Annotated in this window: 43 protein-coding genes and 1 other annotated feature; of the genes, 22 read left to right on the top strand and 21 right to left on the bottom strand. The window is 45.4% G+C overall.

The features are described from left to right. From L865_RS0115870 to tsaB, 8 genes are all read right to left on the bottom strand, one after another. Positions 1 to 197, bottom strand: a 197-nt coding sequence (locus tag L865_RS0115870) for a helix-turn-helix domain-containing protein (protein WP_028774137.1), incomplete at its 3' end; no start/stop codon positions are given. 102 nt (positions 198 to 299) lie between these two features. Next, positions 300 to 1412 carry a ribonuclease D gene (gene rnd / locus L865_RS0115865; RefSeq protein ID WP_028774136.1) on the bottom strand — a complete coding sequence of 371 codons (1113 nt, stop codon included), beginning with the start codon at positions 1410 to 1412 and terminating at the stop codon, positions 300 to 302. Between the two features lie 92 nt (positions 1413 to 1504). Then, positions 1505 to 3178 carry a long-chain-fatty-acid--CoA ligase FadD gene (fadD, locus tag L865_RS0115860; protein ID WP_028774135.1) on the bottom strand — a complete coding sequence of 558 codons (1674 nt, stop codon included), beginning with the start codon at positions 3176 to 3178 and terminating at the stop codon, positions 1505 to 1507. A gap of 193 nt (positions 3179 to 3371) precedes the next feature. Beyond that, the gene (locus tag L865_RS0115855) at positions 3372 to 4241 is read right to left on the bottom strand and encodes an alpha/beta fold hydrolase (protein ID WP_028774134.1); all 870 of its coding nucleotides are present in this window, start codon (positions 4239 to 4241) and stop codon (positions 3372 to 3374) included. A gap of 28 nt (positions 4242 to 4269) precedes the next feature. Continuing rightward, entirely contained in the window at positions 4270 to 5073 is an 804-nt protein-coding gene (locus L865_RS0115850; protein ID WP_028774133.1) for a class I SAM-dependent methyltransferase, read from the bottom strand. Between the two features lie 78 nt (positions 5074 to 5151). Then, positions 5152 to 5874 (bottom strand): M50 family metallopeptidase, encoded by a 723-nt coding sequence (locus L865_RS0115845; protein WP_028774132.1) that lies wholly within the window; start codon positions 5872 to 5874, stop codon positions 5152 to 5154. After that, entirely contained in the window at positions 5867 to 6214 is a 348-nt protein-coding gene (locus L865_RS24020) for a hypothetical protein (RefSeq protein ID WP_037471363.1), read from the bottom strand. Before L865_RS24020 ends, L865_RS0115845 begins: the two co-directional genes overlap by 8 nt. 183 nt (positions 6215 to 6397) lie before the next feature. Further along, on the bottom strand, positions 6398 to 7117 hold the full coding sequence (gene tsaB, locus L865_RS0115835; RefSeq protein WP_037471361.1) for a tRNA (adenosine(37)-N6)-threonylcarbamoyltransferase complex dimerization subunit type 1 TsaB: 720 nt from the start codon (positions 7115 to 7117) through the stop codon (positions 6398 to 6400). Positions 7118 to 7488: 371 nt separating this feature from the next. On the opposite strand from tsaB, the gene L865_RS0115830 reads away from it, so the two are divergent. After that, complete coding sequence (locus L865_RS0115830) at positions 7489 to 8832, top strand: NAD(P)/FAD-dependent oxidoreductase (protein ID WP_028774130.1); 1344 nt, start codon at positions 7489 to 7491, stop codon at positions 8830 to 8832. Positions 8833 to 9198: 366 nt separating this feature from the next. On the opposite strand, the gene yoaA is transcribed toward L865_RS0115830, so the two are convergent. Then, the gene (gene yoaA, locus L865_RS0115825) at positions 9199 to 11124 is read right to left on the bottom strand and encodes a DNA repair helicase YoaA (RefSeq protein WP_028774129.1); all 1926 of its coding nucleotides are present in this window, start codon (positions 11122 to 11124) and stop codon (positions 9199 to 9201) included. Between the two features lie 306 nt (positions 11125 to 11430). Beyond that, positions 11431 to 11550: a sequence feature (His leader region), on the top strand. A gap of 68 nt (positions 11551 to 11618) precedes the next feature. Between yoaA and hisG the strand changes: the two genes are divergently transcribed. The 9 genes from hisG (at position 11619) to ylqF (ending at position 19844) form a co-directional block, all read left to right on the top strand. After that, on the top strand, positions 11619 to 12518 hold the full coding sequence (gene hisG / locus L865_RS0115815) for an ATP phosphoribosyltransferase (protein ID WP_028774128.1): 900 nt from the start codon (positions 11619 to 11621) through the stop codon (positions 12516 to 12518). A 19-nt stretch (positions 12519 to 12537) separates the two neighbouring features. Then, positions 12538 to 13839 carry a histidinol dehydrogenase gene (hisD, locus tag L865_RS0115810; RefSeq protein WP_028774127.1) on the top strand — a complete coding sequence of 434 codons (1302 nt, stop codon included), beginning with the start codon at positions 12538 to 12540 and terminating at the stop codon, positions 13837 to 13839. Position 13840: 1 nt separating this feature from the next. Continuing rightward, positions 13841 to 14881 (top strand): histidinol-phosphate transaminase, encoded by a 1041-nt coding sequence (gene hisC, locus L865_RS0115805; protein ID WP_028774126.1) that lies wholly within the window; start codon positions 13841 to 13843, stop codon positions 14879 to 14881. A gap of 46 nt (positions 14882 to 14927) precedes the next feature. Then, positions 14928 to 15995, top strand: coding sequence for a bifunctional histidinol-phosphatase/imidazoleglycerol-phosphate dehydratase HisB (hisB, locus tag L865_RS0115800; RefSeq protein WP_028774125.1), 1068 nt, complete (start codon positions 14928 to 14930; stop codon positions 15993 to 15995). Then, positions 15992 to 16639: an imidazole glycerol phosphate synthase subunit HisH gene (gene hisH, locus L865_RS0115795; RefSeq protein ID WP_028774124.1), complete on the top strand. Its 648-nt coding sequence runs from the start codon at positions 15992 to 15994 to the stop codon at positions 16637 to 16639. Before hisB ends, hisH begins: the two co-directional genes overlap by 4 nt. Then, a complete protein-coding gene (gene hisA / locus L865_RS0115790; RefSeq protein WP_028774123.1) occupies positions 16636 to 17373 on the top strand; it encodes a 1-(5-phosphoribosyl)-5-[(5-phosphoribosylamino)methylideneamino]imidazole-4-carboxamide isomerase in 738 nt (245 codons plus the stop codon). The genes hisH and hisA overlap by 4 nt, the downstream gene beginning before the upstream one ends. Next, positions 17355 to 18128 carry an imidazole glycerol phosphate synthase subunit HisF gene (gene hisF, locus L865_RS0115785; RefSeq protein ID WP_028774122.1) on the top strand — a complete coding sequence of 258 codons (774 nt, stop codon included), beginning with the start codon at positions 17355 to 17357 and terminating at the stop codon, positions 18126 to 18128. Before hisA ends, hisF begins: the two co-directional genes overlap by 19 nt. A gap of 28 nt (positions 18129 to 18156) precedes the next feature. Continuing rightward, positions 18157 to 18774: a bifunctional phosphoribosyl-AMP cyclohydrolase/phosphoribosyl-ATP diphosphatase HisIE gene (hisIE, locus tag L865_RS0115780; RefSeq protein ID WP_028774121.1), complete on the top strand. Its 618-nt coding sequence runs from the start codon at positions 18157 to 18159 to the stop codon at positions 18772 to 18774. A 131-nt stretch (positions 18775 to 18905) separates the two neighbouring features. After that, positions 18906 to 19844: a ribosome biogenesis GTPase YlqF gene (gene ylqF / locus L865_RS0115770; RefSeq protein WP_028774120.1), complete on the top strand. Its 939-nt coding sequence runs from the start codon at positions 18906 to 18908 to the stop codon at positions 19842 to 19844. 53 nt (positions 19845 to 19897) lie between these two features. On the opposite strand, the gene L865_RS0115765 is transcribed toward ylqF, so the two are convergent. Continuing rightward, the gene (locus tag L865_RS0115765; protein WP_028774119.1) at positions 19898 to 20389 is read right to left on the bottom strand and encodes an HAD family hydrolase; all 492 of its coding nucleotides are present in this window, start codon (positions 20387 to 20389) and stop codon (positions 19898 to 19900) included. 26 nt (positions 20390 to 20415) lie between these two features. Then, positions 20416 to 20877, bottom strand: coding sequence for a low molecular weight protein-tyrosine-phosphatase (locus L865_RS0115760; protein ID WP_037471359.1), 462 nt, complete (start codon positions 20875 to 20877; stop codon positions 20416 to 20418). Positions 20878 to 21312: 435 nt separating this feature from the next. On the opposite strand from L865_RS0115760, the gene L865_RS0115755 reads away from it, so the two are divergent. From L865_RS0115755 to L865_RS0115725, 7 genes are all read left to right on the top strand, one after another. Further along, the gene (locus tag L865_RS0115755; protein ID WP_028774117.1) at positions 21313 to 22569 is read left to right on the top strand and encodes an HlyD family secretion protein; all 1257 of its coding nucleotides are present in this window, start codon (positions 21313 to 21315) and stop codon (positions 22567 to 22569) included. A 9-nt stretch (positions 22570 to 22578) separates the two neighbouring features. Then, a complete protein-coding gene (locus tag L865_RS0115750; protein WP_028774116.1) occupies positions 22579 to 23316 on the top strand; it encodes an ABC transporter ATP-binding protein in 738 nt (245 codons plus the stop codon). 28 nt (positions 23317 to 23344) lie between these two features. Then, on the top strand, positions 23345 to 25834 hold the full coding sequence (locus L865_RS0115745; protein WP_028774115.1) for an ABC transporter permease: 2490 nt from the start codon (positions 23345 to 23347) through the stop codon (positions 25832 to 25834). Positions 25835 to 25963: 129 nt separating this feature from the next. Further along, complete coding sequence (locus L865_RS0115740; protein WP_028774114.1) at positions 25964 to 27340, top strand: sigma-54-dependent transcriptional regulator; 1377 nt, start codon at positions 25964 to 25966, stop codon at positions 27338 to 27340. A gap of 1 nt (position 27341) precedes the next feature. Beyond that, on the top strand, positions 27342 to 28682 hold the full coding sequence (locus L865_RS0115735) for a sensor histidine kinase (protein ID WP_028774113.1): 1341 nt from the start codon (positions 27342 to 27344) through the stop codon (positions 28680 to 28682). Between the two features lie 245 nt (positions 28683 to 28927). Beyond that, positions 28928 to 30991, top strand: coding sequence for a S9 family peptidase (locus L865_RS0115730; protein WP_037471356.1), 2064 nt, complete (start codon positions 28928 to 28930; stop codon positions 30989 to 30991). A 246-nt stretch (positions 30992 to 31237) separates the two neighbouring features. Next, positions 31238 to 31633 (top strand): hypothetical protein, encoded by a 396-nt coding sequence (locus L865_RS0115725; RefSeq protein ID WP_028774111.1) that lies wholly within the window; start codon positions 31238 to 31240, stop codon positions 31631 to 31633. Between the two features lie 94 nt (positions 31634 to 31727). Here the strand turns inward: L865_RS0115725 and L865_RS0115720 are convergent, their stop codons facing one another. After that, on the bottom strand, positions 31728 to 32627 hold the full coding sequence (locus L865_RS0115720) for a DNA ligase (RefSeq protein ID WP_028774110.1): 900 nt from the start codon (positions 32625 to 32627) through the stop codon (positions 31728 to 31730). A 128-nt stretch (positions 32628 to 32755) separates the two neighbouring features. Here L865_RS0115720 and L865_RS0115715 point away from each other — a divergent pair, with 128 nt between their 5' ends. Together L865_RS0115715 and L865_RS0115710 are read left to right on the top strand one after the other, a co-directional pair. After that, positions 32756 to 33130 carry a diacylglycerol kinase gene (locus L865_RS0115715; protein ID WP_028774109.1) on the top strand — a complete coding sequence of 125 codons (375 nt, stop codon included), beginning with the start codon at positions 32756 to 32758 and terminating at the stop codon, positions 33128 to 33130. A 228-nt stretch (positions 33131 to 33358) separates the two neighbouring features. Further along, a complete protein-coding gene (locus tag L865_RS0115710) occupies positions 33359 to 34261 on the top strand; it encodes a DUF481 domain-containing protein (RefSeq protein ID WP_028774108.1) in 903 nt (300 codons plus the stop codon). Between the two features lie 95 nt (positions 34262 to 34356). On the opposite strand, the gene L865_RS0115705 is transcribed toward L865_RS0115710, so the two are convergent. Then, the gene (locus L865_RS0115705; protein WP_028774107.1) at positions 34357 to 35583 is read right to left on the bottom strand and encodes a nucleoside recognition domain-containing protein; all 1227 of its coding nucleotides are present in this window, start codon (positions 35581 to 35583) and stop codon (positions 34357 to 34359) included. Between the two features lie 92 nt (positions 35584 to 35675). On the opposite strand from L865_RS0115705, the gene rsmF reads away from it, so the two are divergent. Next, the gene (gene rsmF / locus L865_RS0115700) at positions 35676 to 37091 is read left to right on the top strand and encodes a 16S rRNA (cytosine(1407)-C(5))-methyltransferase RsmF (protein ID WP_028774106.1); all 1416 of its coding nucleotides are present in this window, start codon (positions 35676 to 35678) and stop codon (positions 37089 to 37091) included. A 283-nt stretch (positions 37092 to 37374) separates the two neighbouring features. Here the strand turns inward: rsmF and L865_RS0115695 are convergent, their stop codons facing one another. Genes L865_RS0115695 through apbC form a run of 8 tightly spaced genes read right to left on the bottom strand, consistent with a single transcriptional unit; the run spans position 37375 to position 43745 of the window. After that, on the bottom strand, positions 37375 to 38163 hold the full coding sequence (locus tag L865_RS0115695; RefSeq protein ID WP_028774105.1) for a TatD family hydrolase: 789 nt from the start codon (positions 38161 to 38163) through the stop codon (positions 37375 to 37377). A 53-nt stretch (positions 38164 to 38216) separates the two neighbouring features. Further along, positions 38217 to 38543: a PilZ domain-containing protein gene (locus L865_RS0115690; protein WP_028774104.1), complete on the bottom strand. Its 327-nt coding sequence runs from the start codon at positions 38541 to 38543 to the stop codon at positions 38217 to 38219. Positions 38544 to 38551: 8 nt separating this feature from the next. Beyond that, the gene (gene holB, locus L865_RS0115685; protein WP_028774103.1) at positions 38552 to 39469 is read right to left on the bottom strand and encodes a DNA polymerase III subunit delta'; all 918 of its coding nucleotides are present in this window, start codon (positions 39467 to 39469) and stop codon (positions 38552 to 38554) included. A gap of 3 nt (positions 39470 to 39472) precedes the next feature. Beyond that, positions 39473 to 40105, bottom strand: a complete 633-nt coding sequence (gene tmk / locus L865_RS0115680; protein ID WP_028774102.1) for a dTMP kinase — start codon at positions 40103 to 40105, stop codon at positions 39473 to 39475. Continuing rightward, the gene (gene mltG / locus L865_RS0115675) at positions 40102 to 41112 is read right to left on the bottom strand and encodes an endolytic transglycosylase MltG (RefSeq protein ID WP_028774101.1); all 1011 of its coding nucleotides are present in this window, start codon (positions 41110 to 41112) and stop codon (positions 40102 to 40104) included. Before mltG ends, tmk begins: the two co-directional genes overlap by 4 nt. Continuing rightward, the gene (gene pabC / locus L865_RS0115670) at positions 41109 to 41933 is read right to left on the bottom strand and encodes an aminodeoxychorismate lyase (RefSeq protein WP_245608451.1); all 825 of its coding nucleotides are present in this window, start codon (positions 41931 to 41933) and stop codon (positions 41109 to 41111) included. The genes mltG and pabC overlap by 4 nt, the downstream gene beginning before the upstream one ends. Before the next feature lie 48 nt (positions 41934 to 41981). Further along, a complete protein-coding gene (udk, locus tag L865_RS0115665) occupies positions 41982 to 42620 on the bottom strand; it encodes a uridine kinase (RefSeq protein WP_028774099.1) in 639 nt (212 codons plus the stop codon). 9 nt (positions 42621 to 42629) lie between these two features. Continuing rightward, positions 42630 to 43745 (bottom strand): iron-sulfur cluster carrier protein ApbC, encoded by a 1116-nt coding sequence (gene apbC, locus L865_RS0115660; protein WP_028774098.1) that lies wholly within the window; start codon positions 43743 to 43745, stop codon positions 42630 to 42632. Between the two features lie 160 nt (positions 43746 to 43905). Between apbC and metG the strand changes: the two genes are divergently transcribed. Together metG and L865_RS0115650 are read left to right on the top strand one after the other, a co-directional pair. After that, a complete protein-coding gene (gene metG / locus L865_RS0115655) occupies positions 43906 to 45927 on the top strand; it encodes a methionine--tRNA ligase (RefSeq protein WP_028774097.1) in 2022 nt (673 codons plus the stop codon). A 110-nt stretch (positions 45928 to 46037) separates the two neighbouring features. Beyond that, positions 46038 to 46234: helix-turn-helix domain-containing protein (locus tag L865_RS0115650; RefSeq protein ID WP_028772737.1), on the top strand; the 197-nt coding region annotated here is incomplete at its 3' end.

Raw genomic sequence — 46234 nt, 5'->3', positions numbered from 1 at the left:
ATGGGTTGCGTCCAGTCTAATCTACCATGCTTTCTTAACCATGTAAGGACCGTACTTCGACCTTGAATACCGTAGTGCTGTTGAGCTTGCTTATAGGTTAGCTCGCCTTTTTCTACTTGACTGACAATGGCTAATTTAAAGCCTAATGTGTAATCACGTTGTGTACGTTTAATGCTGATTGTGCTTGAAGGTTTCATAGATAAGTCTCCAAAGTGTCAACTTATCTCAGGACGGGACATTCATCATAAAAAAAGCCAATGACATGTCATTGGCTTTTTTGTTGTCCATCCGGTTAGGTATTATACCTCGATACCTGCTAACGCATCCGCGACGATTGCCGCACGCCAGCCCGTGAGTAGTAATGGCATGTTTTGCGCTACCTGCCCTTGCCAACGCCACTGTAAATACTCGTGAATATGACGTTTTGAGCCCAGCAGTTCAATGGCAACTTCATGTTGCTCAGCCAAGGCAACCAGGCAATTCTTTAACGCTTTAAATGCGGACTTATAACCAGGCTTTAGTGCAATAACATCAATCGGTTTAGGAGGATTATCCAAATCTGCTTTGGCCATGACCGCAATAATTGCCTTGGCATTGATGCGCTTTTCTTGCTCTGTCAGTTCCACCATTTTATAAATGTCGCTCGCTTGCTTTGGCTGCTTTTTTGCCAAACCAATCATCGCATGATCTTTTAACACAAATCCCAAGGCTAAATCTTTTTCTAAAGCTCGCTCTAAACGCCAGCTGGCCAAAACTTTTAAATAGGCTAATTGCCGCGGGCTTAACTGAAAAGCATTCTTCACTTTTAGGTAAGCGCTTTCAGGATCAGGCAAACTTAAACGCCCTTGTGTCATGCGCTCACTTTCCTCAAGCAGCCACTCAGTCCTATTCATTTGCGCGAGCTTTTGCTGCAATTGCGGCAGCAAGTTGTATAAATAATAAACATCGTTTGCGGCATAGTTAAGCTGCGCTTGGGTTAGAGGACGTTTGATCCAGTCAGTGCGTGATTCGCCTTTATCAAGAGTCACTTGTAAACACTGCTCCACCAGTTTAGCGTAACCTAAACCATGGCCCATACCACATAGTGATGCCGCTATCTGGCTATCAAAAAGCTGCGCGGGTTGGCATTGTCCATAACGGGCAATCACCTCTAGGTCTTCACTGCATGAATGCAAAACCGTAAGTCTGTTTTTATCCGCTAATAGTGCCCAAAAATCATTTAAGTCAGTAACGGCAACCGGATCAATCAATGCCAATGTTTGACCATCATATACTTGGATTAATCCAAGGCGTGCATAGTAAGTGCGGGTACGCACAAACTCCGTGTCTAACACTAACAACTTGGCGCTTTGATATTGCTCAACCAACTTGGCTAAGCTGGCATCATCTTCGATATAGTCAAACGTTAACAAACTCTTCTCCCTTAATCCCAAACGCCATAAAAAAAGCCAGCTTAGCAAGCCGGCTTTTATCGATTTAGGTAAAATCAATCAACCTGTATGATTTACGCTGATTTAGCCTCATCACGTAATTCACGACGTAGAATTTTACCTACGTTGGTTTTTGGCAACTCGTCCCTAAATTCTACCAGTTTCGGAACTTTATATCCCGTCAAATGATCGCGACAATGGCTAATCACTTGCTCTTCGGTCAAAGATCTATCAGCGGCGACCACAAATACTTTAACTAATTCGCCCGACGCCTCATGGGGAACCCCAACTGCCGCCACTTCAACCACCTTAGGATGCAGTGCGACCACTTCTTCTACTTCGTTAGGGAACACATTAAAGCCACTGACCAAGATCATATCTTTTTTACGATCGACAATAAAAAAGAAGCCTTGTTCGTCCATATAACCGATATCACCAGTAGCAAGATATCCGTCTTTATCAATTACTTTACCTGTTTCTTCAGGTCGTTGCCAATAGCCTTTCATCACTTGCGGGCCTTTTGCATACAGCTCGCCTGTTTCGCCTTGTGCCAGCACCTTGCCATCATCGTCACGCACTTGCATATCAGTATTAGCCACAGGGAAACCGATAGAGCCATTGTAGCCATCAAGGTTATATGGACAACATGTCACAAGCGGTGAAGCTTCGGTCAAACCGTAGCCTTCTAATAAGCGAGTTTGGGTAATCGACTGCCACTTGTCAGCCACAGCCCGTTGCACAGCCATACCACCACCAATTGACAGTTTCAGTTCGCTAAAATCTAAATTGGTAAACTCTTCTGAATTGACCAGTGCATTAAATAGCGTATTCACCCCAGTTAGCGCAGTGAACGGATGTTTGCGCAGTTCCGATACAAATGCAGGAATATCTCTTGGGTTGGTGATCAGTAGATTGTTCGCCCCTTTGTGCAAGAACAACAAGCAATTCACGGTTAACGCAAAAATATGGTAGAGCGGCAGAGCCGTTACCACGAACTCTTTACCATCAATCAATAGCGGAGAATAAGCAGCGTCAGCTTGCAGCAGATTGCTGACAATATTGCCGTGGGTAAGCATTGCCCCTTTCGACACGCCTGTGGTGCCACCTGTGTACTGCAAAAATGATAAGTCATCATTAGTCAGTACCGGCTTAACATACTGCATACGGCGGCCTTTCGATAACGTTCGGCGCATAGAAATCGCTTGCGGTAGGTGATATTTAGGCACCATCTTTTTGATGTATTTAACAACAAAATTAACCAATGTGCGTTTTGGTGCACTGAGCAAATCGCCCAAGCCGGTGAGAATAACGCTCTCTACTGGCGTTTGATCAACCACTTCTTCGAGTGTGTGAGCAAAGTTTGACACCACTACAATGGCTTTAGCACCGGAATCGTTAAGCTGATGTTTTAACTCTCTAGGGGTATACAGCGGGTTAACATTCACCACCACCATGCCGGCACGTAAAATACCGAATAACGCGATAGGATACTGCAGCAAGTTAGGCATCATAATGGCGACACGGTCACCCTTTTGCAGTTTAAGCTCGTTTTGCAAATAGGCAGCAAACGCACGGCTACGCTCTTCAAGCTTACGATAGGTCAACGTAGCGCCCATATTGACAAACGCAGGTTGGTCAGCGTATTTGCTCACAGAGCTTTCAAATAAATCAACTAAAGAGCTATATTGCTCAGCGTCGATTTCAGCCGGCACATCTTCTGGTAAATGGTTAATCCAAAGTTGTTCCACGAGTATCTCCTGAATCCCCACAAACAGTGGCTATAGGCGTCTTTGGCCTAAAAGTTTGAAAAAACAAACTAAAATCACTGATTTAATTATTGTTAGTAACGCCTCAAAAAATCATACGGGCGTTTTAATTTTGATCATCATCACACAAATAGAGTAAAAATCCTAGTCCCAATTTCTATCTATCTGCAAATCGCTATTCTGGCATTAAACAGGCCAATATATGTTGTGCTACATCAACGGCATTGCCCATGTGCAGATGGTGATCGCCTGACAATTCAACCTGAGTCAGATTGGTAAACCAATGCTGAACATCCTGTTGATGTCGAGTCATTGGCCGAAAACCTTTATCACCTACAATCAGCATAGTCGGACATTGATGAGGATTCATTAAACCTTCAACGTGCAACGGCCCAAGGCGCATGGGCGAATCAAGCTTAAGCCGAGGATCGCTACGCCAGTAGGCCAGGTCATCGGCAATAGTTAGGTTGCGCGATAGTATCAACCGGCTCCAAGGTTCAGCTAATCCAGTTAGCTTAACTCTGGCTTTTACCGCAGCGTCAATACAGATGGCTTTGGCTGGACTCCCAGGGCGTTGCCGATGCTGAAGCACACTCTTAATCAAGCGCTGCCGCGCATTGGTTTCGGGCTCACTTAACGGAATCAGCGCTTCAATTAACACTAATTGTCTTACTCGTTCGGGGAAACTGGCAGTATAGGCTGAGGCAATCAACCCACCTAAAGAATGGCCTATCACCGCATGAAGCGGTCGTGTTGCTGTTATATGTTCAATCAAGGCATCGAGGTCAAACAAATAGTCGAACCAATGCAACGCATAGCCACCAGGACGATGCTGCGAACCACCATGTCCTGGCCAATCAATAGCTAAAACCTGGTAGTGCTGGCTAAGATATTGTGCCAATGGCTCAAAGCTATTGGCATTGTCTAACCAACCATGTAACGCTAACAGCAGAGGCTTATCGTCTGCTCCCCACACTTTACCTGTGAGCTCGATATGAGGCAGCGCAATCACTACCTCATTTTTTGCGGGGCAAGACTGCCACATAAATCCTCTACTGTCAGTGAAAATTGACTTACTTTTTAATAAATTTGAGCGTCATGCGATCACTCTCACCTATCGCGACATATTTTTGCTTATCTTGGTCACCCATGGCTAACCTTGGCGGTAAGGTCCACACGCCTTTTGGATAATCTTTAGTGTCTTTAGGGTTGGCGTTGATCTCTGAGCTCGCCACTAGATCAAAGCCAGCCTTGCGTGCCATTTCAATGGTTTGCTCTTGGCTCATATAGCCAGATTTAGGATCCATTCCGGGGTTAGATCTGTGTTCAACAACACCAAAAATGCCGCCGGGTTTAAGCACACTATAAGCAGAATCGAACACAGTTTGCAGTTGATCTTGCATTGCCCAGTTATGCAGGTTTCTAAAAGTCAGCACCACATCAGCACTGTTATCTTCTCCTAAAGAAGATAAACGAGGCGGTTCAAACGGGAAACTACTGGCGTTACCCAATTGTGTTTTGTTGGTGGTGATCCACTCCTCAAGGGCTTTGCCAAGACGAATTTTGTAACCTGGAGATTTCACATCCTTGGGAGGATTGGCATCAAAGTTTGCACCAATGTAATGACCTTCTTTTGCGAGATACGGGGCAAGAATTTCAGCATACCAGCGACCACCGGGCCACAGTTCAATCACAGTATGGTTAGGTTTTACACCAAAAAAGTGTAGGGTTTGTTTGGGGTGACGGGAATCATCACGCTCAGCGTTGGCTGGGGTACGTAGTTCATTGTTAAGTGCGCTATCTAAATCACCAGCACTGGCAAGCGGGCTTAATAACATGCCAGCCAATAATGCTGATACTAAGGTACGTTTTTTCATTATTAGTATTCCTGAGTAATTGAATCAGGATTAACCTAACAGCAGTTGCGATAAATATTCAACAAAACAAACACTAGTTTACAATTTTGTCGATTTTGACTTGGCCGCATGACGTAATACTCGCTGCCAACACAAGTACAACATCCATAATGAAAACGCCAACCAGATGGCAACCCAGATCCATGCGGGAATCCAGGTCATCTGTGCAAGCGCTACCGCATCACCCCGGCCACTCAAGCCCAATAACACTAAGGGACTGGCCAAAGCATTGAGCATAATCATCATCGCCACAACCCGCAGCGTACCCGCTAGCAGGCTGACATGGGACAATTTAAGCGGCAGCAATAGCAGTAATACCAGTGATGACAGGATAACAATCGTCAGCAGATCCCGTGCCCAAAGCAAAATGGTCAATGCAACTAATGCTGCTAAGCAGGCAAAACTGACTCGAATCGCCCGCTGCCAAGTCGCCAAGTTGTATATCAAGTATCCCCATAAAGCCGCACCAAAATAGCCACAAAAAGCGATAATAATCGGCCAGCCACCTTGGCTATAACAAAGACCCGCGCCATTTGGAAACAACTGGATATGGCTCACGCTACCCGCAGTCAACACCGTCGCTATACCATGAGATAACTCGTGAAAATAACTTTCTAGCCATTTAAAAGGCACGCTTATAAATGGGATGCGAATAACAATAATCGCTAGCAATAACTCGAGGAAAAATCGGCTCTTGCTCGGCATAGCAAAATGCGCGCTGTCGCTTGAAATCCTAGCAGAGTCCATTGGACCGTTAGGCATAGGTGTCGATGCCTACCATTTGAGAAATAGCGTCTCGTTGCTCAGCATGTTGATTGGTTAAGTAGGCGCCGATGGCCCCCTGATGTGTATTAGCGTTCTGATCATACTCAAGCTGAGCTTGCTGCTTAGCCGCCATATCATGGGCCACCAGCTCTTGTTGCGGCTTAGGCGCGCTTTCATAATCTAAGGTTTTACTTTGCTGAGACTGTTTTTCGAGTGGCTCAATGTAATCATTACCCGTCACGACTTGAGTCAAACTATCAATAGCCGGCGCCGAGCTCGCGTTTTGAATACGCGAAACCGTGGGTCCTTGAACTGGCGATTGTATTGGTGTGATCATCTCGTTAACTCTTAAACCTTTACCACTCGAAACAATATTATTGGATTTTACAACTTAACCATAGCAAGTACATCTATCACCTGCCGACTTAGCCACTTTGCCTAAACAAGCCACATTATAGCCATCGTTAATTATTGTGAGCGCGCATTTTAAGCCACTCGGTAGATTAAAGACTACCCTATTTTATTCGCGACCGGGTAATTTTTTCCACGTCACAGTGTCACGTAGATATACCGGAGCTAGACCATCAACATCGGTCGCTAAACCTTGTTTATGGGCTTGCTCAGCAAGCGGTAACATAAACTTTGCCTCTGGAAATTTCGCTATTTCACTGATTGTAGCAGCTGAAAATAGGGCTGTTAATTGCGGATAAGCTTCAAAGCCTGTGCCGCACAAAACAACCTGACTATCAGTATCCACTTGATAGCTCACCGCTTCGGGTAGGCAGACATGCTCTTCTCCAACCCGTTCTGCACGGCCTTCAACGTTAGTGAATTCTGCCCAATACACTTCGCCCATACGCGCATCAATGGCGGTCAGCACATGCTGAGCCCCCTCCTCGCTAATGGCCGCTTGCGCCATTGCTTGCAGTGTGGATATCCCAACAACCTCGATATCTTGGCCTAACGCCAACCCTTGGGTCATCGAGGTGCAAATACGGATACCAGTAAAGCTCCCTGGACCACGACCATAGGCAATAAAATCAACTTCGGCTAAGGTTATTGATGCCTGCGACAATACATTGTTTACCATTGGCAACAACCGCTGACTATGCTCCCGAGGCGCATCAGCTTGCTCTGCAAAGACTTTGCCTTGGTAATAAAGTGCAACCGAGCAGGACTCAGTGCAGGTATCAAGTGCCAAGATACAGTGAGTTGCGTCTGCCAATAGATCTTCAAGCATGTATTTTCTCAGTTTTTATCAATTATTTTAAGCTAGAGCCACGTGCTGAACCTGACCCAACTGCGCAAGCGCTAATTATACCTAAAAATTACCATTGCACTAATGCCCAGCCGCTATTTTCAATCCCTAGCTAGGATAACTGGCTATTTAAACAGCAAAACTGTCTTGGCCTAAAGCATTACCACCGGCAAATACCTAAACTTTTGTATGCGCTATCGCGACTTCGCTTTGCATGAGTGATCACCAAGACACCAAATAGCAAATACGCGACACAGATCACAATCGCAAGTCTCACTATCGCGTTAAACTTGCGCCAAATCAAAGCGCATGGCGCAAATTCTCTGTAGTCAACAACGCAGTCGGGAGTTCATATGCCAATACCATCATCTTCGTCAGCCTTACCTAGAATCGTTATTGTGGGAGGCGGCGCAGGCGGACTTGGCTTGGCAACCCAACTGGGCCACAAACTCGGCCGCAGCCAACAAGCTGAAATTATCCTTGTTGATAAGAACCGAACCCATATATGGAAACCCCTGCTGCATGAAGTTGCAACCGGCTCGTTAGATGCGGATCTCGATGGTGTCGTATACTCGGCCCACGCCGTAAAACATGGCTATCATTTTCAACTCGGTACGTTTGAGCAACTCGATTGTAACGCCAAGCAGATAACGCTAGCGGCGATCACTGATGCCAAAGGCAAAACCTTGCTACCGCAGCGGCAATTGGCATTCGACAAGTTAGTTATCGCAGTGGGCAGTGTCAGTAACGATTTTGGCACCCCAGGGGTAAAAGATCATTGTTTCTTCTTAGACTCACACGAGCAAGCCAATCGTTTTCATGATCATTTACTCGACAGTTTTACTCGCGTTCATCAAGCCCATGAACAACACAATGCTACAACTGGCGGTCAACAAAACCAGCTCAACATTGCCATTGTGGGTGCGGGAGCAACAGGCGTTGAGTTATCTGCAGAGCTTTACCATGTCACAGAGATGCTTAAAGTTTATGGCCTAAGTAAAATGACCGCGGACAAACTCAGCATCGATTTGATAGAAGCCGGCCCCAGAATTTTACCCGCTTTGCCAGAGCGCATTAGTGCTTCAGCACGCCAAGAACTGTCGAAACTCGGCGTTAATGTTAGGGAAAACACCCGTATTGCAGAGGCAACCAGCCAAGGGTTTGTTACCGACAAAGGTGAGCTGATTCAAGCGAACTTAATGCTATGGGCGGCCGGGGTTAAGGCACCTGACTTTATTGCTAACCTTGCCGGTTTTGAACTTAATCGCAACCACCAAATAGTGGTTAAACCTACCTTACAAAGCAGCACTCACGACGACATTTTTGTTATTGGCGATTGCTGTGCTTGTGAGCAAGCTGATGGCAAGCTAGTGCCGCCGCGGGCACAGTCTGCGCATCAAATGGCACAATGTGTTGAAACTAATCTGGTTAACTTCTTTAATCAGCAGCCATTACAAGACTATCAATACGTCGATTATGGGTCACTTGTTAACCTATCACGCTTTAGCACCGTTGGCAGCCTTATGGGTAATCTCACTAAAAACAGTATGTTCGTTGAAGGTAAAATTGCCCGATTTATGTATATCTCGCTGTACCGCATGCATCAAAAATCCATCCATGGCAGCTTAAAAACCTTTGGATTGTGGCTCACTGAAAAGATGATGCGTGTGGTGCGTCCGCGTATGAAACTGCATTAATACCAATCGGCATAAGAAAGTGATCTACTCAGAGCTATTTCTGGCAAACTAATTCGAGACGAATAACTTAAGTAATAGTGATTCTATTGTGAAGTTATTCAACGAAGAAGTAGGCAGCCAAAAAATCTCCCAAAGGGCGAGTTTTAGCGCTTCTGATACTGTGTAAACGAACTTGAACATAGAGTAACTATGCCCTTCATTCGTTGCAAGCCACATGGATGTGGTGAATGTCATTAATGCACGACTATAGGGATATAGGAGGTAGAGTAACGCAGGAGCAGTTACCGAGGAGCATTTAATGACCTTGTCTCAAAAGCGCTAAACTCTCGCTGAGCGATCACATCTTTATGCTGATAGGTATAACAGCTAGCTGATTGTTTTAAGAAAAGTTAATGCCTTATCCAGATTTCGTGTACGCGACATAGGCGGCAAGCTATTAAGGAACGCTTGGCCATAGGGACGATTAACAATGCGGTTATCGCACAAGATTAATACCCCGCGGTCTTTCTCGTCGCGGATAAGACGACCCACTCCCTGATTCAATGAGATCACCGCTTGTGGTAAAGACAGTTCATTGAACGGATCTTTGCCCTTGCGACTGACCCCTTCTGCCCTAGCTTTATACAAATTATCATCCGGCGACATAAAGGGTAGCTTGTCAATTATGACGCAACTAAGCAGTTTGCCGCGTACATCAACGCCTTCCCAAAAAGCGCCTGTTCCCAGTAGTACCCCATTGCCGAGCTGTCGGTACTTCTTCAGTAGGACTTGCTTGCTAGCCTGGCCTTGTACTAACAGCGGATAGTTAACCCTGCCGTTTAGCAACTGCGCCACGCGGTTCATCATGCTGTGGCTAGTAAACAAAATAAAAGTACGCCCTTGCGCGGCATTAATTGCTGCGATTGCGACCTCAACAAGTTGGTTGGCAGCATGAGCTTGCTGACTCACCCGGCCTAGATGACGGGGGACACAAAACAGCGCTTGTTTTGGGTAGTCAAAGGGGCTATCAAGCAGCAAACTACGGCAGTTTTTTAACCCCAATGCTTGTTGAAACAAGCTTAAATCACGATCGATTTGTAAGGTTGCTGAGGTAAAAATCCAACTCACCTTATCGTTAAACAACTCACGGCACTCTTTAGCCACATCAATGGGCGATATACGTAACGTTGCATAGCCATCACTGAAATCGATACTGTAGGCAGCATTGCTATTATCACATTGAAAATAAACATTCAGCTTATCAACGAGGCCTTGCCATTTTTCAATAATATCGTCGAGCTGTTCTAAGCGGCCGACATAGCCCAGTAACACCTTTGCCAGTGCGGTCAGCTCTTCGAGCAGTTGCCACGCCGCTTGCATCAATTGTTTATTGCCGATCAGCTGGCGCCAATCATGCTGGGCGCTATCGTAGAGCTTATCTTGCCACTCAAGCAGTAAGGTTAAACATCGACTGCTCAAAATGCCGATTTGTGGTGAATCTGCCAGTTGTTGACGGTAGAGTTTCTCCATCTGCGCCAAAGCCTTAGCTAAAGTCCCTAGGTTTAACTGTTGACCAAAGTAAGTCACGGCGATATCAGGTAAGAGATGAGCTTCATCAAAAATGACCGCATCGCTATCGGGTAGCAATTCTGCGAAGCCGGTTTCTTTAAGGATTCGGTCAGCAAAGAACAGATGGTGATTAACCACAATGATCTTTGCATCCATGGCGCGGACCCGCGCTTTGCGGGTAAAGCAATCATCGTAATATTCACAGCGCTTACCTAAGCAATTATCTTTGCTACTAACCACATAGGGCAGCGCGGGTGATTGCTCAGAGACTGACGTTAAGCCCCCGATATCACCGTCTAAACTTTGTCCGGCCCAATGATTAATGCGCAGTAAGTCATCAAGTACTTGGCTGTCCATTGAAGTGGCGCCTTGCACTTGCTCCGCCATATGGTGTTGACAGAGATAGTTATTACGACCTTTCAACAAGGCGATTTTAGGATCGATATCTAGCATATCGAGTAATGCGGGTAAATCTTTGTAGAACAACTGCTCTTGTAAGTTCTTACTCCCGGTACTGACAATCACTTGCTGGCCACTCAGCAATGCGGGGATCAAATAGGCATAAGTCTTACCTACCCCAGTACCCGCTTCGACTACCAAGGTTTTTTTACTCACTAAATGTTCGCTGACACTGACAGCCATCTCGACCTGTTGCGGTCTAGGACTATAATCTTTGACTTGAGTAGCAATCACACCGTTATCGGCAAATACGCGATGCACTTCTTTAGTTAGGCGGGTCGTCACAATGCTGGGTAGTAATCATTTAATGTTAGCGGCTTTAGTGACTGCATTATGCCAACAATCAGCATATCTACAACTGCTCATTAGTATTGTCTATCGGATTATTACTAATTTCATGGCCCAATATCGAGGTACTTTATTGTTTTGTTATTAGAACAAGCATGACATTTTGATGAAGTTTATTCATCCAGCCAAATTAGGGCTTGCAATCAAACCGCAAGTTGATTAGTTTAAATGTCAATCGCGCATAAATTGCGCCAAACGAATTTTATTGAGATAACGAATTATGCAAAAGCTTTTGAACACTATCCATCATCACCATCATATGCGGTAGCCTTCGGAAGCTCACTGCCGAAGGACTATTTCCTTCCGGCGGTTGATTCAAGAATATCAAAAACCCCTGGAAGGAATTCCAGGGGTTTTTTAGTTTTCGGCTTAAAGAATTGTTTTTAAAGAAAAATATTTAAGTTTATTGAATCAAAGTTAAGGAAATAACCATGTCAGAGTCAAATAGATTACGTATCGCAATCCAAAAATCAGGTCGCCTTTCTAAAGAATCGCAAAAACTACTGAAAAGCTGCGGCGTAAAATTCAATGTTAACGAACAACGATTAATTGCCCACTCTGACAACATGCCAATTGACCTGCTGCGTGTGCGTGATGATGATATTCCAGGCCTAGTCATGGACGGTGTGGTTGACCTAGGCATTATCGGCGAGAACGTTCTCGAAGAGGAACAAATTGAGCGTCAAACTTTAGGTAAGCCGGCTGAATGCGTCAAACTTCGTGATTTAGATTTTGGTGCCTGCCGTCTATCACTCGCTGTACCGAATGAATTTAGCTATCAAGATGCCAGTTCATTAGAAGGACTACGCATTGCCACCTCATATCCCAACTTGCTACGCCGCTATATGCAAGAAAAAGGCATTACTTACCGCGACTGTATGCTAAAAGGCTCAGTCGAAGTTGCCCCCCGTGCTGGTTTAGCTGATGGAATCTGCGATTTAGTTTCAACTGGCGCGACCTTAGAGGCGAACGGACTATATGAAACTGAAGTGATTTACCGCTCTACGGCTTGTATCATTCAATCTGTTCAGCAGCAAAGTGATGATAAACAAGCGCTTATCAATAAAATCTTGTCACGTATTAACGGTGTTGTCCGTGCAAAAGAGAGTAAGTACATCCTACTGCACGCGCCAACCGACACCTTAGAGCAAATTGTTGCCCTACTACCAGGTGCCGAAAACCCTACGGTGTTACCACTTAACGATGACTCCAATCGTGTCGCCATCCACGCAGTCAGCACCGAAGATCTGTTCTGGGATACGATGGAAGAACTCACTCAACTGGGTGCGAGCTCAATTTTAGTAATGCCAATTGAGAAAATGATGGGATAACACCATGGCTGATACAACTATCAATCAATTAAATTGGTCATCACTCACTGATGCACAACAAGCTCAAGCCTTGTCACGCTCACCGCTTATTGGTGACAGTGGATTAGAAGCCAATGTGCAAAACATTATTAATGCTGTGGCTGAGCAAGGTGATAGCGCACTGCGCGCTTTTTCAAGTCAGTTTGATGGGGTTGAGCTGCAGGATATTGCCCTATCGGCGACGGCCATTAGTGAGGCCTGCGATAGAGTCAGTATTGAAATAAAGCAGTCTATTGCCCAGGCCATGGCTAACATTGAAGCCTTTCACAGTGCCCAAGCCTTTCAAGCTATCGATGTGCAAACCCAAAGCGGCGTGCGCTGTGAGCTAAGAAGTGAGGCGATTGAAAAAGTCGGTTTGTATATTCCTGGTGGCACTGCGCCACTAATCTCAACCGTGCTCATGCTGGCACTGCCGGCTAAAATAGCCGGTTGTCAGCAACGGGTGTTAGTCAGCCCGCCGCCGATAAACGATGCCATCATCTATGCGGCCTATGCCTGTGGTATTAGCGAAATCTATCAAGTTGGTGGAGCGCAAGCCATTGCCGCCTTAGCACTCGGGACACAAACCGTACCTAGCGTAGACAAAATTTTTGGCCCTGGTAACCGCTACGTCACCGAAGCTAAGCGCATTGTCTCGCAGGACAGTCGCTGCGTGGTGAGTATCGATATGCCGGCTGGCCCATCTGAGGTGCTCGTTATCGCCGATGGTCAGGCCAATGCACGTTTTGTTGCCGCCGATCTACTATCTCAAGCTGAACACGGTAGTGATTCTCAAGTGATATTAGTCACCGACAGCCAAGGCCTTGCTGACGCTGTTGACGCCGAACTGGCAATACAATTAACTGCCTTGCCACGACAAGATATCGCCCGCGATGCACTCAGTGCTAGCCGTACAATTATTGTCGATAATATCGAACAAGCGGTATCTGTCTCTAATCGTTACGGGCCAGAACATTTAATTATTCAGACCCAAAATCCACGCGCACTGCTCAGTCAGGTTCGAGCTGCCGGTTCAGTATTTTTAGGGGCCTATACGCCTGAATCTGTGGGTGACTATGCCAGTGGTACCAATCACGTATTACCCACCTATGGATACAGCCGTGCGGTATCTAGCTTGTCACTAGCTGATTTTAGTCGCCGCTATACCGTGCAAGAGCTAACGCCGCAAGGGTTGATGACGTTGAGCCAAAGTGTCATGACATTGGCCAATGCTGAACAACTTGATGCTCACAAAAATGCCATCGCGGTTCGCCTAGAAGCCATGTCAGAGAAGGAAGGTTAATATGACAGCTGTAACCTCATTGGCTGCTAAACTGGCGCGGCCAGAGCTTTTGAACCTAACTCCATATCAGTCAGCTCGGCGCATCGGTGGTGAAGGCGAGATTTGGATCAATGCCAATGAATCGCCTTTCAACAATAGCGACGTTGCACAGCTTAACCGTTACCCTGAGTGTCAACCGCCACAGTTGATTCAGGCTTACAGCGATTACAGCGGCGTTGATAGCCAGTCTATTGTGACTAGTCGCGGTGCTGATGAAGCCATTGAACTGCTGATCCGCACGTTTTGCATACCCGGACAAGATAGTATCGCGTGTTTTGGCCCGACCTATGGCATGTACGCCATTAGCGCGCAAACCTATAATGTGGGCGTAAATGCCTTGGCATTAGATGACAACTATCAATTACCGGCCAATATTGACAGCCAAGTGGCTGACGCCAAGCTCGTGTTCATCTGCAATCCAAATAACCCAACAGGGACGGTAATAGCACTTGAAACCATTGAGTCAGTCGTTAAACAATTGCCTAATGCGATAGTGGTTGTCGATGAAGCCTATATTGAATTTTGCCCACAATACAGCGCCGCATCGCTGGTCAACCAATACGATAACGTGGTGGTGTTACGCACCTTATCGAAAGCGTTTGCTTTAGCGGGCGCCCGTTGTGGGTTTATGCTGGCCAATATTGATATTGTTGACCTTGTAATGCGCGTCATCGCCCCCTACCCGGTTCCCAAGCCCGTAGCCGATTTAGCAACGGCAGCTCTAAGCCGCCAAGGCATTGACCAAATGCAAACTCAGGTCAGTCAACTTAAAAGCAACGGTAAAGCATTGGCTCAGGCACTGCGTAATTATGGCGCTGAAGTGTTACCGGCAAACGGCAATTTCGTACTCGCAAAGTTTGCCAATATCGCCGCGGTAAAACAGCAATTAATCACCGCAGGTGTGGTAGCGCGAACCTATAACGATGCCAGACTCACCAATTGGATCCGTTTTAGCTTTAGTGATGAGCAGCAAACCCAAACATTAATCCAGTTATTTCAGTGATCACGCCAGCGCAGCAAAATTAATAACAAAATTGAAGGTAGAACAGATGAAACAGAAAATCCTATTTATAGATCGCGACGGCACCATCATTGAAGAGCCCGCTATCGACAAGCAGGTTGATAGCCTAGCTAAACTGGTATTTGAACCTAACGTGGTACCGGCGCTACTGAAATTACAAGCTGCAGGTTACCGTTTAGTGATGGTGAGTAATCAAGATGGTTTAGGGACTCCTTCGTTCCCAAAGGATGATTTTGACGCACCACAGAACATGATGATGCAGATCCTTAACAGCCAAGGTATTCAATTTGATGAAGTGCTCATCTGCCCCCATTTTGATGACGAGAACTGTAGCTGTCGTAAACCCAAACTGGGGTTAGTCAAACGCTATCTTACTGAAGGCTTGGTTGATTTCACTCAATCTGCAGTCATTGGCGATCGCGAAACCGATTTAGGTCTAGCCGATGCCATGGGAGTTCAAGGATTGCAGTACAGCCGAACTGAACTCGACTGGATGCAGATTTGCGACAAGCTGCTAAGCAGCAACCGCCAAGCCAGTGTCATCAGAACCACCAAAGAAACGGATATTCGGGTCAATATCGACCTGGATAGCAGCAACAAGAGCGTCATTAATACCGGGATTGGCTTTTTTGATCACATGCTAGACCAAATTGCCACCCACGGAAATTTCAAAATGGATGTCACTGTTGATGGTGATTTAGAGATAGACGATCACCACAGTGTTGAAGATACTGCCCTGGCTATCGGTGATGCCATTCGCCAAGCATTAGGTGACAAACGAGGCATTGCACGTTTTGGCTTCTCAATCCCTATGGATGAAGCCAGTGCCCATTGCCTACTGGACCTCTCTGGTCGTCCTTTCATCAAGTTCGACGCTGATTTCTCTCGCGAAATGGTCGGTGAAATGGCAACAGAGATGGTGCCGCACTTTTTCCGCTCACTTGCCGATGGCTTGCGCTGTACCTTGCACCTATCAACCCAGGGTGACAACGACCACCACAAAGTAGAGAGTTTGTTCAAAGTCATGGGTCGTACTTTACGCCAAGCCGTCACCATTGAGGGTGATGCATTACCATCAAGTAAAGGTGTGTTATGAGCCAAGCTGATATAACCGTTATTGTCGACACCGGCTGCGCCAACTTAAACTCAGTGCGCTATGCTTTTGAACGTCTTGGTGCTAGCGTAGTGGTGACCGACGATCTACAAACAATAGCCAGTGCCACAAGGGTGGTGCTGCCGGGAGTGGGGACAGCCAAAGCGGCTATGGCTGCACTCAATGGCAAACAGCTTGTCGCCACCTTAAGTCAATTAACCCAGCCAGTGCTTGGGGTTTGCTTAGGCATGCAGATGCTCACTAAGCAATCCCAAGAGCGGGGTAATGCGGCGCAAGACTGCCAATGCCTAGGTTTGATTGACACCCAAATTGAACAGCTCGATAGTCATCAATTGCCGTTGCCGCACATGGGTTGGAATCAAATCACGCCAAGCAGCCACCCATTATTTGCTAACATTGAGCCTGGCAGCTACGTGTATTTTGTCCATAGCTACCGTGCGCCATTAGGCGCACACACCATTGCCAGCTGTGAGTATGGCGAAACCTTTAGCGCCGCTATTGCTAAAGATAATTTTATGGGCGTGCAATTCCATCCTGAGAAAAGTGCCCAAGTCGGCGCACAGATTTTGACTAACTTTTTAAAAATGGGCGTCACTCAAGCGCCATTAACGGAGGCGCAAGCATGATTATTCCAGCAATAGATCTGATTGACGGCCAGGTGGTTCGCCTCTATCAAGGTGACTATAACCAGCAAACCACTTTCGAATATAGCCCACTTGCACAGCTACAAAGTTACCAAGATCAAGGTGCAACATGGTTGCACATTGTTGATCTTACCGGTGCGAAAGATCCTGCCAAACGGCAAATCAAATTGATTGGCGAATTGGTCAACGGCCTAGAGGCTAATATTCAAGTTGGTGGCGGTATTCGTAGCGAACAACAGGTCGCCGAACTATTAGAAATAGGCGTGAAACGGGTAGTCATTGGCTCGTTAGCGGTCAAAGAAACCGCGCTAGTGCAATCTTGGTTTAAGAAATACGGCAGCGATGCCATCTGTTTAGCTTTGGATGTCAATATTAATGACCAAGGTGAAAAAATCGTGGCGGTATCGGGCTGGCAATCTGGCGGCGGTAAAACGTTAGAGTCGCTTGTTGAAGCATTTAAGCCCTATGGTCTTAAGCATGCTTTAGTAACGGATATTAGTCGTGACGGTACTTTAAAAGGCAGTAATACCCAACTTTATCAGGAGATTGCCTCAAACTATCCTGATATTCAGTGGCAGGCCTCAGGCGGAATTGCAAGCCTTGAAGATGTTGCAGCGGTGCGTGACAGTGGCGCCAATGGCATTATCGTCGGTAAGGCATTGCTTATCGAAAACTTCACAGTAGCGGAGGCGATGACATGCTGGCCAAACGCATAGTTCCCTGCCTTGATGTCCGTGAAGGCAAGGTTGTTAAGGGCGTACAGTTTCGTAACCATGAGATTGTTGGTGATATTGTGCCATTAGCAGAGCGTTACGCTATTGAAGGTGCAGACGAGTTAGTTTTTTACGATATCACTGCCAGCGCTCATGATCGTGTGGTTGATAAGAGCTGGGTGAGCCGCGTTGCTGAGAAAATTGATATCCCCTTTTGCGTGGCTGGCGGCATTAAGACGCTAGCGCAAGCACGGGAAAAACTCGCCTTTGGTGCCGATAAAATCTCAGTTAACTCCCCTGCGCTATCAGATCCTAGCTTGATTGACCGCTTACAAGACGAATTTGGTCGTCAATGTATCGTGATTGGAATCGACTCCTATTATGATGCCGACAGCGACAGCTATAAAGTGAAGCAATTCACCGGTGATGAAGCCGCCACCAAAGATACTCAGTGGTATACCCAAGACTGGGTTGAGGAAGTGCAAAAACGTGGTTGCGGTGAAATTGTACTGAATGTCATGAACCAAGACGGGGTGCGTCAAGGTTACGATCTTAAGCAACTTTCTATGGTTCGCGCTATTGCCGATGTGCCGCTGATTGCCTCTGGTGGTGCTGGCACCATGGCCCACTTTGCAGATGTGTTTCTTGAAGCCAATGTCGACGCGGCCCTTGCCGCAAGTGTATTTCACAAAGGCATTATCGACATCAATGAGCTAAAACAATACCTGACCACGCGCGGTGTCGCGGTGCGAACCTAATATTTTAAGGCTAATAACAGTGAATAAAATGAAAACAATGGCGCAATTTGAACAACTCGACTGGGATAAGCAAGAAGGTTTATTACCTGCTGTTGTTCAAAACCATCTCAGCGGTAAGGTATTAATGCTTGGCTATATGGACAAAGCCGCATTAGCTAAAACCCTTGATACCCAAACCGTGACCTTTTACAGTCGCAGTAAGCAACGTTTGTGGACCAAAGGGGAAACCTCTGGCAACACGCTAAATTTGGTCGCTATCGATGCAGATTGTGACAATGACAGCCTATTGGTGCAAGTCCTCCCCAATGGTCCAACTTGTCACCTAGAACGTGAAAGTTGCTGGCCCGATGGAGAAGCACATCCATTTATCGACAATCTCGCCCATCTCATTGCCTCGCGCAAGGGCCAAGATCCTAAGTCGAGTTATACCGCCCATCTGTTTGATCGCGGCACCAAGCGCATCGCCCAAAAAGTGGGAGAAGAAGGCTTAGAAACCGCACTGGCGGCGGCTACCCATGACAAACCAGAGCTAATCGATGAAGCATCGGATCTGATTTATCACTTGCTAGTGCTACTAGAAGACCAGCAACTGTCATTGGCAGATATTCACGCCAATCTGTTGCAGCGACATCAAGCTAAGCAGTAACTTGCAGGCTAATCTACTGGTTAGCATTTATGCAACTACCCAATCAAAAGCGCCCAATGGCGCTTTTTTTTATGCTTTTGCTGCAATTCACGTTAAAATCGCAGCCATTATGAAATAACAGGTAAAACATCATGGCAATTCAATGGTATCCGGGACACATGCACAAAGCGCAAAAAGAGATCGCAGAGGTCATGCCTCAAGTCGATCTGGTGATTGAGGTGCTCGATGCGCGTATTCCCTATAGCAGTGAAAACCCCATGGTATCCTCACTACGTGGCGACAAGCCCTGTATCAAATTGCTCAATAAGTCAGATTTAGCAGATCCGCTAGTCACCCAGCAATGGATTGAATACCTTGAGCAAGAACAAGGCGTTAAAGCCATGGCCATCACCACATTACAAGCAGGCCAAGTGAAGAAAATTCCCGATTTATGCCGTAAGTTTGTCCCAAGTCGCGACAAAATTGAAAAAGATATTCGCACCATGATCATGGGGATCCCTAACGTCGGTAAGTCCACCATCATAAACACCCTAGCCGGCCGCACTATCGCAAAAACCGGCAACGAACCGGCTGTGACAAAAACCCAGCAGCGCATTAACCTCAGAAACGGCATTGTATTATCCGATACACCCGGCATTTTGTGGCCTAAAGTGGACAACGAAAAAAGCAGCTATCGCCTAGCCATAACCGGTGCAATTAAAGATACCGCCATGGACTATGAAGATGTGGCCATGTTTGCCGCTGAGTATTTTTTAGCAGCGTACCCACAAGCAATAGCTGAGCGCTATCAACTCGACAGCTTGCCCGATACTGACATTGAACTGCTTGAGGCAATCGGTCGCAAACGTGGTTCTATGCGCCCAGGTGGACGTATCGATCTACACAAAGCATCAGAGTTAGTGCTGCATGAATTCCGCTCAGGAAAAATGGGCTTACTGTCGCTTGAAACACCGGCTATGGCAGAAGTTGAGAAAGTCGAAGTCGCAAAGCTCATCGAAGAAAAAGAAGCCAAACAGAAAGCACGTAAAGAGAAAGAAGCACTAAAACGTGCCGGTAAACGTCATAAGTAAACCTATCGCTAAATAATTAACTGCCATTAGCACCTATTACTGGCAGTTAATTATTATAGCTTATTGGATTTAATGGTTTTTGTCAGCGAAGACAAACAGTGAACCCTCACTGTTGATACTGGGCATACTCGATGATCATCGGCATTTAACCAATAAGTGTTTAGTCCCGCCTCCACGGCAGGTAAAATATCGTTATCGAGATTATCTCCGACCATAGAAACCTGATTGGCTGCCATATTCAGCTGCGCCAAAATCCTATCAAAAAACACGCGACTACCTTTGCCAATACCTAAATTCTGATAACAGAAATACCCCTCAATATAGGAGTCTAAATTTACCCGTTTAAATGCCGCTGCAATCTCGTCCACTGCAGAATCTTGGGCATTGGTTGCCACAAAAATTCGATGGGTGCGCGACAAAGTTTGCAAAGTTTGAAGGGCACAATTTACCGCCTCAACCCTTGGCCAATCGCACATTTTGCCGCTCATATTGGGGTTATCAATCATTAATGTGTCACCCCAATCAAATAATATCACCGGTTTCATCAAATCCCTGTTCCCGTCAAGTCATATCATTTAGCTATTTTATCAAGCAACTTATCACAGCTTTCTTCAAGCAAATCTAGCACTAACTCAAAGCCATCACCGGCACCATAATAGGGATCGGGCACTTCAGTGTAGTGATTGTCAGCAAACGACAAGATAAGTGCGAGTTTATGTTGATGGGCACTGGGACAACGGCGTTGTAGGTCTTGCAAGTTTTGTCTATCAGCAGCAAGAATTAGATCAAAACGGTCAAAATCATCGGGTACCACTTGACGCGCTTGCATACCGTCAAAACTAAGCCCGCGTTTTCTGCCGGCCTGCATAGAACGCGGATCCGGTGCTTCACCTTGGTGGTGCGCTATCGTGCCAGCAGAATCAATCACAATCTCCACACCCCGCTCGACCACTTTTGCTCGCATTACAGCTTCTGCAGTAGGTGAACGACAAATATTGCCCATACAGACGAATAAAACTGATGAGACTTCCATGATATCAATATCCTAATTAAGGTTTAGTGAACGAAAAAGTGAATAGTAATCGCAACCTACATCGTCGATGTTCAGCATTCACAATGATGCTTCTATTAACCACAAACGCCTAAAGATCATGTAGTAACTACAAGGCGTTAGTCAAAGAAAGCTATCACAAGTTTAATTAAAGTTCACATTGTTAATCCTTCTCGTTATTACAGCACAAGCACTGCAAACGATAGTGCCTGCCTATAACCTATGACCTACTACCTAATAGTTATGGCCGTCCCAAAACTGGGATTTTGATTGCGATAATCCGTCCCAGAATCGAGATAATCAAGTTAAGCCTATATTTGAAAAACAGGTAAAATACTGAATAAAAACAGTTTTAATTATTGGCACATTAACTGCTAACTACTAAACGATTACGTAAGTTAAAGCTAAGAGATAACTATGGACATTACTCGTGCAACAAAAAAGGGATCGACCACTCAGCGCACGCGCTGGCTTATAGTCGGTATCGCTACCACTGCGCTTATCTGTGGATTGCTGCTCACCCGTAGCGAAGCATCGCATATGGTAAGCAGAGACACACTACTGACAGACCAAGTCCAAAGAGGCGAAATGCTGGTTACTGTGCGAGGAACAGGCCTATTAGTCCCCAAAGATATTCGCTGGATTGCCACCCATGTTGAAGGGCGGGTTGAACAAATTTTAATTAAAGCTGGCGCACGGGTAAAAACAGGTGACCTTTTACTAGTACTTAGCAATCCCCTACTAGAGCAACAACTGGAAGAAACCAAATGGGAGCTCGAGGAGCTAGAAGCAGAAACTCAAGCGCTACAAGTCGCTATGGAGTCTGAATTACTGGACCAACAAGCAGCGGTTGTGAATGAAAAACTCAATTATGAGCGGGCTTTACTCACCTTAAATGCCCACAACCAGTTGCTCGAGCAAGGCATTATTGCTGTTTCAAAAATTGCTCATGAAGAAATTAAGATTGATGTCGACCAATTCAAAAAACGTTGGCAACTTGAGACTCAAAGACTCAACAAGAGAAAGGAAAATCTAGTCGCTCAACGTCTCGCCTATCAAGCGCGCATAAACAGAATGAAACGCATCTTACACCGAGTGAAAACCCAAGTGGATGCGCTAAATGTCACAGCTAGCATGGACAGTATTGTGCAAGAAATGCCAATGGAGCTAGGACAGCAAGTGAATGCCGGCACCAATTTAGCCAAGCTTGCCCGTGATGATAAGTACCTTGCAGAGCTGCGAATACCTGAAAAAAAAGTTAAAGAGGTGGTGGTGGGCCAACGCGTCACCATAGATACACGCAACAGTTTAATCAGTGGCACAGTGCAAAGAATTGACCCTGCTGTGATCAACAGCTCTGTTCAAATTGATGTCGCCTTAGAAGGAGAACTTCCCATTGAGGTAAGGCCTGATCTCACCGTTGAGGGTGTCGTAGAAATTGACCGTATTAGTGACACACTATACGTGCAGCGTCCGATGTTTATTAAAGGCTACAGCCAGAGTGACATCTATTTAATCAATGAAGAAGGAGATTATGCCTACAAAAGAAGTATCAAGTTTGGGCGGATGTCGAGTCGCTATATTCAGGTTCAATCGGGGCTCAAATTGGGTGAAAGCATCATCGTTTCGGATGCTTCGTCGTGGAATCAACATAATCAAATCAAAATCAATTAGGAAGATATTATGAACAATCAACGGTTAGTAGAGCTGACAAACATTAATAAAACATTTGTCACTGATGAAATTGAAACTCAAGCGCTCAGCAACATCAACTTAAGAATCGATAAAGGCGAATACGTGTCAATCACCGGCCCGTCTGGCTGCGGTAAATCAACATTGTTGTCACTCTTAGGCCTACTTGATAACTCCTCTGCCGGCACTTACCTGCTGGCCAGTCACGACGCATCAGACTTAAGCAGAGATGAACGGGCTCAGATACGCAATAAAGAGATAGGGTTTATTTTTCAGTCGTTTAATCTAATCAGCGATTTAACCGTAGCAGAGAATGTCGAACTGCCGTTAACTTATCGCGGCGATATCAGTAAACAAGAAATAGCCAAGATGGTGCGCGAATCACTAGAGAAAGTCGATATGGCGCATAGAGCTAATCACTTCCCTTCCCAGCTATCGGGAGGACAACAACAGCGGGTTGCGGTTGCAAGAGCAATTGCCGGTAAACCCTCGCTAATCTTAGCCGATGAGCCGACAGGAAACTTGGACTCCAAGAATGCCCATGCAGTGATGACGATGCTCGACCAGCTTCACGAAGAAGGTGCAACGATATGCATGGTTACCCATGATCCTCGTTCGGCGGATCGTGCTGAGCGCGTGATAGAAGTGTACGACGGCAAAATTGTTGCTGATCAGCTAACCAAAAAGCATCAACAAAACAGTAGCGATTTCTCTGCAATCGCAATTTAGTGATAATAAAAATAATTAAGGAAGATTTATGTCTTTAGGGATCGATATTAAGTACGCGATACGCTTGCTGATGAAAAAGCCAATATTTACCGTCAATTCCATACTGATTGTTGCTGTGGGTCTTAGCTTGACCCTTTATTGCTATTCGTTATTGACCAACTTGGTATTTAAGCCGCTTTACCTTAATGGTGAGCAACAAATTATTTCGATAGAAGCCGCCTTCAATGAAAACCATGGCTACCGGACCGGTATAGACCCACTTGATCTCTATCAGCTCAGGAACGAATCACAATACATAGACAGTCTCGGCATTTACCAAGAAGGCACGACCTTAATTGGTGACATTGAGCAAAGCAGTAGCACTAAGAAATACAATGCCACATTAACCGAGTGGAACATTTTTGAATTTGCTGGCGTCCAACCAATACTAGGCCGTGGTTTTAGGCCTGAGGACCACTTTGAAGGTGCTGAGCCCGTTGTGGTATTAAGCCAAACAGTTTGGCAGGACTACTTTTCGGCCAATGAAGCCATCGTGGGCAGTATGATCAGAGTTGACTCCCTGCCCACCAGAGTAGTCGGTGTTATGCCGGCAGGGTTTGCTTTTCCTAGCAGCTCACAAGTCTGGCTTCCTCAGCCGCAGATGAATATTCAGCCGACCGACAGAGTCCGCACACAAATGTTTGCTTATGCTAGATTAAAACCCAACACGAGCCTCAAGCAGTTTAACAGCGAACTCATTACCCTAAACCAGAGAATAGTCGCCAACCTGCCACAGAATATGGCCTGGCGCGCAACGAGCGACGGTCGCTATATGCGAGCACTGCCCTTTAAGCAAGCCAATACTGATGTCACCCAATATTATAATGTGTTTATGTCTATGTTGATGGTGGTGTTGCTAATCCTGATCCTCGCCTGTATTAATATCGGCAATTTGTTGCTCAGTCGAGTCAATGAACGCTTTAAAGAGATCGCCATACGCGTAGCGCTAGGCGTACCAAGAAAACGACTAGTGCTGCAAATGTTGTGGGAGAGTGTATTCATTTGCACGCTTGGTTCATTACTCGCAGTGGTATTTACCCATTGGGGATTAAATATCAGTAATGATTACCTATCAACGATGTTTGCGGTCAACAATGCTAAACCTTTTTGGTGGCACCTGACACTCGGTAGCGACGGCCTATGGGTACTTATCCTCACTGTGGTCGTGATGATTTTGGTCACCGGACTCATTCCCGCTTGGCGAGCGCTAAGTGATGATTTTAATGCCGTACTAAGAGATGGCACCCGCGGAGCGCTGGGAAGAAGTGCTGCCAGAGCCAGCAACGCATTGGTGGTATCAGAAATATTGCTATCTTGTGTGGTACTCGTCATTGCCACGATTTTGCTATTTAGCAGCTACTCAGCGGGGATGGCCGATTATGGCGTGGAGACACAAGGTCGATTAACCGCAAGGCTAGAGCTGCCCTTAGAGAGTTATCCTGAACGCAGCGAAACGGTTGTTGAAGACCGGAAGAAGCGCACAGATTTCTATTACCAACTGAAAGATCAACTCGAAGTACAACCTCATATCGAGGCCGTATCTTTTATGAGTAGTTTACCTGGTACGGGTGAAGGCAGCAGTTACTTCGAAATTCAAGGACATGCTGCTGATGTCTACAATGAAAACCCCAAAGCCAACACTGAAAGTGTCACCCGAGATGCCTGGCGTGCTGTGGGCATGACACTGATTGAAGGCCGTAATTTTGACCATAGAGACACGGAAACTGATATGGGCAATGTGATTATTAATGCCTCCATCGCCAAAGATTACTTTGCAGATGGCAATGCTATTGGCAGCCAGATCAGACGAGTATGGTCAACAGGTCATCGTGAATGGCAAACTATTATCGGTGTGGTATCGGACACCTTTCACGGCTCTACCATGCAGACTTCAAGTGCGCGCTATACGATGTATCGGCCAATCGACCGGGATGGTAGAACGCAAATGAACATCGCGGTGCACTACCTAGGCACTGAGCGCCAAGCTAGAAAAACTTTGCTCGACACCATCAATGCGGTAGACATTAACGTCGGTGCCTACCACATACAAAGCTATCAAAACCTAATTCAACAACCTATGTTGTTGGTATCTGCGGTAAGTAAGATATTTCTGTTTTGCGGTATCGTCGCCTTGGCGCTGGCTGCTAGCGGTATTTATGCCGTTGCCGCAAACTCCGTCACCCAGAGAACACAAGAGATTGGTGTGAGAAAAGCACTAGGTGCCACAGATTCAAAAGTGATTAATTTATTTATGGGCAAGGCATTAATTCAGCTTTTAGTTGGGCTCAGTATGGGGGTGGGTTTATCCCTTTGGATAGTAAACTTAATGACAGATGCAATGATATTAGATAATGTAAGTGTAATCATAGGGTTAATTGGGGTGCCACTCTTGATTGCAAGCATGGTATTGTTGGCCACTTTTATCCCAACTCAAAAAGCGGTAAGGCTTGAGCCCAGTGTTGCTTTACACCAAGACTAACGCCTCAGATCGATGCTGTATTTAACTCAATCGATAAGTTTCCCGGTGATTTTTACATACTCGTGGTAAAAATCACTGGAACTACATCGATTAAATTGGTTGCTATTCAAGGGAGCTGTATAGGACTAAATGAAACATTCAATCATTATCGCTGATGACGATATCAATATTCTGACTGCATTAAATTTACTTTTAAAGTCTGAAAACTATGACATAACAACCGTCACTTCACCTGCCGATCTGCTTAGCGCATTAAAGCAAAAAGATTACTCTTTGGCATTAATCGATCTTAATTACCACCAAGACACCACGTCCGGAGCCGAAGGGTTAGCCCTTATTCGTGCCATTCGCTCCATTGATGAACTTGTGCCCGTTGTGGTCATGACAGGCTTTAGCTGTGTCAATATCGCAGTGGAAGCCATGAAACTCGGTGCTGGAGATTTTATTCAAAAGCCATGGGATAATGACCGTTTACTCAGTGTGTTACAGTCGCAAATACGGCTTGGCACTAGCGTAAAACAAACACAGAAACTGACACAACAAAACACGCTCTTAAGAAAACAATTGTCTGTAACCAGTGACGGGCTGATTGCAGAATCAGGCGCGATGCAAAAAGTACTGGCGCAAATTGAGCTTTTTGCCCGCAGTGAAATGAACATTCTATTTACCGGTGAAAATGGTACCGGCAAAAGTATGCTAGCTGACCACTTGCATCAATGCTCTAACCGCAGCAAGCACCCCTTTGTTGCGGTCAATATGGGGGCTATCCCTGAAAATCTATTTGAAAGCGAAATGTTTGGCCATGTAAAAGGTGCCTTTACTGACGCCCAAGATAGCCGCATTGGCCGTTTCGAACTCGCCCAATCCGGCACCCTGTTTTTAGATGAAATTGGCAATGTACCGCTTTCACAACAAAGAAAATTACTTCGAGTTTTAGAAGACCAACAATTTGAAAAAGTGGGCAGTTCTAAAACCATCCAAGCAGACGTTCGCCTTATTTCGGCCACCAATGCTTCGCTCAGTGAACTGATCACTCAAGGACAATTTAGGCAAGACTTGTTGTACCGACTCAACACTGCAGAAATAGCCATACCACCTTTAAGAGCACGCATCGACGACATCATGCCGCTGGCGAGATACTTCCTGAAAAAGTCGACAAAAAAATATGGGGTTGCCCTTAAAAGAATCGACGACTTAGCCTGTAGCGCCATGAAGGCCTATAGCTGGCCAGGGAATATTCGAGAGCTTAGCCACATGATTGAAAGAGCCATATTCTTAAGCCCCAGCAATGTAATAAGGGTACAAGATTTAGGCATAGCTGTGACTGAAAGCGCCGCCGCTGAGTTTGAGTTTGATTTTGACAGCCAATGCCTAGCATCTATTGAAAAGCACATTATCAACAGACGGCTTAGTCTCAACGATCATAATGCCATTGAGACCGCCGCGTCCTTAGGCTTAAGCCGCAGTGCCTACTATCGACGTCTTGAAAAATACAATTTGGGCTAATATGAAATCAATGCGTGAGCTTGGCTCTTTTGAAAATCGGCTTTTATTAATAACCCTTGCTGCTGGATTAGTCCCCATTTTACTTATCACATCCAGCGTACAGCTAGTGCACTTAGATGAAAATTCAGTGCTTTATGCCGCTAGTATCAGTTTCATCTGGCTGTTTTATTTCGCATTTTATTTAAAGAAAATCGTTGTTAATAAAGTTAGAACCTTAACTAGTGTTGTAGAAGCCTTAACATGTGAAGACTACTCTATGCGCGCAAAAGAGTCTTCATCAAGTGGCGTAATCAATGAGTTAAGTCAGCTCATCAATACATTAGCCAACACCTTTGCCCAACAAAGCCTAATAACCAAAGAAAAGCACATCTTGCTCAATAAAGTGATCAATCAGATCGATGTGGCGATTATCGCCACAGACAGTCGCGACAATGTGACCTTAATGAACCCTGCCGCAGAAAAACTGTTTAATCGTCGTGTTGAACGAATGAAAGGCTGGCCGATCAGAGAGTTGGGCATACCTGCCACGACACCGGAACACAATAAACAAGTCTTAGAGTTTGACCTCAAAGAGCATAAAAAGAAGATTTATTTGCACCGAGATGAGTACTTTGAAAACGGTATAAAACAGCAACTCATATTCATTACTGATATACAAAACCTATTACGCGAAGAAGAAAGGTTAGCTTGGCAGCGGCTGCTTAGAGTGCTCAGTCATGAAATTAATAACTCCTTGGCACCTATTGCTTCTATTAGTGCAACTTTAACGCGCTTTACCGAAGCTAATTGTGCCAACTTACCCTCTGAGCTTAATAGCGATCTGCAAAATGGTCTCGGTGTCATACAAGAAAGGGCTAACTCTCTCAATGAGTTTATCCAAAGTTACCAACAACTCGCCAAGGTGCCACCACCAGAAAAAACGCTGTTTAATTTAGAAAAGTTAGTGCAGTCAATCACACCTTTATTCGACAACATCCAGCTTAGAACCGCCAATGGCCCCATCGATATTTATGCCGATGAGGTGCAGCTAAAACAAGTGTTGGTCAATTTAATTAAAAATGCGCGCGAGTCTATGGCCTCCCTCCCCGACGGCAAAGTGATCATTTGTCTGCATCGACACAGCAGTGCTATTGAGATTCAAGTTATCGACAGCGGCTGCGGAATTAGCAATATGGACAATATTTTTGTGCCTTTTTATACCACCAAAGAAAAAGGCACCGGCATCGGATTGGTCTTAAGTAGGCAGTTGGTGGTCAACAATGGTGGCGATTTGGATATACGTAACAATGACAATAGTATCGGCGCTCAAGCCAACATCTATTTTCCAACTAACCAATCCTGACAAGCGTTTCAGCTAAGTCGTAAGTGTCCGCTACCGGACTGACTTTCACTTGACAGCAACCACTGCCATTCAAACTTATTCACACGGATAGGCAGCTGTTTACTATGCACAAAATTGTAAATCAATGTTCCACTATATTGAGGTTTTGATGGGGTATGCTAGCTTGGTAAGCCCTGTTGGTTATTGACGACTTTCGCGTTAGTTACCCTTCGCCATTAAAAACAAAACAATGTAAAGGAAACATGATGAATAAAGGCGTCTACCTGGCTCTGCTATTATCGCCGCTTCTTGCTGCCAATGCACTTGCTAAAGAACCGACTATTGATGCAGTCATTGAAAAGCAGTCAGTATTGCAATTAGAGGATGTATTTAGTCTTGAGTATGCATCGGGACTAGAGATCAATGCCGATGGCGATGAAGTGTACTTCATGCGGAACTACATGGATATTATGACTGATAAGAAACTCAGTAATATCTGGAAGGTGAATAAACACAAACAGCTCACCCCTGTGACCAACGGTCAACATGTCGATTATGCACCGACTTTATCACCTGACAACAATATGTTGGCGTATATCTCCACCGCTAGCGGTAGTCCTCAGATCCACATGAAATGGCTTAATGCTGATGCACAAGCGCAGCTTACTCACTTTAGTCATGCGCCAAGCAATTTGAGTTGGTCGCCAGACGGTAAGCAGTTGGCATTTACGCGTTTTGTTGAAGGTAAGCGTAAATCAGTGGTCAACCTACCCGGCAAACCTAGCCAAGCAAAATGGGCCAAACCAGCTGTCTATATTGATGAAATGTATTATCGATTTGACGGTGCAGGCTTTACCAATCCCGGTTATAGCCAAATATTTGTGATGTCGGCTAATGGCGGCGCCGCTAGACAGCTAACCCATGAAGCTATCAATCACTCCGGGCCGTTAGCCTGGAGCAAAGATGGTAAGCATCTGATTTTTGCCGCCAACAAACGACCAGACAGTGATTTAGCCCGTAATGATTCCAATATTTATAAGCTCAATATCACCACTTTAGCCCAGCAACAACTTACCGAGCGTGATGGTCTAGACAATAACCCCGCCATATCGGGTTCTGGCAAGCATATCGCCTATGTGAGTTCGCCGCAGAATTATAAAAATTATGAAAATGCTGAAGTGTTTATCATGAACATGGATGGCAGTGATAAACGCTCATTGACCGCCGACTTAGACCGCTCTGTCAATCAAATAAAATGGGCTGACAATGGTAAAGGGGTTTATTTTAGTTACCATGACCACGGACAAGCATTTGTCGCCTACCAACCGCTTAAAGGTAAACGTAAAATAGTTGCCAAAGATTTAGGCGGCTTAGCGTTTGGCCGACCGTATACCGCAGCGCAGTTTGACGTTGCAGACAACGGCACAATCGCCTTTACCTATTCTGACCCACAGCGACCAGCTGACATTAGCATTGTTCGCAAAGGTAAAACTGAACAACTTACCAACCTAAACCATGATGCTTTGGCACATAAACAGCTGGCTGAAGTAAAAGAGATCACGGTCAAATCATCGGCGGATGGCCGTGATATCCAAGCTTGGGTGGCCTACCCTCCGGGTTACAACGAAGCAATTAAGACAGGCAAAACATTTCCGCTCATTCTAGAAATTCACGGCGGCCCCGTCACCAACTACGGCCCGCACTTTGCTGCTGAAATACAATTGATGGCTGCCAGCGGCTATGTCGTGGTTTATGCCAACCCTCGCGGCAGTGACAGTTATGGTAAAGAGTTTTCACAAACTATCTACAACAACTATCCAAGCCAAGACTATGATGACCTAATGTCTGTAGTTGATGGTGTTATCGCCCGCGATGCCATTGATGAACAAGCCCTGTTCGTTACAGGTGGCTCAGGCGGTGGAGTGTTAACAGCCTGGATTATCGGTCACACCGACAGATTTAAAGCCGCTGTGGTCGCCAAGCCGGTGATTAACTGGTTTAGCTTTGCATTGACCACCGATATCTATCCATTTGTGATAAAAAATTGGTTTGACAAAATGCCATGGGAAGACACTGAGCACTATATGAAGCTTTCTCCTATTAGTTACGTCGGCAATGTCAGCACACCAACGATGTTATTGACCGGTGAAGCCGATTTACGCACGCCAATGGCAGAAACCGAACAGTTCTATCAGGCTCTCAAACTACGAAATATCGATACCGCTATGGTGAGGATCCCTGACGCGCCCCACGGCATCTATAAACGCCCGAGTAACTTGATGTCTAAAGTCGCCCATATTTTGTGGTGGTTTGAGCAATATCAAGACTAACTAAAGCAATGGACAGCCATCTAATGACCGACTAACTCATCATTAGATGGCTGATCAAAGTGCTTGCTAGTTGCTAGCATATTTAGCCATTACACTTTTTTAGCAGCTAAACTCTTACTGCTTCATTTTCGCTCGCCTTCAATCTGTGCTCACCTATTAAAAATGCCTATAGAAACTAACTCGGCTGTAGCAACAATGGCCGCTAAACTTGCACCATATTAATCTACAGCAACTTAAGGCGGCGATATGAAAAAGTGTCAACTGTTTATGGCGCTGTTTACCGGGCTATATCTATTGCTTAATTGCAACCTGGCCGTTGCTAACCCACAAGCTAGCGACGACAACTTGACCATTAACTGCGATATTCTGCTGATGTTAATGGTGAGCGATGTTCCAGATACCAGCGAGCTTAGCTCGAAGGTCAACCAGTCTGCCAAGGCGTTAATCAACCACACCTACGGAAATGATACAGGCAATAAGTTAATTAACCGATTCGCAGCCATGACCCAACTAATTGACGATAAGGACGTTGGCGAGTACATGATCCAAACTTGTGTCGCAGCAAAAGATCGTGACGCCACCAAAGTGATGGCGGATGTGGTACTGGCCATTGCCGGATACGACAAACAGTTTTCCATTTAGTCATTGAGAGTGGGCTAAGCGCTAAGCTCTGAGCGATAACCGCAAAGTCTGCCAAGCAGCGCTATTTGCTATTATTGAGCCCTAAGCGACCTTTTCAATGAGAATGTATGCTGTTAGCAGGTTCTCTAACCCTTAAAAAGCTCGCATGCCTTGGCACACCACCGTTTGTCCAACCATAGAATTTAAACGTCACTCGCGCGCCTATTGCTGGCGGCTTGGTGCGTTGCTTGATACTAAAGCCTGTCGCTAAACGGAACTGCACCCCAGATGGTAACGCTAACTGCAATGACTTGAGCAACAAGGGATCGCCACCATAGCCCATGTTATGGCCAACCACTCGGGCCTCGGTATCATAAAAGGGTTTGACTTTGATTAAATCGGCTTTGTTGTTAACCCGGTAGGTTGCACGGGAGTGATGTAACATCAAGCCTTCACCACCCGCATTTAACACTTGATTGAACTTGTCAGTAACTTGCTGCCAGTTATGTAATTGTTGCTGCTTTACCACCTGAATATACGCGGATTGCATACTGAGTTGTTTTTCCATCCACTTAACTCGCCCGGTGAAAGTTGTACCATCAGCAGGGCTATCAAAAACGAGTAGCTTGGCTTGTTGCCACAAGGCTACGTCACTAACTTCGCGCCGAGCCAAAGCTGATGCCACTTCAAACTTGCCATAGCCCAACCACAACTCAGCTTCAAATGCTGTTGCTGGAAATGTGTTACTGATATCGATAGGGACATGAATGATATGGCCGGCTCGCGTTCTTAAGTACTGCCCGTCCCAGTGTGCACGCACGCCATCATATTTTTCGCTCACCAAATACTCACTGAGCACGATGCTATCAGCAACCGTACCGGTGAACTCCCTGACTTGGGCAGCATCAAATTGTGCCGCCAGTTGCTTGGCCGCAATACTAGACGTTAGGCTTGCCAGGATAGACAAGCTAGTCCAAAGAACCACCGCTTTAGCAACGGTCATTAGTTGTCGCATATTTCGCTCCTCCTTGAGCTTAGTGCACTAGCACATAGATAGAAAATCGCTTACAGTGCAATCCACTGCTGGCTATCCGTTGCCAGTACATTGCCGTTAAGCAACTATAGCTGAAAAAGAGAGTCAGGATGAAGCCAAAAAATAATCATGGATTGAAGCGTGTCATTAGAGCAACCGGGTTTTCTGTGCAAGGATTGAAACAAGCTTGGAGCAGTGAAGCCGCTTTTCGACAAGAGGTCCTGCTAGCCGCCATCATGTTGCCTATTGCCTTGCTACTCAATATTGACACCAGCGAACGCATTTTGCTTATAGGCAGCGTATTTTTGGTGCTCATTGTTGAGTTACTTAACTCCGCTATCGAAGCTGTTGTTGACCGAGTGGGTGATGAAATTCATCCATTAAGCGGCCAAGCAAAAGATGTCGCATCAGCGGCAGTTTTTCTTAGTTTAATGCTATGTGGAATAACTTGGTTAATGGTGATTATTCCGCTGCTCACCTCGTAAATAACACCTATTAAGCGCTAGCGATACACCGTGATTCAGCAGAAAATTTTGCATCATTCTGTGACAACGCTGCCATTTTGATTATTTTGTATAAAATAACCTCACATTTTTTGATACAAATCATTCACATTTGGACATACTCTGTTATCATTGTTACTCGATAGATGGACCTATCTTATAATTATCAATAACTTATATAAAAATAATAATTATTATGGAGTAACATTGGTGTTGAAGAAATGGTCTATACTCGCGTTGTGCCTGTTAGCAGCCCCCTGTGCGGCTGAGAATGAGACGACGGTTGTCGAGCCAACACTTGCCGAAAAGAAAAGTAAAACCATCATTCGAGTCGGTGGGTTTTATTCTAATTCCAATTCCAGTATGGATGTCACCGACCCACTCCTTGGTAGAGACTTTCAAATCGATTTTGAAGAAGATCTTAAATTAGAAGAGTCGCAATTCCTGCCGTTTTTTGAACTGTTTTATCATTTTAATGATCAGCACATTCTCTATATGGATTGGAAACAGCTGCATCGTAGCGCTGAAGTCACCCAACTCACTAAGCCCTTTCAAGTTGAACTTGACGGCACGTTATATGACTTCAAAGCTGGCAGTAAAATCGATACCACCCTCAATATAGATATCGCTCGCATTGGCTACGGCTACAATTTTTACCAAGGTAATAACTACAATCTCGGTTTTTCCATTGGTTTGCACGCCATGTTTATTAAAACAGGATTCGAAGGTCAAATTGGTGCTTGCCAAGTCACCACTGCAACCGCTGATTGTCCAACGGTCCCCGTACCAAAAACCGTTGACACTAAGGTCACTGCGCCGTTACCTGATATCGGCTTATACGGTGATTACGAATTTGCTGACCGTTTTCGTTTTACCGCCCATGCACAATACTTTTACGTCAAACTGGACGATCTAGAAGGTGGACTCGTTGATATCCGCGCCGGTGTCGAAGCTGAAATTACCGAAAACTGGCATATGACTGCCGCATTTAACTATTATGAAGTCGATGTAGATTATGACCAAAAATTAAGAAATACCGATTTGAATGTTGCCAGCTACAACCTCTATTACAGTTTCATTGGCCCCATGTTGTCAGTCAGCTACCGCTTCTAATCGCTGTTAAATCTATTAAAAAGCCATCGCTAAACGATGGCTTTTTTTGTGTGCTATTTTCAAGTCGCTTAGTTGTTAGTCATAAAAATTAGTTGTTAGCCATAAAAATGGTAACACACGGCAATAGCGGCAATGATGCCGGCAAAATCGGCAGTCAAACCACATACCAAAGCATAGCGGCCATTTCTTATTCCCACCGCACCGAAATACACCGCTAACACATAAAAGGTCGTCTCTGTGCTGCCTTGAAAAATGGCAGCTAGCCGTCCAGCAAAAGAGTCCACCCCATAATGATCCATGGTTTCTAGCATCATTGCCCTGGCACCAGAGCCACTAAAAGGCTTCATCATTGCCGTGGGCAATGCATCAACAAAGCGAGTGTCTCCCCCCAGCCACTGAACTAAACTGGCAACTACGTAAAGTAGGTAGTCTAGTGCTCCTGATGCACGTAATAAGGCAATGGCTATCAGCATGGCTAATAGATAGGGAATGAGTTTGATTGATTGTGCAAAACCTTGTTTAGCCCCTTCAATAAACTCATCGTACACCGCCACTTTTTTCAAACCCGCAACCAGAATAAAACTGAAAATTAGCGTCAGTAGTACACCATTCCCCAATAAGGTCGACACTTCACCTATCGCAGTGACACTCAGGGTGCCCAAGTAGAACATCAAGGCACTTAAGCTTGCTAATATCGCAGCACCATAACCAATCACCACCGCATTGAGCAACGAGATTCGCTGAAAAATAGCCACAACAGTGACGCCAGCAATGGTTGAGGCTAATGTCGCCAATAAAATAGGCAAAAAGACTTCAGCCGGGGCGGCCGCGCCCTGTTGCGCTCGGTATAAAAATACTGTCACTGGCACTAAAGTCACAGAGGAAGTATTAAGTACCAAAAATAAGATTTGGGCATTGATGGCGACATGCTTAACAGGGTTGAGCTCCTGTAAATCCTGCATAGCCTTCAACCCAAGTGGTGTTGCGGCGTTATCCAGCCCTAACATGTTCGCCGTTAAGTTCATGGTGACACTGCCGTACGCCTTATGGCCACGAGGTACTTCAGGCATCAACTTACTTAATAGCGGCTCAAACAGTTTTGCAAAAACCGCGACGACTCCGGCTTTCTCGCCAACGCGCATCAACCCCATCCATAGAGACAGCACACCAACAAGACCCAGTGCAATCTCTGCCGCTAGCTTACTGCTACTAAACAGCGCATTGACCGACTCAGACAACACTTGGCTATTACCATTGAGCAAGGAAACCGCAATGGCTAACAGCGAAGTGACAAAGAAAACTAACCAAACTCTATTTAACACCGACACTCCTTGTTAAGTGCGTTATGGTTGATGGCATGGATATGACGATGTCTATGATATACTTTTGCCAATATTTCTTGTAGTTAGTCAATATGGTTCAACTAAATCAAAATTTTATCAATAGTATCGCCAAAGATATTCCAGCTAATTTATCGATGGACGATTTTATCGACTATTGTGGTAAACCATTACGCCCTTCGATCAGAGTCAATACACTGAAAATTAGCAGTGCCGATTTAATCGCTCACCTAACGCCTAAAGGGTGGCAATTTGAAGCAATCCCGTGGTGCCAAGATGGCTATTGGATCACCGTTGACCCGAGCATTCAAATAGGCAATACCATAGAACACATTCAGGGGCTATTTTACATTCAAGAAGCCAGTTCGATGCTACCACCTACTGCGCTGTTTCCACACAAAGTATCGCAGCCTTTAACCCTGTTAGATATGGCTTCAGCACCGGGCTCTAAAACGACTCAACTTGCGGCTATGATGGATAACGACGGTATACTGGTAGCAAACGAGTACTCCGCTAGCCGTGTTAAAGTATTGCATGCCAATATATTGCGCATGGGCGTTAGCAACTGCGCCCTCACCCACTTTGATGCTCGAGTATTTGGTGAATACCAATATGAAACTTTTGACCATATTCTGCTAGATGCACCTTGCAGTGGCGAAGGTACAGTCCGCAAAGACCCTGATGCACTTAAACATTGGGATGAAAGCGAGATAGATGCCATTGCCGCAACTCAAAAAGATTTGATTAAGTCGGCTTTTTTGGCCCTAAAACCAGGTGGTAGCTTGGTGTATTCAACCTGCACCCTTAATCGCAAAGAAAACCAAGCAATCATGGCACATATTCAGCAGTGCTACCCAGGTGCTGTGCGCTTTGACTCGTTGGCTGAGCTTTTCACGGGTGCCGACAAAGCCTGCACAGATGAAGGCTTCTTACATGTGTGGCCGCAAATTTTCGATAGCGAAGGCTTCTTTGTCGCCAAGTTGACTAAAACCGCCAGCGTCGTGCGCGACCAGCCGCAGCCTAAAGCGCAGAAAGTGTTTCCTTTTACCCCTGCCAGCCGCAAACAAACCGCCGAGCTTGAAGAGTACCTGCAGCAAACTTTCGGTATCAACTTTCAAGACAATAACTTAATGGTACGCGATGACGAGTTTTGGTTATTCCCTCGTCAGATGGAGCCTTTAATTGGCAAAATGCGCTACCAACGTATTGGTATTAAGTTGGCAGACAAGATTAAAAAAGGCTTTAAACCGCGCCACGAGGCACTTATTGCACTGACACCTAAAACACACATGCTAGCTCTTGATGAGGACCAAGCATTGCAATACCTGATGGGGCGCGATATTACTTTGGCCGAGAAAACCAAGCCCCAAGGTGAGAAGGTTGTCAGTTATTTAGGCGCCCCGTTAGGTTTAGCTAAACACTTAGGAAATAAGCTAAAAAATAGCCTGCCACGGGAACTGGTAAAAGACAAAGTGATTAAGTCGGCTTAAGCGATAGCGGACTATCTGCACACCGTACATATTTTGTTACAAATCGGTGAGCAAGCATTGGTTAATATTTGAGCGAAATCTAATTTATCATCTACACTTTGTTGCAGAGACAAACCTAATGAGGTTCTCAACAGTAGCGCACGGCTCCGAGAGGAGCCATTCCCCTAGACCCAGAACAATTGGAATAGTTTTGGGTCTTTTTTTGTCTGCTTTAAACTCACACCTATAATACCAATCAGTATAAGCCGCCACACAGGCTCGCCGCTCTTGTTAATCAAACTGACTAGCGTCCAGCCAATACCGCCGCTTCTTTGAAAAGATTAAAGAAGCTTTCTGTGGTGTTGTGAGCTAACTCATCGAACTTTTCGCCACGCAGTTCTGCCACAAATTCAGCAACATCTCTTACAAAAGCAGGTTGATTCTCTTTGCCACGATGCGGCACTGGCGCAAGATAAGGTGAGTCCGTTTCAACTAATAAACGATCTTTAGGCACTTTTCGAATCACAGTTCGCAATTCACTGGCATTCTTAAAGGTCACGATTCCTGATACTGAGATATAAAAACCTAAATCTATTGCGGCTTTTGCCATTTCCCAGTTTTCAGTAAAGCAGTGCAAAACACCGCCGACCTTATCGGCATTGCCTTGCTTCAAAAAGGCGATAGTATCTTCTCTGGCATCACGGGTATGCACAATCAGCGGCTTATTGACGTCTACTGCTAACGCGATCTGTTGCTCAAAACATTGTTGTTGCAGCACTTTAGTTTCATTAGCGTAAAAATAATCCAGCCCTGTTTCACCAATGGCGACCACTTTGGGATCGGCAATATATTCATGTAACTCAGCAGTATCTAAGCCTTCTTGCACATCAAGGGGATGAACTCCAGCCGACAGAAAAATCTCATCGAACTCAGCCATTTTTTGCTGCATTTCACGAAAGCCCTTCTGGCGAACGTTAACACACAAAAAGTGACTAATATCCCGTGCTTTGGCCTGATTGATGATATCAACCAAACTAGCATGGTCAGGGGCAGATTTAAGTCTATCTAAATGGCAATGGGAGTCGATAAGCACGGGGGAGTTACTCTAATTAGCAAATACACAATAAAGACGGCAAGAATACAGAGCTACATTGTGCAGGTCAAATCCCCTGAGGCGAGCTCGCGAGACAGTAAATTCTCGATATGGTGTTTGTGGGTGTCTGCATCAGACAAAATTTTGACCCCGATCCCCGCTGGTCGACCGCCAGATGCGCCAAGCGGGTTGATCCAAACAACCGCGCCTTTAAATTCCTGTTTTGTGGTGCTACCGGGCAATTGATAGGCAATGGTCAACTCTTGCCCTAAATAATGGCTCTCTGATGTAGCAATAAACAGCCCAGCAGGTTGTATAAATGGCATATATGCACGATACAACTGATGCAAGGTGTCAAAATTTACGACCAAATCGACCATATGATTAATTAGCTTCCCGTCAGTTGGTTATAGCGTGCTAAGTAGTTTTGAAATAATCCTAACGCATTGATATTGGGCATTAATGATAACTCATGGCAGGTCTTCATCACCAAGGTAGATAACTCGACGATATTTGCTGCTAATAGTGCATCAATATTTGGCGTTTTAAGTAATTTCTGTCTTAACACAAGATATAAAACTTTATGTGCATCAGAAACTTGCTTTTCATCAATACTCATTAAATTAGCACACAGGTGCCCAGACGACAAACTCTCAATCCAATCTTTGCGCAATTGCAGTAGGCTTTGATAACGCCCTTCTTGTAGGGCTTGTGCCAAATCAAGTGGGCCGCCGACAACGGGCAGGCACCAAGTGGCGTCTTGGTTTACTTGATACTGTTGCTGCAACCAAGCATTAATTTGAGCCGCATCGGGCAAGGTAATATGTAGCCGCTGGCAACGGCTAGTGATGGTCGCCAGCAGATGCGCAGGCTGTGAGCTTTGCAGGATGAGCAGCGTGCCCTCTCCTGGCTCTTCTAAGGTTTTTAGCAGTGCATTAGCCGCAGCTTGATTCATTTTCTCACTGTAATTAATCACCGCGACACGGCGCCCGCCTTGTTGTGCAGTCGAGACGAGGTCTTGGCACAAACTACGGATCTGATCGACTTTGATTTGATTGCCATCGGGGGCAACTTGGTAAAAATCTGGGTGATTGCCAGCATTCATCAACAAGCAAGACTTGCATTGACCGCATGCACCTTGAACATTGGGTGATAAACACAGCGCTGCAGCGGCAAAAGCTTGAATAAATTCGTTGGCACCATAGCCTGGATGCAGATCAACAACGTAGGCATGGCCTAAAGTTTGATTGACCAGCTGGCTAAAACAATGCTCACTGATGGCATCCAGCCAAGGAAAGCGATTCATCAACTACCAGCCTTGGCTCTGCAAGACAGCAATAATATCTTTGTGAACCGCAGCCATTGTTTGGCTTGCATCAACCACTTTAATGCTGTCGTCTTGATCTGCTAATGATAGATACGTACTGCGAGCACGCTCAAAAAAGCTGACATCCTGCTGCTCTATCCGATCAAGAGCGCCCCGGTCTGCCGCGCGGGTTAACCCCAGCTTAGGCTCAATATCAAGATACAAGGTTAAATCCGGTTTAAATTGGCCTAAGGTAATTTCACTCAGGGAGTTAACCACATCTAATAAACCTCGGCCGCCCCCTTGGTAAGCAAGCGATGACAAGTTGTGCCTATCGCCCAATACCCACTGCCCTTGGTCCAGCGCCGGTTGAATCACGTTAGCAATTAACTGAGCTCTTGCCGCATAAATCAGTAAGCATTCCGCTTTATCACACAGGGGATCAGTCTCATCAGCCACTTTAACCAAGTCTCGCATTTTTTCAGCCAGCGGAGTGCCACCAGGCTCGCGAGTACAAACCGGAACAGCACCAGTATGCTTTTCAATAAAGTCCTTCACTAAAGCAATAGCGCTAGATTTACCAGCACCTTCTAATCCCTCAATAACAATAAATTTGGCGTTGTTTTGGTTATTCATCGATTTCTCTGATATTTATTCACGGCGCGATTATGCTCAGCCAAGGTTCTTGAAAACACATGACTACCGTCATTTTTGGAGACAAAGTAGAAGTAATCCACATCTGCTGGGTTAGCTGCGGCGTGCAGTGACGCCCCGCTTGGTGCGGCAATCGGTGTCGGTGTTAGCCCGTTAATTCGATAAGTATTAAAAGGCGTGTGTTCACGCAAATCTTTGCGCGTAATATTACCTTGGTAACGATCACCCATCCCGTAGATCACCGTCGGGTCAGTTTGTAGGCGCATCCCCTTTCGTAATCGATTAGTAAATACAGCCGATATCCAAGGGCGCTCACTGGCTTTGCCAGTCTCTTTTTCAATGATTGACGCCATGATCAACAACTCATAAGGCGTCGACAGTGGAATAGACTCATCCCGTGCTTGCCATATTTGCGCTAATTGTTGCTGCATTTTTAGATAACTTTGCTCAACAATACTCTCGAGCGTTGCGCCAGCATGATAGTGATAGGTATCTGGATAAAATTTACCTTCTGGCAACCCTGATTCATCGCCATGTTTAACTAAAACTGCATTAAACACATTGTCGATATTATCTTTGGTATGGCTACTGGATGCCAAGACCGCTCGCCACTCTTTGATGTTTTGACCTTCGATTAAAGTGATACTAAACACTTTTTCTTTACCTTGATTAAGGCGTTGTATCAATTCAATGAACGTATCACCGGGCAGAATGTCATAGTAGCCTGAACGAATATTGGCTACATCTGGCTGTAATCTGATAAGCACTTTAGCAGGCCATGTTTCAGTAATAAGCTGCCTTTTTTGCAACTCATTAAGTAACTGGTTAAACGAAGTGCCGCGTTTAAGCTCAAGGGTTTGCGGTTCGGTAATGGTAAAAGCCGTATGACTAAAACTCTGCACATTTTGATGCACATAATATAGGCCAACAAGCGCAACGGTGAGAAGCGTAAATAGCAAACCTGCTAGAGTAACGAGCGTTTTTTTCATAATGATAAATTCAGAGCACTACGTAGAGTTTGAGTAAATGGAGCATGAACAAAAACTTGCTGATTAACACTATTGATATCAACAATGCCAAATAAGCTATTGGTCATAAAGACATTATCAGCTTGCATTAACATCGCCAAATTAATATCACATATTGAAACAGACCAGCCAAGCTGGGCTAGCTCAATGAGTAACTGCTGGCGCATCACGCCAGCGACTCCGGCAAAGGCCAATCGTGGCGTATAAACTCGACCCGCTTTAGCCATAAACAGATTAGCCACCGCGGTCTCTATCACCCAACCTTCACTGTCACATACGACAACATCATCGCAGTTTGCCGCTAAAGTTTGTTCACGAATTAATACCTGTTCAAGACGATTAAGGTGCTTCATCCCCGCTAAACGAGGTTGCCGCGCTAAGGCGATGTTGCTCAGCCCAAGGTTAATTCCCTGAGCTTGCCAATCAGCATAGTGCAGTGGGATTGCATGCAGCGACACCACTTCGGTGATGTTAGCAACAGCGGGGGCCTGGTATCCCCTGCCGCCAGAGCCGCGGCTCAATAGCACTTTAACGCAGCCATCGAGACCGTTTTGCTGGAAAGCGTCACGACAAATGGTATTAAGAAAGGTACGAAATTGATCATCAGCTTGCCAATCTATACCAAGTCGCTGACAACTTTGTTGTAAACGCGCAAGGTGGAGCTCAAACAGGAGTGGGCCAGCTTGGGTATAGCGCATTGTTGCAAACACACCATCGCCATAGGCAAGCCCTCTGTCCGTAGCCGTGACCTTGCCATCCAATTGACGATTAACCCAAAGCACGTAAATTAGCCATCCTTATCCATTTAAGCTCAACCCTTATTTATCGCGCTATTTAGCCAGTAAGTGTTGAATTCGAGTTTTCAATATATCGGTCGCAATGCGATTTTTACCGCCCCGAGGAACGATAATATCAGCGTACTGCTTTGAAGGTTCGATAAACTGTAAGAACATCGGTCTCACGGTTTCAGTGTACTGCTGCATCACTGATTCCATGGTGCGACCACGCTCTGCAACATCACGGCTTAAACGACGCATAAAGCAGATATCTAACGGCGTATCCATAAACACGCTAGCATCCATTAAATCGCGTAGTTCAGGGTCAGTCAGCAACAAAATACCTTCCAAAATAATGACTTTTTTAGGTGTCATTGGCACACATTCGTCAACTCGATTATGTACTGAATAATCATATTTGGGAATATCAACCGCTTGGCCCTGTTTTAACGCACTCAAATGTTGCGCTAATAACTCATGGTCCAACGCTTTTGGATGGTCATAGTTGGTTTGAACTCTGTCTTCCATTGATAAATGAGTTTGATCTTTATAGTAAGCATCTTCCGCTATAACACCTATTTGGTCAGTACCTAAATCACGGCACAGCTCCTCATAAATGGTTTTAGCAATCAAACTCTTACCAGATGCAGATGCACCCGCAATACCAATAATGACACATTGAGAACTCATCAAGACTTACCTTTACTCTTCATCTGAAATGGAAATAGACACAGCAGGCTGAGTCTGAACGAGTGCCAATTGTGCACCCACTTTACGTGCAATATCACGATAAATATTAGCCACATGACTGTCACTATCTGACACCACAGTTGGTGCCCCTTTATCAACATCTTCACGAATGTTTAATTGCAGGGGCAGTTCGCCCAATAAAGGTACATTATAGCGCTCAGCCATTTTAGCTCCACCTTGGCTGCCAAATGGGTGCTCTTTGTGACCACATTCACTGCATTGATGGAAGCTCATGTTTTCGACAATGCCGAGTACTGGAATATGAACCTTTTGGAACATATTGACGCCCTTCTTCGCGTCGGCGAGAGCGATATCTTGTGGCGTAGTCACTACCACCGCGCCACTTACCGGGACTTTTTGCGACAAGGTTAACTGAATATCACCCGTTCCCGGTGGCATATCAATGACTAAATAATCAAGCTCAGGCCAGCTGGTTTCATTAATGAGCTGTGCCAGTGCCCCCGCAGCCATTGGACCTCGCCATACTGCCGCTTCTTCGTCGTTTAGCATAAAGCCTATCGACTGTGCGGTGATGCCGTGCGCCGTTGCCGCAGTCATCATTTTGCCATCAGGTGATACCGGCTTAAAATCGGTTACTCCAAGCATGATCGGGATCGATGGCCCATAAATATCCGCATCAAGAATACCCACTCGCGCGCCTTCACTGGCTAACGCCAACGCAAGGTTTACTGAAGTAGTCGATTTACCTACGCCACCTTTACCCGAGGCAACGGCGATAACTTGCTTGATATTAGGTAAAGGCTCAACACTCTCAATGGCTGAAACCGCAGCAACTTGAAAGTCGATTTCACACTCAACTTCTTCGATGGCAGCTAATGTAGCCAGTTTTTTGGTGACGGCCATGACGGTGTCGCGGTACTGACTCTGACAAGGGTATGGGTAGCACAAACCTAGTTGCAATCGAGTTCCTTCAATATCCAGCTTAGTAACTAAACCGGCACTGACAAGGCCCTGTGCTAAATATGGATCTTGGAAATCATCTAAAATGGCCAACACTGGGCCGAGAAGATCGTCACTGAGACGATAATTCTGAGACGCTGAAGACAAAACGGCTACCCCCTAAAAATAATTTGGCTAAGTGTACCAGAATTTCTGCTGAATATTCGTGTAGATTTAGCGCAATTGCATCAGCTTTTAATGAAAGTTAGCCTTTGATCGGTTAGTATCTATGCCATTAATATTGGGCACCTACTGATTTAGAGATAAGATGGCAACTTCACAACGTAAAATCCTCGTTACCAGCGCGCTTCCATATGCCAATGGCCCCATTCATCTGGGTCATATGCTGGAATACATCCAAACTGATATTTGGGCTCGTTTTCAAAAGCTACGTGGCCACGAGTGTCACTATATCTGTGCAGATGATGCACACGGCACGCCTATCATGCTTAAGGCGCAGCAATTAGGTATTGCGCCAGAAGAGATGATTGCTCAAGTACAAAAAGAGCACGAGCAAGATTTTGCTGATTTTAACATCCAGTTTGATAACTTCCACAGTACTCACAGTGATGAGAACCGTGAACTTGCCAGCGATGTGTATATCAAGCTTAGAGACAATGGGTATATCAAAACCAAAACCATTTCTCAGCTATTTGACCCTGAAAAGTCGATGTTTTTACCAGACCGTTTTGTTAAAGGCACTTGCCCTAAGTGTAAGTCTGAAGACCAATATGGCGATAACTGCGACAGCTGCGGTGCAACCTATAGCCCAACAGATTTGATAAACCCAAAATCTGCTGTGTCGGGCGCCACCCCAGTGATGAAAGACACTGAGCACTTCTTCTTCGACCTGCCCGCATTTGAAGAGATGTTAAAAGCGTGGACTACCTCTGGTTCATTGCAAACCGAAATGGCCAACAAGCTCGGCGAATGGTTTGAGCAAGGGCTACAGCAGTGGGACATCACCCGTGATGCCCCTTACTTTGGATTTGAAATCCCAGATGCGCCGGGTAAATTCTTTTACGTATGGCTCGATGCGCCAATTGGCTACATGGGTTCATTTAAAAATCTTTGTGACAAACGTGACGATTTAAACTTTGATGAATTTTGGGCCCAAGATTCAACCGCAGAAGTCTACCACTTCATCGGCAAAGATATTGTTTACTTCCACAGCCTGTTCTGGCCAGCCATGTTGGAAGGTGCAGGTTACCGTAAGCCTAACAGCGTGTATGCCCACGGTTATGTCACCGTAAACGGCGCTAAAATGTCTAAGTCTAAAGGCACCTTTATTAAGGCGCGGACTTATTTAGACAATTTAGATCCTGAATACCTGCGTTATTACTACGCCGCTAAATTGAGCAGTAAAATTGATGATCTCGATTTAAACCTAGAAGACTTTGCGCAACGGGTAAACTCAGACCTTGTTGGCAAACTGGTTAACCTTGCTTCTCGTACTGCAGGTTTCATCAGTAAACGCTTTGAAGGCAAATTAGCTGCGATTGAGGATATGAGCCTCACAAATAGTTTCTTAGCTAAACAAGATGAGATCGCCGATCTATACGAAAACCGAGAATTTGGTAAAGCGATGCGCGAAATTATGGCATTGGCAGATATTGCCAACGCTTACGTCGCAGACGCTGCACCATGGCAGTTAATCAAGCAAGAAGATCAACAAGCACAAGCGCATCAAGTGTGCAGTAATGCACTTAACTTGTTCCGCATTTTGGTAACTTACTTAAAGCCAGTGTTACCAAAGCTTGCCAGCGACGTCGAGTCATTCTTGCAACTGACACTAACGTGGGACAATCTAGACATGGACCTTGCAGGCCATGAGATTGCTAAATTTAAAGCCCTGATGCAGCGTGTCGATATGAAAAATATCGAAGCAATCATTGCTGCCTCAACGGAGAATTTACAAGTGGCTGAAGCGCCAAAAAGTCAACTTGATGAAGACCCGATTAGCGATGAAATCAGCTTCGATGACTTTGCCAAGTTAGACTTGCGCATAGCCCGTATCGCCAAAGCAGAGCATGTACCTGAAGCCAACAAGCTGTTGAAGTTACAGCTAGACTTAGGCGGTGAAACTAAGCAAGTTTTTGCCGGTATTAAGTCAGCTTATGCCCCTGAAGATCTTGAAGGTAAACTCACTGTCATGGTCGCTAACCTGGCACCACGTAAAATGCGTTTTGGCGTATCTGAAGGCATGGTGTTAGCAGCGGGCCCAGGCAAAAAAGACCTATGGATCCTTGAGCCACATGAAGGCGCGCAACCTGGTATGCGGGTTAAGTAAGCCAGCAAAATATCGTGCTAATCTTTGTTAAAAAGGCCGCTAATCAGCGGCCTTTTTAATATCAATACCTGTCCCGTCCTGAGATAAGTTGACACTTTGGAGACTTATCTATGAAACCTTCAAGCACAATCAGCATTAAACGTACACAACGTGATTACACATTAGGCTTTAAATTAGCCGTTGTCAGTCAAGTAGAAAAAGGCGAACTAACCTATAAGCAAGCTCAACAGCACTACGGTATTCAAGGTCGAAGTACGGTCCTTACATGGTTAAGAAAGCATGGTAGATTAGACTGGACGCAACCCAT

Source organism: Shewanella waksmanii ATCC BAA-643 (genome assembly GCF_000518805.1).
GTDB classification, from domain to species: domain Bacteria; phylum Pseudomonadota; class Gammaproteobacteria; order Enterobacterales; family Shewanellaceae; genus Shewanella; species Shewanella waksmanii.
The sequence above is the reverse complement of the archived record's forward strand: the minus strand, read 5'-3'. Positions and strand labels throughout refer to the sequence as shown.

Bases quoted from the DNA above. Each gene is read 5' to 3' on its own strand.
- L865_RS0115750 (WP_028774116.1), top strand. From the start codon at position 22,579: ATGAACAATCAACGGTTAGTAGAGCTGACAAACATTAATAAAACATTT.
- hisC (WP_028774126.1), top strand. From the start codon at position 13,841: ATGACAGCTGTAACCTCATTGGCTGCTAAACTGGCGCGGCCAGAGCTT.
- L865_RS0115735 (WP_028774113.1), top strand. From the start codon at position 27,342: ATGAAATCAATGCGTGAGCTTGGCTCTTTTGAAAATCGGCTTTTATTA.
- L865_RS0115730 (WP_037471356.1), top strand. From the start codon at position 28,928: ATGAATAAAGGCGTCTACCTGGCTCTGCTATTATCGCCGCTTCTTGCT.
- L865_RS0115725 (WP_028774111.1), top strand. From the start codon at position 31,238: ATGAAAAAGTGTCAACTGTTTATGGCGCTGTTTACCGGGCTATATCTA.
- L865_RS0115745 (WP_028774115.1), top strand. From the start codon at position 23,345: ATGTCTTTAGGGATCGATATTAAGTACGCGATACGCTTGCTGATGAAA.
- hisIE (WP_028774121.1), top strand. From the start codon at position 18,157: ATGAAAACAATGGCGCAATTTGAACAACTCGACTGGGATAAGCAAGAA.
- L865_RS0115720 (WP_028774110.1), bottom strand. From the start codon at position 32,627: ATGCGACAACTAATGACCGTTGCTAAAGCGGTGGTTCTTTGGACTAGC.
- L865_RS0115830 (WP_028774130.1), top strand. From the start codon at position 7,489: ATGCCAATACCATCATCTTCGTCAGCCTTACCTAGAATCGTTATTGTG.
- L865_RS0115765 (WP_028774119.1), bottom strand. From the start codon at position 20,389: ATGAAACCGGTGATATTATTTGATTGGGGTGACACATTAATGATTGAT.
- holB (WP_028774103.1), bottom strand. From the start codon at position 39,469: ATGAATCGCTTTCCTTGGCTGGATGCCATCAGTGAGCATTGTTTTAGC.
- L865_RS0115740 (WP_028774114.1), top strand. From the start codon at position 25,964: ATGAAACATTCAATCATTATCGCTGATGACGATATCAATATTCTGACT.
- L865_RS0115715 (WP_028774109.1), top strand. From the start codon at position 32,756: ATGAAGCCAAAAAATAATCATGGATTGAAGCGTGTCATTAGAGCAACC.
- hisA (WP_028774123.1), top strand. From the start codon at position 16,636: ATGATTATTCCAGCAATAGATCTGATTGACGGCCAGGTGGTTCGCCTC.
- mltG (WP_028774101.1), bottom strand. From the start codon at position 41,112: ATGAAAAAAACGCTCGTTACTCTAGCAGGTTTGCTATTTACGCTTCTC.
- L865_RS0115690 (WP_028774104.1), bottom strand. From the start codon at position 38,543: ATGGTCGATTTGGTCGTAAATTTTGACACCTTGCATCAGTTGTATCGT.
- L865_RS0115760 (WP_037471359.1), bottom strand. From the start codon at position 20,877: ATGGAAGTCTCATCAGTTTTATTCGTCTGTATGGGCAATATTTGTCGT.
- ylqF (WP_028774120.1), top strand. From the start codon at position 18,906: ATGGCAATTCAATGGTATCCGGGACACATGCACAAAGCGCAAAAAGAG.
- tmk (WP_028774102.1), bottom strand. From the start codon at position 40,105: ATGAATAACCAAAACAACGCCAAATTTATTGTTATTGAGGGATTAGAA.
- hisB (WP_028774125.1), top strand. From the start codon at position 14,928: ATGAAACAGAAAATCCTATTTATAGATCGCGACGGCACCATCATTGAA.
- hisG (WP_028774128.1), top strand. From the start codon at position 11,619: ATGTCAGAGTCAAATAGATTACGTATCGCAATCCAAAAATCAGGTCGC.
- metG (WP_028774097.1), top strand. From the start codon at position 43,906: ATGGCAACTTCACAACGTAAAATCCTCGTTACCAGCGCGCTTCCATAT.
- L865_RS0115855 (WP_028774134.1), bottom strand. From the start codon at position 4,241: ATGTGGCAGTCTTGCCCCGCAAAAAATGAGGTAGTGATTGCGCTGCCT.
- L865_RS0115755 (WP_028774117.1), top strand. From the start codon at position 21,313: ATGGACATTACTCGTGCAACAAAAAAGGGATCGACCACTCAGCGCACG.
- L865_RS0115850 (WP_028774133.1), bottom strand. From the start codon at position 5,073: ATGAAAAAACGTACCTTAGTATCAGCATTATTGGCTGGCATGTTATTA.
- hisF (WP_028774122.1), top strand. From the start codon at position 17,355: ATGCTGGCCAAACGCATAGTTCCCTGCCTTGATGTCCGTGAAGGCAAG.
- L865_RS24020 (WP_037471363.1), bottom strand. From the start codon at position 6,214: ATGATCACACCAATACAATCGCCAGTTCAAGGACCCACGGTTTCGCGT.
- tsaB (WP_037471361.1), bottom strand. From the start codon at position 7,117: ATGCTTGAAGATCTATTGGCAGACGCAACTCACTGTATCTTGGCACTT.
- rsmF (WP_028774106.1), top strand. From the start codon at position 35,676: ATGGTTCAACTAAATCAAAATTTTATCAATAGTATCGCCAAAGATATT.
- L865_RS0115845 (WP_028774132.1), bottom strand. From the start codon at position 5,874: ATGCCTAACGGTCCAATGGACTCTGCTAGGATTTCAAGCGACAGCGCG.
- hisH (WP_028774124.1), top strand. From the start codon at position 15,992: ATGAGCCAAGCTGATATAACCGTTATTGTCGACACCGGCTGCGCCAAC.